Below are 57,236 nucleotides of genomic sequence, written 5' to 3' on the forward strand. Positions count from 1 at the left end.
TCAAATTTTTTATTGACACCTAGATAAAGCATAAAAGTAGAGCAAGAGTATTTTTTCTTCTCTAACTTTTCTTTAGTGTATTTTTTTAGAACACCAGGCTCGACTAAGTGAGTCATCGCATGACCAAAATCACTATTTATTATTACTTCATTAGATGCTATTTTTTCGCCATTATCTAAAATGACACCCTTTACCTTTCGATCATCCAACCAGAGCTTTGAAACGCCACAGTTCGTGTAGATCTCTCCACCATTTTCTCGTACAACCTTTGCCATTGCCTGTGTTAACTTATTAATGCCACCTGTAATGTGGTAAACACCATAAGCATGCTCAATAAAAGATAGAATGGAAAATGCACCAGGACTTTCCCACGGAGACATGCCTAAGTATTTTGCTTGGAAAGTAAAGGCAAGTTGTAATTCCTCTTGCTTGTAAAATCGTGAAAGCGTATCGATTAAAGATCTACCGATTTCAAGCTCACCCAATGCCTTTAAAACTTTTGGTTGTAGTAAATCTGTATAACGGTTCATGCTTGCTTGCAATACAGGTACTAACGCTTCTAATTTGTGATTAGTTTCCTTCATATATTTTTCAAAAGAGCCCTCATTGCCTGGAAATAGTTCATTTATCTGACGAATCATTTCCTCACGATCACGAGTCATTTTAATGCGCTTATCGTGAAAAATTAATTCATACATTGGATCTAGGTTTACTAGATCTATATAATTATGTATATTTTTACCGGCAAGCTCGAATATTTCTTCAATAATATAAAACATATTTAAAAATGTGGGGCCCATATCAAATTTATATTCTCCTAGCTTTATTTCACTTGTTCTACCACCAATATAGGGTTGTTTCTCGTACACTTTGACATTAAATCCTTTAGCGCTAAGCAGCATTGCCGACGCTAAACCACCTGGACCAGCTCCTATAACAATAATCTCCTTTTTCATTGTGAAAAACCTCCGTATCTGCTATTTAGTCTTATAACACTACCTGTATTGAGTCATGATTTATAAATAGATAAAAATATTTATTAGTTGTACAAAAGTTATACAGTGATTATACAATTAGTGTACAAAAATGTGCAAACTATATATTCTTGAAATTTAAAAAATTATTTTATGGCTATTGAGTGCAAAAAAAAATCATAGACAAAAGCATTTGTAACCAATGCTTTCATCCATGATATTCTCGTTGAACTTCTCAATAATATAGATTGTAAGAACAATGCCTTATTTAAACAGGGATAGCAGTATAAATAAACTTTTTAACGTTTATTTATAGTACTAGTTCTAACCAAAAACGTTAAACTCCTACTAATAATAAAAGTTATTTAGAGTGAGAGTTTATAAGTTATTTATAACTTCATCAATAGTACTGGCAATCGCAATTGAATGTAAGGAATGTGTTTTTAAATACTCTTCAGAGCCAGCACCCCCCATATAAAATCGAATAGAAGGATGTTTTGCAGCGAAGTCATCTAATTGCTGAATGCTAGTAGGGTATAACTCAAATGGCCTTGTAGTCATAGCAGATAATAGAACCACCTTTGGTTTAAAATGTATGATTAAAGATTCAATTGCCCCAACAGCTGGAGAACTGCCAACAAGGAATGATCGCCAACCAGTCATCATTGCTTGCAACAATAAAATATGAAGTTGAACTTCATGATGCTCCCCTGGTAAGCATGCGCCCATTATAAGTGGTGCATCCTCTTTAGAGTGATAATTCCGTCTTAATTGTACTAAATAATCTCTAACAATCATCGTAGTCACAGATTCTTGATACTCGGTCCATTCCTGTTTTTCCCACAATCTTCCTACCTCTTGTAAGAAAGGAATAATCACATGAGATAGAAATTTTGCTAATCCTAATGAATGATTTGCTTGTTGCAGGAGTCGATTAAGTTCTACTTCATTGCAAAGTCTTCCTTCTTCCAATAAAAGATTACAGAAATGATCTACATTGTCGCTTATGGTCAACACCGTGGGGGTAACTGCCTCTAAAACATTTTGATTGCTAAGTACAATTGTCACTGCTTGTTTTATAGAATAGCCTTGGTTCGAAAGGCTAAGTACTTTTAAATATAGCTGCACATCCTCTTCACTATAAACACGGTGTCCATTTTCTAATCTTTTGGGATGAACAAGTTGGTAGCGCTCTTCCCATTTACGTATCACTTGTTTGGATAGCCCTGTGATTTCAGATACCTGTGTAATATTATATTGCCAATCTGTTGGTGTCATTATTTCCCTGCCTTTCTATAGCTATTAATATTCATGATTGTGAGTATTTGTGTGCCGTAGTGCTCTATCCGAAACCTTACAACTTTTCATATTATAATATAGATATTTAAAAGTTGTACAACAATTGTATAACTAGAGTGGTTGAATATTGAATAACAGGAAAATAAGGGTGGGGAAATTAATGAGACAATTTGTTGGTTTTTTCTTCCATACCATAATGAGTAGGCTATACGATTTTATAGATAAGCTAATGGCTTTAAATAATTTATTAATGTTATGTAAGCGGAGTAATTATAAGTTGGAATGGGTAATGAATATATTGAATTAGATGATGTAAATGAGAGGGGGAAAGAACATGAAATGGCTTGCACTCATAAGTTATTTCGCCATGGTTATTATTAATGGACTAGCTAGCACGGTGGGGATTAATGGGAAAAAGACAGGTGAAATTTCTAATCAGGTAGATGTATTGTTTATTCCAGCAGGCTATGTTTTTAGTATTTGGGGCTTGATTTATTTTTTATTATTCATTTGGCTTGTACAACAATTTCGATCTTCAACTACTAATCGTATAAATAGCAAGCTTGGTCTCTTTGTAATCACTGCATTTTTAAATATCGCATGGTTGTTGAGCTGGCATTATGAATTGTTTATAACGTCCATTGTTATTATGGTCGGCTTATTGGTTCATATAATTTTTCTATATGTAAGTTACCTGAAAGAGGATAATCGTTTTTCAGGGAGACTTCCGTTTTCTGTATATTTAGGGTGGATTAGTGTGGCGTTGATGGCTAATATTAGCTTTGTGCTTAAATATTATGAGTGGGATGGGTTTGGGCTCTCAGAGGAAATATGGGCACAGTTATTACTTATTCTTGCGACTGTGCTAGCTGCTTTTATACGTGTTTATAAGCAAGATGTATTTTTTCCATTAGTAATTATCTGGGCTTTTATAGGAATCGCTATCAAGAATGGAGAAGATGCAGGGAGTATTTTCTATATGCCATTTATATATAGTTTGTTCCTGGTAATTTGGATTTTCATTGGAAGGCCTAAAAGATTATAGTTAAAGTATCTATAATATTTGATAAGAAAAGAAAATTTATTTATAAAGAAACCCAAACTAATGAAGTGTTATGAGCTTCTGTGTAGTTTGGGTTTTTTGTAAAGATAGGTGACCTTTCATCCAATTCTTCTTATCCAATGATTAAAATGTATTCACTTTTTTGAATGTAGAAATAATGGAAATATAAAGGGAATAAGCTCTTTTTGTCGAATCTTCTTATGATGAAAGGAGTAATCAAGTTTTGCTTGTCACAAATTATTTTTATGATCTACCAGAAGAGACTAAAGAATCTATTTATTTATATGAATATAATCTTATATTGAGTAAAGAAGTTGAAATCATTCAATTACATCGAAAACGGTCAATTGTTTATGAAATGAAAAACAAAGGAATTATATTGAAAAAATTTTTATCTGAAGGAAAAGGGGATAACGATATATACGCATTGTTGGAGTTAAACAGTAGTCCTTATTTTCCTAAAATTTATGCATATAAAAAAAGAGAGTTTTTATTTGTAGAAAAAGTGAATGGTAAAACTTTATCACAGGTTTTAAAAGAAGGCATAACTAACAACGAATTAAAAGAAATTGTTTTGAAAATGATTGAAGCAAAAAAAGATATGATGAATGTAGACAGATACGATTTTGATTTTAAATTTGAACATATATACTGGGATACGGAAAATAGCACTTTGAAATGGATTGATTTGGGTGCGTGTGTAAAAAACCCAATAGGATATTCCGAAGAAGAAAAAAAGAAACGAATTAAATATTGCATTAACCAAGTCAAACAACAATTTGCTAAATATGGGTATAGTTTGTTGGATAATTTAGAGGGGTTATAACTAACTATTGATTTCATTTTGTATCCTAGTTTAATTGAACATATTTTTAAAAGTATGCATGCTAATTGTAATCATTTTTTTCGATTGATTTTATCGAAATAATCATCTTTATCGAATTGTAAATTCATAATAAGATATAGGTATACGGGAACAATAGTAAAAACTTCAAGGAAACGGGGATATTCTAAATGTCAATAGCAGTTATTTACGGTGGCAATCGGTCGAATGGGAATGTAGAGACTTTAACAAAATTAGCCACTCAAGGCCTAATGATTGAAGAAATTTATCTAAAGGACTGTGTTATTCAGCCAATAATCGATAAGCGTCATGCTGCGGAAGGTTTCACAGATGTCAGCGATGATTATAACGCCGTCATTGACCGTATTCTTCCACATGATATTCTTATATTTTCTACGCCTATTTATTGGTATAGTATGACAGGAGCGATGAAGAACTTTATAGATCGATGGTCACAAACCTTAAGAGACTCGAATTATCCTGATTTTAAAGCATTAATGTCTTCTAAAAAAGCATATGTTATTGCAGTTGGTGGAGATGAGCCTTATATAAAGGGGTTACCAATGATTCAGCAATTTCAACATATTTTTGATTTTGTTGGGATAACCTTTGAGGGATATATTCTAGGAGAAGGAAACAAGCCAGGCGAGATCCTTCAAGATCTAAAAGCATTGTCTGCAGCTGATCATCTTAGAAAAGAATTACAATAAGTACCTTATTGGCCTCTAGATGATATTGACTATTTTTATAGCACAATACAATGAAACGAATTTGGAGGAAAGAAGTCTCCAAATTCGTTTCTCTTTATATGATGAAAGGTTCTTTTGATGTTAGATATTTACTTGCGCTATTGGTAAATGCAGCCATCTCTTTCTTTCAGCTACAAACTAGTGTATATTGGATTTTATTATCGAAAAGGATGAATGTTTCAACAAAAACTATCGAAGAAATAGATGAAGGGGTTCAAGTGATGGATATTAAGCAGCTTCAAACGTTTTTTACAGCAGCTGAAACATTAAGCTTTACACAGACAGCCCAGCTTCTTGACTACGCTCAATCGAGTATTACAGCTCAGATAAAAACATTAGAACAAGAGTTAGGTGTTCATCTTTTTGAGCGGCTTGGCAAGCGCATTATTCTCACAGAAGAGGGCAAGCGTCTACAGCATTATGCAAAAAAAATGCTTGAGCTAGACAGTGAAATGAAAAAAGCTATATCCAACGAGCAGGAGCAAGTCCTATTGAAGGTAGGAGCACAGGAAAGTCAGTGTGTCTATCGACTACCAAGTATTTTACAGCAATTTCAACAAGCACACCCGCAAGTGAAAATCATTTTTAAGCCTGTGCATACAACAGCTATTGCAAAGGATTTATTACAAGCTGGTAAACTTGATATTGCATTGATAACGGACACTTATCAGGAAACAGCCATGCTCAAGCGAGAGCGATTGATTCAGGAACAGCTTGTTTTTGTGAGTGTCCCCAAAGAAATTAGTCAGCCTCTATCGGCTCAACAAATTTCAACTGAAACGATGTTGTTAACAGAAATAGGGTGCTCCTATCGTAATCATTTAGAAGCACAGCTACAGCAAGAGGGTGTCAATCCCTTACAAATGATTGAATTCGCCAGTATTGAAGCAATCAAGCAATGTGTGATGGCAGGGTTAGGTATTACATTTTTACCTAAAATGGTTGTAGAGAAGGAGCTGGAAAGTGGGCAATTAATGGAAGTACCGTCCACAATTGATTTAGCGCCAATTTATACAGATATTGCATGGCATAAAGATAAGCATATGCATCCCTGTCTCGAAGATTTTATTGCCATCGCCAAACATAGCTATGAAGCTTTTAAGGATGAAAAAAGAGCCTGAATGATTCAGACTCTGTTACAAATTATTGCTGCTTGAGGGTACCCGAAAAATTGGTGCCTTCATTACGTTCAGCACGACAATCAATCTCGGACACCTTTAGGGCATTATTGGATAAACGTTCAAACTCGACAACACAACGATTGCCATTCGAGGATGTATTCATAAGGGCTTTCGTATTGCTTGTAATTGTGGCTGTGCCATTTACACTACCTGAAGCGGAGCCATCATTCGCCGTTAAAGCAATAGAAAAGCTCTTGTTTGTGGCATTGGAGATTATAGCATCACGGCGGTTAAACTCATTTGTACCCTTACCCCATTTGTAGTAATAAGTATACACACCTTCCCATGCGCTTTTACTAGGAGTAGCCTGCTGTAATGATTTGTCGAGCTGATTTTGAGCATTTTTTGCCCTATTATTTAAGGATACGTTGTTGGCATTCTCATGAATTGCTTGTGCATCCGCTGAAATTTCATAATAATTTCGTTCGTCCATACGATAGAGCATCGTGACAACTTGCGCACGGGTCATGTTGCTTGTCACGCCATAAAACTTTTGTAAATTACGCTCTTCATACTGTGGATTTAACCCAGAAGAAATATAGGTATCAAGTAAAAATTGAATAGATTGATTTAAGCCCTTCTTACCGCTAGCTAAATGAGCAATAGCCTGTGCCACTACACCACGCTTCACAGTAGCCGCTCGGATTCGGTTGTCGAAATAGCCATTTAAAGGCACCCCATAGCTTGCGAGCTGGTTATAGAAATCATCCGACCAGTTTGCCGAAGGCGTTTGCTTTTTTAATTCGTCGATGGGCGTTTCGAGCTCATAAAAATTGGCTAATAATTTTGCTAATTGCTGTTCAGTAATGGTAGCATTCGGTTTAAATGTACCGTCTGTAAAGCCATTAACAATATCATATTCTTCTGCCCATAAAATAGCTTCATATGCATAATGATCCTTTGATACGTCCCGAAAGCCAGCAGCTTGTACATTGCCTGCACTAGCTATAATCAGAATAGAAAATAATAATGTACCTATTAATTTTTTCATTTGTTGTCTTCATCCTTTCTTGCTCGCTTTAGTAATAGTTTGCAGGAAATGGATAAAAACTGCAAATTTTTCTAGTGAAAAAATAATCGCTGCCCTTTGTCGGGTAGCGATTATTTTAAACGTCGTTATTGGGCTGTGTAGCCACCATCTACTGTTAATGTGTTCCCTGTCATAAACGTTGAATCGTCACATGCCATAAATAAAACAGCTTTCGCCATTTCCTCTGGTTGTCCTAGTCGTTGCATAGGTGTGATCTGACGTAATGGCTCCTTACTTTCTTCTGGGATAATTGGTGTATCAATAAAGCCTGGACATAGGGCATTGACACGAATCCCTCGCGTAGCAAATTCTAATGCTAATGAACGTGTTAAATTAATCACGCCTCCTTTTGCTGCATTATAAGCAGCTGATCCTGGCGAGCCAACCCAGCCATACATCGAAGCTGTATTAACGATTGTACCACCATTCGCTTTTAGCATTTCTTTGATGGCAGCCTGCGCCATTAAAAATACACCATCTAAGTCTACATTTACAGTTTGACGCCATTCCGCATAAGGAAGCTCCTCAGTTGGCGTAACACGACCAATCCCTGCATTATTAAAAAGGACATCGACTTTGCCAAATGCCTCAATAGTTGTTTGATAAATAGCTGCTACTTCCTGTTCATCCGTTACATTTGCTTTGATAAACATGGCTTTTGCTCCTGTTGCCTGTAGTTCAGCTGCAAATGCTTGGCCTTTTTCCTCGTTTAGGTCCACAAGCACCACTTTTGCTCCCTCTGCTACAAATAATTTGGCTGTTGCAGCACCGATACCAGAAGCACCACCTGTAATAATTGCGACTTTATCTTGTAATTTCCCCATACATGACACTCCCTTAAACAAACTTTTTTCTTGCACACTGTGTAAATCACGGTGTACTTTTATTGTAAAACGCCTGAAAACGGAAACAATCATTAATGTCGTAGTAAATATCTAACTAGTAGACATATGTGCCTGGAATGTCTAAAAGGGGGAAGTAAAATTGCCAAAATGGACACAAAGACAAGAAAGAACCCGCCGTCATTTTTATGAAGCGTTTGTCGATTTAATGAAACAACATGGTTTTCAAGCCATTACAGTGAAGGATATTGTAGAACGAGCGGGCTATAACCGTAGTACCTTTTATGTGCATTTTCAAGATAAATTTGAACTAGCAGAGAATTTACTAGAACAAATGCTGAATGGTCTGGAAGTGGCAGTAGGTGAACCCTACCTATATGGAGAAAAGGTATACACGACAAAATTGAAAGCACCATCCTTTAATATTATTCATTACATTTATAGGCACCGTTTGTTTTTCGAGCTGCTGAATGTGGAAGATACGATTCCTGGGTTGCACACCCGTATGCCCTTAACGATCACAAAAATTTATCAAGAGCAATTTAAATTTGAGACGATCAATCAGCAGCCTGTCAACATGAACATGTTCAAGCATTATACTTCCTACGGCTTTTATGGATTGATGATGCAATGGATTGCAAGCGGCTATGAAAAATCAGAAGAAGCTTTAATCAAGGATATTATTGAATTAACAAAAACACATATTTATGCATTTGAATTTATAGGAAAGCCGCTAGAAAAAGAAGAATAAAAGTATATTAACATAAATCTATGTATTTTTATAAAAGAATCTCTAATGTCTGCATTAGGGATTTTTTTGTTTGGGCTAAACTAATTTTTGTATAAGAAAAAATTTTTTTAAAGAAATTTTCATAAAGTAGTTGAATTTTCTTTGTATTAAGCATATATTTTTCCTAAGGGAAACAAAATATCTCCAAAGAAAGAAGAGTGCGTGAATGAAAGATTTAGGTGATTTCAAACTGACGATTCTTCCAATGGCCATTTTAATTATTTTAGCAATCGTATGGAAACTGACCGATTCAGTAGGCGCAGGTATGATGTTAATCCTTTTCTGGATGAGCTGGCGCCAGCTTGTCAGGAAAATGAATATAAATTAAGGTATTGTGTGGAAAAAGTTGGGATATTGGCGTTGAATACGACTAGGGCGGGCATGACAACCAATTTACGGCTTGTCCGCCAATTGGTTACTTCGTAGTTTAGGCACTTTTTTCAAACAATTGCTTAATAAAGAGAAAGTTGAGGTAGGAAAATGAAACAATGGTTAGGTGTGGTGGTATTATCACTCTCATTTCTATTATTTGGCTGTTCAGCAGAAACAGAGGGTGAAAAAGAAGGCATTGTGGTTGCAACCACAGGACAAATTGCAGATGCGATTAAAGAAATCAGTGGTGATCATTTACAGGTATCAGCATTGATGGGTCCAGGCGTAGATCCCCATCTCTACAAGGCGACTCAAAGTGATTTATCGAAATTGGATAAAGCAGAAGTCATTTTTTATAATGGCTTACATTTAGAAGGACAAATGCTCGATATATTTGAACAAATGGCGAAGGATAAAACGGTCTTGGCAGTGGGCGAGACATTAGATGAAAAGCAACTGCTTGCCAGTGATACGGATGCCATGCTCCATGATCCACATATTTGGTTTGATGTTGAGCTTTGGAAAGGTGTTGTCAAGGCAATCAGTACGCAGCTTCAGGAAGAATACCCTGAATTTAAAGCAGATTTTCAAACAAATGAAGCAGCTTACTTGAAAAAGCTGGATGATTTACAAAGCTACGCAGAAAAACGTGTGAATGAAATACCACAGCAACAAAGAATATTAGTAACGGCTCATGATGCATTCAATTACTTTGGCAGAAGTCAGGGATTTGAAGTACGTGGCTTGCAAGGGCTGAGTACTGATTCAGAGTATGGTGTGAAGGATGTTCAGGAGATGGTTGATTTCTTAGTAGAAAATAAGATTAAGGCTCTTTTTATAGAATCCAGTGTGTCCGATAAGGCAATGAAAGCTGTTATTGAAGGGGCTAAGGAGAAAGGTCACGACATTGTCATCGGTGGGGAATTATTCTCAGATGCTATGGGAGCTGAAGGAACAACAGAAGGTACGTATATAGGTATGTATCAACATAACATCGACACGATCGTCGATGCATTAAAGTAGGTGAAGAATATGTATGCATTAACAGTGGAAAATCTATCAGTGGCGTATGATAAAAAAACAGTATTAGAAAATGCCTGTGTAACAGTGCCTACAGGTCATCTAGCTGCCATTATTGGCCCGAACGGTGCAGGGAAATCCACATTTTTAAAGGCCATTTTAAATCAGCTTCCTAATAAAGTGGGAAAGGTAGAAATTTTAGGGAAGGTGTTTGAGCCAAAGAGTTTAGTCGTAGGCTATGTGCCTCAGCGTAATGCGGTGGATTGGGATTTCCCAACAAATGCGTTGGATGTGGTGCTCATGGGGCGTTATGGCCATACAGGCTTATTTAAAAGACCGTCTAAGCAGGATAAAATTGTTGCTCGACAAGCTTTAGCAAGTGTTGGGATGCAGGATTTTGCAGAGCGTTCCATCGGGCAGCTTTCAGGAGGCCAGCAACAACGTGTATTCCTAGCTAGAGCCCTTGCACAAAATGCAGATATATATTTTTTAGATGAACCATTTGCAGGAGTAGATGCTGCGACAGAAAAAACGATTATTGATATTTTAAAGGATTTAAAGGCACAGGGAAAAAGTATTTTTGTTGTGCATCACGATCTTCAAACCGTCAAAGAATACTTTGACTATACGATTCTATTAAACAAAACGATTTTAGCATCAGGCGCAACGGAAGATGTTTTTACACCAGAGCAATTACAAAAAACATATGGTGGTAAACTTTTCATGATGCAGCATGTGTAAGGAGGGACATAATGTTAAGCGGTAACTTATTGTGGGTACTGAGTGGAACGATGTTACTTGGCATTGCAGCAGGCATCACAGGCACGTTCTCCTTCTTACAGAAACAAAGTCTAGTTGGGGATGCTGCTGCGCATGCAGCATTACCAGGTATTGCCCTTGCGTTCCTGCTAACAGGTCAAAAGGAATTGCCAATTTTAATGCCAGGAGCAGGCATTACATCTGCATTATCTGTGTATTGTATTCAATGGATTGTGTCATTTTCAAAAATGAAGGCTGACGCTGCCATTGGATTAGTCCTCACCGTATTTTTTGGTGTTGGTGTTGTATTTTTAACAGTGGTTAACCGTAGCCCACTGGGGAATCAGAGTGGTCTGAATAATTTTATTTTCGGTAAAGCAGCGACGATGACCAAGGCAGATTTATTGTGGCTCTTTATTAGTGCAACCATCATTATTGTGGTCAGTCTCTTGCTTTATAAGGAATGGAAGCTACTGATCTTTGATCCTGTTTATGCAAAAGGGATTGGCTTACCAATAGAGGCTTTAAAGGCAACATTAACGGTTTTAATTGTCATGACAATTGTTACAGGTATACAAGCTGTTGGCGTTATTTTAATGTCAGCTTTATTAATTATTCCTGCTGCCAGTGCCAAGTTATGGACAAAAAAATTGAGCACAATGCTCATTTTAAGTGCTGCGATTGGAGGTATCGCTGGCATAACAGGAACCTTTATTAGTGCGATTCGAACAGGGTTATCGACGGGTCCTATAATTGTCTTAGTGGCAGCAGGTATATTCTTTCTATCGTATTTTATAAGTCCAACTGGTCAAATTAGTAAATATCGTAGGAAAATGCAATTTCGAAAGCAGGGTGATGTAGGATGATCGAATTTTGGGTTGTATTCACGGGACTGTTAGTTGGGGTAACTTGTGGAATTGCAGGTGTCTTCCTCATCTTGCGTAGAATGTCCATGATTGCAGATGCGATCAGTCATACAGTGCTCTTTGGCATTGTGATGGCTTACCTTATTACCCAAACGTTGAATGGTTTTTGGATGTTGGTAGGTGCTGCGTTTGCAGGGATTTTAACAGCCTATCTTGTGCAATTATTACATTTTTCTGGTATTCAAGAAGACGCAGCGATAGGCGTAGTGTTTACATCTCTGTTTGCAGCAGGTGTTCTCCTCATCACCTTATTTGCAGGCAATGTGCACTTAGATGTTGAGCATGTTTTAATGGGAGAAATTGCTTTTGTTCCTTGGGATAAATGGACATTGCTTGGGCTGGCAATGCCTAAGGCAGTATGGATGCTCTTACTCGTCCTCGTCATTAATATTGCGTTCCTACTCCTATTCTTTAAAGAAATGAAGCTTGCAACGTTTGACCCTGTGTATGCAGCAACCATTGGCATTCCCGTTGTCTTTCTTCATTATGGCTTTATGACATCGATTTCGTTTACAACAGTGGCAGCTTTTGATAGTGTAGGGGCCATTTTAGTGGTTGCCATGTTGATTGGGCCAGCTGCTACCTCCTATTTAATCAGCAAGACGATTAAGCAAATGTTCGTCTATAGTATGCTCTTTGGAGCTGCTGCTTCCGTCATTGGCTATTATTTAGCGAAATTTTGGGATACCTCTATAGCAGGTATGATGGCAACAACAGTCGGCTTCATTTTTATCGTGACGTTCATCTGTCAAAAAATCGTTGAGCGTAGAAAAAAAGTACTTGTTCATAAACTAGAAACTTCTTAATGAAAAACGTCGTTTGATACGCCCATCAAACGATGTTTTTTCTTTTGAGGACAAGTTCAAACTTTTGAATGAGTACTACTTCTAGGAAAAATAGTATACTCGTTAAGATAAACTAGAAAGAGAAAGAATAGTAGCATCTAGCAAATTTTTCTATATTTTTATGTACGAATATTTAAAATTTTGTTACGATAAATTTTATGATAGCAACAAGGAGAACAGCATGTGGAGAAATCGAAACGTATGGATTATTTTATTAGGTGAATTTGTCGTAGGTCTCGGCTTATGGGCTGGCATTATTGGCAATTTAGCCTTTATGCAAGAGGTAGTACCTTCTGACTTTCACAAATCATTAATTATTTCTTGTGGTATTTTAGCAGGCTTAGTTGTTGGTCCAATGGCAGGACGTATCATTGACCAATCGAAGAAAAAAACGGTTGTCCAGATGGCGAGTATCGGACGCATCATCAGTGTTTTATTTATGTTTATCGCACTTTATACTAATTCGGTCATTTGGATGATTCTATTTTTAATCACGCTGCAAATAGCAGCAGCATTTTATATGCCTGCCTTGCAATCTATTATTCCCATGATTGCGAAGGAACAGGATTTAATTACATTAAATGCTTGGCAAATGAATGCGAGAACCATTTCAAGGATCATCGGTACAGCCGCTGCTGGATTTATGCTCAGTTTTTTTGAGTTAAAATGGTTATATATTATTTCATTTATTGTCTATTTAGGCATGTTTGTCATTACTAGTTTATTGCAATTGGATGAAGCATCTACTGAAACGATGACAAACAAAGAAAAAGGGAATTTTAAAGAAGTGTTACCGATGATCAAAGAGCATCCAGTCGTCTTGATGACGCTTGTCTTAATGTTAATTCCTACATTATTTTTAGGCTCTTTTAATTTAGTGATTATGAAAATATCTGAAATTCATCAATCTACCACAATTTCAGGATTATTGTATACGGTGGAAGGTATAGGATTTATGCTTGGTGCAGCTGGTTTGAAAATGATTGCTGACCGTGTACAAATGGGTACACTGCTTTTTTCATTAGCCTTTATTATCGGCTCAATGGAGCTCCTATTATTACTTGCAGAGACTCCATTTTTCGCTTTAGTGGCATTTGGCGTTTTTGGCTTTTCAGTTGGCTGTTTTTTCCCAACGACAATGGTAATTTTCCAAAAACAAGTACCTAAACAGTTTCATGGACGCTTTTTCTCATTCCGCAACATGATTGATTCCGTCGTCTTTCAAATCGTGCTTTTATCGACAGGTATGATGCTAGATTTAATTGGTTTAAGTGGTATGGGACTTGTTTTCGGAATCATAAGCTTAAGTTTAACCACTACTTTCTTATTTTACGCAAAGAAAAAGAATGTCGTTATGCATGCACATTAATATCATGTCCTTTATGCATGACACCAATTGGGGCATACGATAGAGGTATAAAAAGATGGTAGCATAGGAAAGGAACTGTCTAGATGGAGACGGTTCCTTCTTCATTAATTCAAGTAATCTTGTTTGATATACATAGAGAAAGAAGGTTGAAAAATGGTTGAAAAATCTCAAGAGTCAATTGCGTCCTATATTGAGTCACCAGAAAAACTAAAAAACCTATATAGGCGTGTACTGATAGTTGTTAGCTTATCCCAAATTTTTGGGGGAGCTGGACTTGCGGCGGGTATTACTGTAGGCGCTCTACTGGCACAACAAATGCTTGGAACGGATGCCTATGCGGGTGTACCCTCTGCATTATTTACGTTAGGCTCTGCGGGTGCCGCTTTCATTGTAGGAAAACTATCACAGCGTTATGGTCGCCGTATAGGCTTATCAACAGGTTTTATAGTGGGTGGACTTGGTGCAATAGGTGTAGTCCTTGCTACTTTAATGAATAGTATTGTGTTATTGTTTGCCTCTCTATTAATCTATGGAGCTGGTACGGCAACTAATTTACAGGCACGCTACGCTGGGACAGATTTGGCCAATAATAAGCAACGTGCTACGGCGATTAGTACAACCATGCTTATGACCACATTTGGTGCTGTTTTAGGTCCGAATTTAGTAGAATGGATGGGAAAAGTGGCGCTGTCTATCGGTATTCCAGCTCTAGCGGGTCCATTTCTATTATCTGCTTTGGCCTTTATTATGGCGGGGCTTGTATTGTTTACTATGTTGCGTCCTGACCCGCTAGAAATAGCGAAAGCCATAGAGGCACATAAGCAAAAAATGAACAAAGAAAATCAAACACCATCCATGCCTATATCTAGCAATAAAAGAGGCCTAGCGGTAGGAGCAACAGTTATGGTCCTGACACAAATTGTCATGGTGGCCATCATGACAATGACACCTGTACATATGAAACATCATGGACATGGATTAGCCGAGGTTGGTATTGTGATAGGGTTTCATGTAGGTGCTATGTATCTGCCATCACTTGTCACAGGTATTCTTGTTGATAAAATCGGACGTACAGCAATGAGTATAGCTTCAGGTATTACGTTGCTACTCGCTGGCGTAGTGGCTGCATTTGCACCAAGCGATTCAATGGTGTTACTCATTGTGGCACTTTCTTTACTGGGATTAGGTTGGAACTTTGGCTTAATTAGTGGAACTGCTCAAATTGTTGATGCGACGGAGCCTTCTACCCGTGCAAAAACACAGGGGAAGATGGATGTTTTTGTGGCATTGGCAGGTGCATCAGGTGGTGCGCTATCAGGTATGGTAGTGGCGAATTCAAGCTATGCAGTGTTGTCCTTAGCAGGAGGGCTATTGTCGTTAGTATTGATTCCTGTTGTCATTTGGTCTAGGAGAGCAGCTTAAAAAGGAGAAGGGGAAATTGGACTCTAAGCTAATTATTATCCGAGGAAATTCAGGTAGTGGGAAAACGACAATTGCAAAGAAACTTCAGCATCATCTTGGACATGGTACACTTTTGATTGCGCAAGATGTTGTCCGACGTGATATGTTAAAGGTACATGATCGAGAAGGCAATCTTTCTATTGAATTAATTCGTCAAATCGCAGAGTATGGTAAAGGTCGTTGTGAAGTTGTCATTGTAGAAGGAATATTATATGCCAGTCGTTATGGAGCTATGTTAAAGGATTTAATCCACTTCTATGATCAGAAGGCCAATACTTATTATTTTGATTTATCTTTTGAGGAAACCGTTATTCGTCATCATTCTAGTTCCAAAAAAAATGACTTCGGGGAAGATTCTTTACGTGCTTGGTGGAATCCGCATGATTATCTTGGGGTGGATGGTGAAACGCTGCTGACGGAAGAGATGTCACAGGATGATTTATTAAAATTAATGGTAAAGCAACTGTAGAAGTAACAAAAAACTTACCCTCCTTAGGGTAAGTTTTTTCATAGTGTTGAAAAATTTCCGTGCAGGTTACATGCTTTCCTCTGGGCGAACACAGATCAGTTTAGAGGTTACCTGTATCGCTATTCAAGATTCAAGTAGCCTTCAATTCTAACCCATTAAAATGTTTTTTGGAAAAATTTTTCAAATAAAACAAAGGTATTCACTACTCTTTATGGCTAGGGTAGTCACTCATCACTTCTCCACATTGGAAATAATCAACCTCTCGCCTTTTATAATTACCTTTTATGGCGTGGACAGCACATTTTTTCAATTGGAACTATTTTATTGAATAAGCGTTACAATATTAAATCGTTAGAAAGCAAAGAGTAGGTACATATGTGGATTTAATAACAGAAAAATTAATCATGATTGCTTTATTTATTTTAATCATTCATGCGATTGAAACGCTTGCATATGCCGTACGTTTATCAGGAGCACGTGTCAAATTACTAGCTTCGGCTTTATCTCTTTTTAATGTAATGGTCATGGTGTCGAGGTTAGCCAATATGATGCAACAACCATTCACAGGGAGCCTTGTTGATACAGCACCTACGGAGAATGCCATGACATTTGTAGAACATCAATTTCGACTAATTATTGGAGCGGCTTCGCTTGGAACAATAGTAGGAATCTTACTTATTCCCACCTTTGTAGCCATTTTTTCAAGAGCTATCGTTCATTTGGCTGAGGAAAGAGGCTCAATCCCGGCTTTATTGAAAAAGGGCTTTACATTTGACTATGTAAGACGGGGAATTAAGCATATTCATACACCAAATTTTAGTTATTTAAAAGGCATTCGTCTACAGGATATACCGATTAAATTATTTGTTATCAATATTGTTATTACAGCTATCTATACGATTGGCGTTTTATCTGCATTGTATGCCACATTATTAGTCCCAGAATTAAAGACTACCGCTGTTATGGCATCTGGATTAATTAATGGCATTGCAACAATACTATTAATCCTATTCATTGACCCGAAAATATCCATTCTAGCAGATGATGTGATCAATAAGAGAGGAAGCTATCTAGACCTGAAAAGAATGTCTGTTATGATGATGTTCTCCAGATTTTTAGGAACCATTGTGGCACAGCTATTATTGATTCCAGGTGCTCATTACGTTGCATGGTTTGCAAAGTTAATTGCTTGATTAGAACCACTTCCTTTATATTTTTAGGAAGTGGTTTTTTAGGCCACAGCAATTAATCGTGAGGTGTGGTAGGGGAGAAGTAAAGAAATTATATAGTATAATGTGGGTGAATAATAGATTCGAAAAGAGGGGAACGAATGTATGCCGACGATACTTGTTGCGGATGATGATGCGAACATTCGTGAACTTGTTTGCCTTTTTCTGCGCAAAGACGGGTTCACTACAATGGAGGCAGGAGATGGTAAAGAAGCATTAGCCATCTACGGCTCAACACCTATTGATCTTGTTGTACTAGATATTATGATGCCAACGATGGATGGCTGGACACTATGTAAGGAGCTCCGCAAAACGAATACGGATCTTCCTCTCCTGATGCTGACTGCAAGAGGGGAAACATGGGAAAAAGTGAAGGGCTTTGAGCTTGGAACGGATGATTATTTAACAAAGCCATTTGATCCGTTAGAGCTAACTGTACGTGTAAAGGCACTTTTGAAGCGCTACAGGATTGGCCATTCGCAGACCATTCAACTTGGTCAAGTCACGCTGGACCGTCAGACCTATAAAATAATGAGAGGTAAAGATGTTATTTCACTACCGCTCAAGGAATTTGAATTATTATATAAGCTTGCCGAAACACCTGGACAAGTCTATACAAGAGAACAACTCATCGATCAAATTTGGGGGATTGATTATGCGGGAGATAATCGAACCATCGATGTACATATTAAGCGCCTGCGTGAGCGCTTCAACACCATCACTGATTTTCATATCGACACAATAAGGGGTTTGGGCTATAGGCTTGAGGTTGAGGAATGATTAAATCTTTATATACACGCGTCGTTTTAATCTTTCTAGTTGCTGTCATTGGGGGAACGGTTATCTCTTTTTTCATGGCAACATGGGTATTTAAAGATAAATTAAATGAAAACTTACAAATTCCCTTATTAAATTTTGGACAAGACATGGTACAAATTTTTAACACATTGCCATATCATGAAGCCGATCGTTTTATACGTGATATGCATCAGCTTGAGTCCTATCATGTTCGCATTTATGAAGAAACAGGGCAGTTTACGGCTTACGGAAAGCTTCATGGCAATCAGTTAGCCCCTGTAACAATGGAACAAGTACAAGCTGTACTGGATGGAGAGGTCATTCAAGTAATTCCAAGTGGTATTTCATCCATACTTGTCGGCATACCTCTAACAACTGAAATGGGAACGAGAGCGATGTTTATCCAAACGATTGCTTTACCTTCAACCTCCTTTTCCATCAAGTTGATTCTAAATTTTGCTACTTATGCCCTTGTTATTGGAAGCGTTGTGTTTTTAGTTGCAGCGATGTTTTTAGTCAAGCCAATCAAAAAACTAACACAAGCCACTAAACATATTGCTGGTGGTGATTTCAATGTCGAATTAAATATTAAGCAATCAGGGGAGTTAGGTACGTTGGCTAAAAGCTTTGAAGATATGGCGGAGGAGTTACAGCAGCTAGAGCAAATGAGGAGAGATTTTGTATCGAATGTGTCCCATGAGGTGCAGTCTCCACTTACCTCCATTTCTGGTTACGCATTGGCACTGAAACAAGTTGATGTAACGGATGACGAGAAAAACCGTTATCTTGATATCATCATTTCGGAGGCCAATCGAATGTCTAAGATGAGTGATAGCCTTTTAAAGCTGAGCTTACTAGAATCAAAGACACAGCCAATGCATCTCGATACGTTCAGTCTAGATGAACAAATTAGACGTGTCATTGTCTCCCTCCAGCCTCAATGGTCCTCTCGCAATATTGATTTTGAGCTCCAGTTGAAGGCTGTTCGCCTCATGGCTGATTACGATCAATTACATCAGGTATGGACAAATATTCTTACGAATAGTATTAAATTTTCAAGTCCTAATGATACGATTGAGATCAGCATGAAGCAAAGTGCAAATCATGTGATAGTCCGAATAACGGATAGAGGCATTGGGATTTCTTTAGAGGATCAGCAACGTATATTCGAACGGTTTTTCAAGGCCGATCGTTCCCATAGTCACAAGTATGAAGGAAGTGGGATGGGGCTTGCTATCGTGAAGCAAATCGTTTTACTACATCGAGGAGAAATTGAAGTCGAGAGTGAGCTTGGGCATGGAACGACAATGATTGTCAAATTACCTATTACCTTAAATTAAAGAGAGCATGTTACGACTCCTATACAGATGTCGTAACATTTTTTTGTTGTTCATCTTGTGTTCATATTGTCGTCATTCGGAAGACATCTCTCTCCTTTATAGTTGCACTAACAGCTCAAAAGTAGCTGGAATAATCGTAGTAAAGGAGGAGGCACGAGTAAAGGTGAATCCCTCTCGTGCATCAAACATGAAAAAATTTATGCGTGTTTTACTGAAATCAATGGCAGTCCTAGGTATATCCATTGTGGGGCTACTTGTCATTGTTTTTACAATAAACATTATTTGCAACAAGATAGAGCAAGGAAAAATAGAACCTTATGGTCAGCTCGTCTCCGTGAATGGGGAAAAAATGAATGTCACCATTCAAGGTAAGGGTGCTGAAACCATCGTATTACTACCAGGCTTCGGTACTGCAGCACCAACGCTCGACTTTAAGCCATTGATAGATGAACTAGCTCCCTATTATAAAATCGTTTCAATAGAGCCCTTTGGCTATGGCTTAAGTGAGGATACAGCTAAAGAACGAAGCACAGAGAATATTGTTAGTGAAATCCATGAAGCTTTACAGGAGTTAAAGATTGATCGGTATATGCTAATGGGACATTCGATAGCAGGCATCTATGGACTCGATTATGTTAATAAATATCCGAATGAGGTAACTGGATTTGTCGGGATTGATAGCAGTGTCCCTACACAGGGTGGTATGGACACGAAGTTTCCAATTAAGTCGTTACAGCTGCTAAAAAAATCAGGGATTGCAAGAATTCTTATAAAATTTTCAGATGATCCCTATGCAGGTCTTCCGTATGATGACGACACAAAAGAGCAAATTAGGATGATTACACTCAAAAACTTTTATAATACAAGCACTTCAAATGAATTAGAGCATATTAGCAAAAATTTCACGGCAGCCAAAACTCTTACATTCCCTAAAGATTTACCTCTTCTCTTATTTGTCCAAGCGAAAAGTGGTGGAGTTGAAAAGAACTGGATACCGCTGCATGAAGAACAAGTCAAACATTCCGTATACGGCAAAGTAATCACACTGGATGGGGATCATTACTTACACCATACAAAATCGGAGGAAATCGCAGACAACGTCAGATCGTTTATGCAAAATAAATAATCCATAGTATCTTACCTCTTTGCTTTTGGAGGTAAGATTTTTTAATACTATCCTCTTCCTTACGAAATCTTATAAAATCTTTCAATTGAGTTGTAATCCATACTTCGATGAGCATTGAAATACTTCCTGATTATAATGTACGTAGAACAATTATTCTATCAGGTAAGGAGCTATTGGATGAAAAATTATCAATTTATTGCTTTATTAGTAGTAACGACCTTTTTAATGGGTTCATCATTTGCCATTGTTAAATTAGGCTTACCGTATGCCTCGCCTTTATTATTAGCTGCACTTCGCTTTATATTGGCTGGTATAATCATGGCTATCGTTGTTATCATCTTGAAGAGACCTCATCCTATTACAAGGAGGGAGTGGTTCAAGTTATGCATGATCGGGCTCTTTCAAACAGCAGGTGTGATGGGGTGTATTTTTTTAAGTCTCCGCACCATTACGGCAAGTGAGTCTTCAATTTTAACATTTACAAACCCATTACTAGTTGTAATTTTTGCCACCATTTTCATGAAAGTGTCCTACCGTTTCTATCAATGGATCGGGGTTTTGTTTGGCTTAATCGGGGTGATGATTACGATGGGGGCACAAGTTGAATTGAAAGTAGGCATCCTTTTTGGCTTGCTATCAGCTGTTTTTTGGGCTACTGCCACCTTGTTAGTGAAAAAATGGGGCGTGTTATTTGATACGTGGGTTTTATCTGCTTATCAGATGCTATTTGGAGGCTTACTCTTATTACTAGGAAGCGCATTGTTAGAACAGCCATTTTTTATTGTGAATCCACAATCGTTATTGATTCTGTTGTGGCTTAGTATTTTTTCCTCGATCATACAATTTGCAGGGTGGTATTATCTTCTGCAAAATAGTGATCCAGGAAAAACAAGTGCCTATTTATTTTTAGCTCCTTTTTTTGGCGTATTAACAGGCTGGGTGTTATTGGAAGAACCGTTAAAACCATCACTAATGGTTGGCGGCTTATTCATCATCATGGGCATTTATTTAGTAAACCGAACTTTTAGTGGAGAAAGGGCTAGGAGATAACTCCGTGCCCTTTCCTAATTTACAAATCTAAATGAAAGACCTCTTTAAAGCCTATTTTCCCTTTCTCCGTCACTTTAATGGCGCGAATAGAGGGAACTCGTAAAAGCCAACCAAGGTTGAAAAATTGATTTAATAGCTCACAGCCTAGTGCACCAGCTAAATGATAACGCCGTTCACTCCAATCTAAACAGGCATGAGAAAAGGATCGTCGTTTTCTCTTTAAAGCAGTTAAATCGATTCCGAATGTCGTAAAAAATAATATGCCCTCATCTGTCAGGACAAATTGTTTACCCTCCAATGTAAGATAGCCTGCCTTCAGCATCGATTCCGTTAATTGGACACCCAATTTACCAGCAAGGTGATCATAGCAAGTTCTAGCATCCTGTAATAACTTGATTTGGCTCGATTGCTTTAATGAACGTACTTCAGGTGGTGGAGAGATGGCTAGGAATGACTCTAAAAATTGAGCAATGTCCTCACCAGCCAATTGAAAATAACGATGACGACCCTGTTTTTCAACTTTTATCAGCTTTCCTTCTACTAATTTAGCAAGATGAAAGCTAGCAGTTTGTGGTTTGATGGCAGCCATATATGCTAGTTCACTAGCCGTATGAAAACGACCGTCCATCATACTAGCAAGTATGGTTGCCCTTGACGTTTCACCAAGAAGTGCCGCTATTTCTGCCATGTTTGGATTAATTCCCATTCTGTCACAATCCTTTCAGTGTCCTATATTTAGATTTTAGTCAAAGTCATTATGGTTTACAATAAAAGTAATAGAGGAGGAGAAATAAATGGAAACATATTATGCAGTGATTTTTACATCGCAAAGAACTGAGCAAGATGGGGATGGCTATGGAAAGATGGCTGACCTAATCGAAGCCTTAGCACAGCAACAGCCTGGTTTCATTCGTGTTGAAAGTGTTAGAAATGAGGAAGGAAAGGGCATAACGGTGTCTTATTGGGAATCGCTAGAGGCTATCCAAGCATGGAAAGACAATGCCAAGCATTTAACAGCACAACAATTGGGTAAAGACAAATGGTACACAAACTATAAAGTGGAAATCTGCCAAATGATAAAAGATTATTCATTTGCCAAATAGCAAGTGAGAAGGAGGCTTATTTTTTATGACGATTGTGGAAGAATGGCACGAACTAAGACAAAAATTTAATCCTTCCAATCCGATAACCATTAATCAAATGCATATTTTTAAAGATCAATTAAAGCAGGTTCAACAAACAGAAGAAACATTAAGGATATTAGTAGAGGTCTACTGTTTACTTAGGATGTATCCTGAGGCATATCAGTTATTTACTGTCATTATGAATAAAGACGATAAAAAGGATCGAAAAAAGTATGGCGTTCTCCAGACCTACATAGATAAACCAAATTCGGTGAATCCTCTGCTGCCAAGAAAAATTAGAGACCATCAGCAGCTTAAAACGAAAATTCCAACGTTTAAATATCTACCAAACCCTCTAGAGGCTGAAATTTTTGAAACAGATGAAATCGTTGTATGTGATTGTTGCGAGCAAGAAGTGGATGTCTATTATACTGGTGGTATTTATGCAATTGAGGAAGTAGATTACCTTTGTCCTTCCTGCATCCATAGTGGGGAAGCAGCTCAAAAATATGATGGTTCTTTCCAGCAAGACTTAATGGATGATGAACAGGTTACGAACCCCAAGTATGCTGAGGAAGTACTCTTTCGGACGCCTGGCTATGTAAGCTGGCAGGGCAATAATTGGGTGGCACATTGCTCTGACTATTGTGCGTTTATCGGCTATGTTGGTTGGCGTGATTTAGTAGAGCTAGGAATTGAGGATCAATTTGATAATTATACCGGCTTTTCAAAAGAAGAACTTTCTGCATCCTTAATGAACAATGGTCATCATCAAGGCTATTTATTTCAATGCTTGGAATGTGACCGTTATGTGCTTTATTCAGATTTTAGTTAGTCGTTGTTTGAGGGGGGTAGAGAAGTGGAACAATTTCTACAACGATATATCTATTCATGGCGTTTAAATGGTTGGCTTATCCACGATATTTTTTTCTGCATCGTGCTAGGTACGGGACTTCTACTAATTTTGTTTATCGTCATGAAACGAAAACGACTCGTTATTTCTAGCATTTTGCTCATTGCCTTTTTATTCGTCAGTAATCTATTAATGATTGTTTTTGGCTTAGCGGGGAGAGGCTTTCCCATCAAATCCGATTCGCCGATTTATACAGATGATTCACAAAGCATTGCTGTTCAAATGGTGCAAGGCTCAGAAAATAATGGGACATCGAATGGAATTACGCATTTAATCGCACACCATCTCCTAGTAGCTGTAAATTTACAAACAGGTGAAAAGCAATGGACAAAATCAGCTTCCTATAAAGAAACACTGCTTGGGGAATTTATGGGGGGTGTTCTTGTCCATCATCGTGATGATGAGTTTGGTCAATTATCCTTGGTAGATATGGAAACAGGCAAAGAACTACTTTCTAAAAAAGATTTTCGAACGCAACATCCGTCATTAATATCGATATTGAGCAATAATGCACATCAAATGGCTGTCCTAGAGAACCATTTATATTTGGAAGGGGTCGATGGCAAATTCTATCGCTTTGATGGTAAAACATTAAGTGAGGATGCGAAGGCTCAAGATTACCTATCTGCCCGTTTTTTCATCGAGACAGAATTGCCGGGCTATTTTGCTACACATCCACAGCCTGTAGAGGATTATCAGACCATCCGCGATTTTAGTCAAGCTGTCCTAACCGAGCCAGCCATTCAAGCCTATGAAAATTTACAACCAAAAGTGGTGGATGTAGATATCATAGAAAAAACGGCTCTTGTTTCATATAGGCAAACACAGCGAGAAAGTGCTGAACACATGTTATTGCTCTATGATATGAACAAACATCAGGTATTGTGGGAACGCAATATTGGCATCATTAATTCCCAACAACAACAGCCCACTGTTCGGACATTAGAGAATAGCTACGTCATTCAAGCTGGTGATAGATTACTGGTATTGGACAAAAAAATGAATAAGAGGTCTGTTCACTATCATCTACGTTGGAATCGTCCTATTGATGAGTGAAATCTATTGGAAAAATCGTTCTTTTTTTGATTCGCCAAAAAAGGAGTATAATTTAATAGGAAGAAACTCTTTTTAAAAGGACGGCGTGCAAATATGAATGAACAATTAGTAGATTGGATTATACGCTTTCAAAGGGATAAGGATATTGAAGCACTGGCCCATTTAAAAGATTATTGTTATGAGATGCTCGAACCTTTGATGGAAGAATTTACGATGAAGTATGGCGAAGAAGCAGGCGAGTTATTACGCCTAAAGTGGGATAAACGATTTTATTTTATATTTACAAAATATCAAGTGAATGTAGGACTACCTCTAGAGACATTTGTAAAAAATACGTATCGTTTTTATTTCATGCAGGTGTTACAAAAGGCTGGTTATAAGTAATAGAAAAAACCCTTGATTTGCGTAAAAACAAATCAAGGGTTTTAAATTATTTATAGAGTAGATCTTCTGCTAAATGAGTAAACACTTCACCGATTATCGACACTTCATCATAGACCGAGGAACCTGTATTTTCCTCAGGTTGAGCAAAAGGAATTTGAGCGATTACATCTGTCTGTAATAAATCTGCTAATTGTTCGGCTCCGCCTTGTCCAAATAGATAGTTTTTTTGACCGTCAGCACCTTCAAAATAGGCCATGTTTTCAACAACACCAAGAATCCTGTGTTTCGTATGTTGCGCCATCAAGCCTGCACGAGATGCAACATGAGAAGCGGCAAGATGCGGTGTTGTCACGATGATTTCTTGGGCTTGTGGAATCATCGCAGCCATATCAATTGCAACATCTCCTGTACCAGGTGGTAAATCGATGAGGAGGTAATCTAAATCTCCCCATAGCGTGTTGACAAGGAAATTGCGAATCCACTTATTGAGCATAGGACCACGCCACATAACAGGCTGGTTGTCATTTGTAAAAAAGCCCATCGACATTATTTTTACGCCGTTACGTTCTACTGGAATCGCCGTTTGATCAAGCATGGTAGGCTTTTGATCAATCTTCATCATGGCAGGGATGCTGAAACCATAAATATCAGCATCTAAAATACCTACACGTTTGCCAAGACGAGCAAGTGCAACCGCTAAATTAATGGTCACCGTAGACTTTCCAACACCGCCTTTACCACTTGTAATGGCAATGAATTGAACACCAGAATTAGGCAGTAGCATGTTTGGCATTCCTTGATCAGTCACATTCTTTGCCTGTAGAGAGGCGGTTAAAGTGCGACGCTCCTGATCTGTCATAGCGCCAAAGCTAATGGTAACAGTGGAGGCACCAAGCGCTTGTAAGGCCTCCTCCACATCTTGCTGTATTTTCGCCTTTAACGGACATCCTGGTATGGTCAAAATAATATCCAGCGCTATATGGTTGTCATGTATTTGAATGTTTCGCACCATCTTCAAATCTACAATACTCTGATGTAGCTCAGGATCATTTACCTGTTTCAATGCGTTTACAACATTTTCTTTTGTTAACATTTAGGAACCACCTTATTCTTTTAAGCCTTTGCCGAGTCCCTTTAAGAAATGAACCCCAAAATTGAGCGCACGATTGACATCTGGATCGTTTATCATTTTCATGAGCTTAAAGGCACTGACCTTTTCATTAGATTCAAGTGCTTTACTTGCTTCATCTACGCCTGTATTTAAGCCTTCAATCAGCTTAGTCGTTGTTTCAGGATTGAGCTCCGTCAATGCTCCCGCAACACCCATTAAATTGTTAATGATATTGGTTACAGGCTTACGTGTTAATTGTCCAAGTGCAATATGTGCCACTTCCTCTTTGGCTTCAAGTAGCTTCATTGCTGCTTCTAGTGCACCGATATCATTTAATTCGGCCATAATACTAAACACCTGATTGACGGCTTCTTCATTTTCAGAAAGCAGTTCTTTTAGATTATCTAATTTTTGTTCTTTTAGTTGTTCTTCTGTTAATTGTTGTTTTTTAATGCCTGTAATGGGTACAGCCATGCTCTCACTCTCTTTCGTTTATGGTTGTTAAGTGAACGTAGCCAGGACGATTCCATTTTCGTTGTACCTCAACACCATTTTGAGGATGACGCTTTTTATAGCGTGGGTTTGTGCGAGGAAGTGGTGATTTACCTTTTGCTTTTAGCACTTCTACTCGTACTTTTGTTTGTTTATAAGCTGGTGTTGACGTATTCACATCTGCTGCAGGGCCAGTTAGGAAGTTGATGGCTGAATCTTTGCTAACAGAGTTCATTGGTAAGAATAATTCGTTTCCTTGTACGCGATCTGTAACAAGAGCATTTAGCTTCAAGGCACCATATGGAGACACTAAACGAAGTAGGGCTCCATCTGCAATGCCTCGTTCTTTCGCCAATTCTGGTGATACTTCAACGAAAATTTCAGGTACTTTCGATTGAATACCTTTCGATTTATTTGTTAGATTTCCTTCATGGAAGTGTTCAAGCATACGGCCATTATTAATATGACAATCGTATTGTGCTTCAAACTCAACAGGCTGCACCCAATCATTTAAAGCAAAACGAGCTTTCTTATCAGGGAAGTTAAAGCCATCTTCATATAATAATGGTGTATCTTTACCATCATGGCTACCCCAACAGAAGCTTCCCCAGCCTTCAAGAACATCATAGTTGGCTTGTGAGAAGAGGGGAGACAGGCTCGCCATTTCATCAAAAATGTCGCTTGGGTGATCATAATGCCAATCTGCCCCTAAACGATGAGCAACCGCTTGCAATATTTCCCAATCTGCTTTCGACTCACCAAGTGTTGGTAATACTTGATACAGGCGTTGAACGCGACGTTCTGTATTCGTAAATGTACCTTCTTTTTCAAGCGAAGGCGCAGCAGGTAAAATCACATCTGCATATTGTGCTGTGCGTGATAGGAAACAATCTTGGACAACGAAAAAGTCAAGCTGTGAAAGCACCTCATCTACATGGTTGGCATTACAGTCAACAAGTGCCATATCTTCGCCCACTAAATACATCGCTTTCATTTTTCCTTCCATGATCGCATCTAACATTTGCATATTATTTCGACCAGGCTGTGGTTGAATAGGGACACCATAGGCTTTTTCGAATTTTGCACGTGCCTCGTCATCTGTGACTCTTTGATAGCCTGGCAATAGATTTGGAAGTGTCCCCATATCGCAGGCACCTTGCACATTGTTATGGCCGCGAAGTGGGTAGGCACCAGCACCTGGACGACGATAGTTCCCAGTTGCTAAAAGTAAATTTGAAATCGCTGCGGATGTATAGGAGCCACCAGTATTTTGTGTTACACCCATGCCCCAAAGAACACATGTACCATCTGCATCACGAATCATTTCAGCTACTTCCATCAATGTTTCCTTACTAATACCAGTCATTTCTTGTGCATAATCAAGTGTATAGGTTGCAAGTACTTGTTTAAAATCATCATAATGAAGGACGTTTTCTTGAATAAACGCTTCATCATGCCAACCTTGATCAATGATATATTTGGTAACAGCCATTAACCAAACTTGGTCAGTACCTTGCTTTGGACGCATAAAGATGTCGGAACGCTCTGCCATTTCATGCTTACGAATATCAGCAACAATTAATTTCTGACCATGTAATTTATGTGCACGTTTCACACGTGTTGCTAAAACAGGATGGCCCTCAGCTGGATTAGCCCCAACAATAATGACAAGTCCAGCCTTAGCAATATCTTTTATCGTACCAGCATCTCCTCCCATGCCAACTGTACGTAATAAACCATCAGTTGCAGGAGATTGGCAATAACGAGAACAATTATCGACATCGTTTGTGCCAAATAATTGACGGGCCATTTTTTGAATTAAGTAATTCTCTTCATTTGTAATTTTAGAAGAGGAGATAAAGCCAACAGATCCTGGACCATATTGTTGTTGAATGCCACCTAGTTTTGTTGCAATTAAATCAAGTGCTTCATCCCACGATGATTCCACAAACTCATTATTTTTACGAATGAGTGGTTTTGTAATACGTTCCTCAGAATTGATAAAATCCCAGCCGAATTTCCCTTTGACACATGTAGAAATCGCATTTACTGGACCATCGGAAGGCTGTACTTTTAAAATTTTACGACCCTTTGTCCAAACTTCGAACGAGCAGCCTACACCACAGAAAGTACATACTGTTTTTGTTTTTTTGGTGCGCTTACTACGCATGGCTGCTTCCACTTCAGAAACGGCAAAAATACCGCTATAGCCTGGTTCAACTTCCTTAATCAAACTGATCATCGGATCTAACATATCCTGTTTGAGGCCAGTCATAAATCCAGCCTCTCCAAGCATGGATTTTTCCATTAAGGCATTACATGGACATACGGTTACGCATTGACCACAACTTACACAGGAAGAATCATTGATAGCAACGCCCGTATCCCAAATGACACGTGGTCTTTCTGCTTCCCAATCAAGGGACAATGTTTCATTTACCTGTAGATTCTGACAAACCTCTACGCACTGACCACAAGCGATACATTGGTTAGGATCGTATCGATAAAACGGATGTGACATGTCTACTTCATGAGGTTCCACTTTTGGCTGGTAGGGATATTTTTGATGCTCGATTTCCATCATTTCGGCAGTGTTGTGTAAAGCACAATTGCCATTGTTGTTATCACAAACTGTACAATACAGTAAATGATTTTCGAGTAGACGGTCCATCGCTTCTGTTTGTGCCGCTTTTGCTTTGTCAGAAGTTAGGAGTACATTCATGCCGTCTACTGCCTTTGTAGAGCAGGAACGAACTAATTGGCCATTCACTTCTACGATACATGTATCACATGTTTCAATGGGGTCAACAGCGGGCACATGACAAATCTGTGGATGCGGAATGTCATGTTGATTAATGGTATCAAGGATTGTAGCTCCTTCTTTTACTTCATACGGTACGCCATTAATATTAATTTGAGTCAAGGTAACTTCCTCCTTTTGCACTTTGAGACGAATCGGATAACATGGTACAGCTTAAGACAAAAGGGAATAACAAATCGAGTTGGTGATTGTTGAAAAGATTGTCTTGTTATCATTGTAATTCCCAATGGTTCTTGAAGCTACCTCAAAATAGGTAAATTGCTAGATCATAACATGTTATCCATGTCTCGGTTTTGAAAAAATAAAAAATCCACCATGAAATTACATGTCCGAGACATGCTAATAATTCATGGTGGATAAAATTCTTAGCAGGTCTTGCTAAAAACTCAATCTACTTTTATTTTTTAATTACAATAGAATTCAACTATTAAAAACACTATGCAACATCGTAACATAGGGTTCAAAATAAATTAATTCCATTTGTGATATGAATATTATAGCCCTTTCCTTCAAAATGAACAATATTTATCATAAAATTTATTAAATGAGAATTATTATCAAAAAGTATTTTCTCTTTTATTTTTTTAAAAGTTGCTATATCATTAACAAACTGTAAGGGTGGCCTACATAACCATTTGCCTAAAAAAGTTTAATTATGATGGGAGAATCGTTGCTATGTCTAAAAAAATCCACGAATTTAATGACATGATTCGAAAGTTAAGAAAGGAAGTATTTGGTAAAGGTCCTGAACGTATTCATACTGTTTTTGTCGAGAATATGGCTGTATCTACCTTATACGGAAATATCACTCCGACAGAAAAATTTATTGCCAGTACACCAGAAGGGCTGAAAATGGTGCATGCTGCAAGGACGAGTATGATTCAAGATTTATATAGACAATCGCCACCAGAGGGTATGGAAGAATTGATGGGCAGCAAATTACTTCACTTATTTTCAGATATTAAAATTGAAGAGGATTTTGCGATTTCCGTCTTTGTTTTTGAAAAGCATATCAGTGAATAAAGGGGATGCCTTATGGATCGAGCAATGACAAGAAAAATTGTGCGTGTTGAAGGACAACGAGTGACAGAAATGGTTGATTTAATTGTTTCAGAATACGCTGTTACCGTAAAAATTAATCAGCAGGAATTTGTCACGATGGTCTGTACACCCGAGTATGTAGAAGATATGGTTATTGGCTACTTAGCTTCTGAACGAGTGATTCGTAGTTTTGAGGATATTGAGGAAATTTGGCACCAAGAGAAAGAGGGTTTTGTGCATATTAAAACAAAGCATATTAATCCTTATTACCAACAGACGCAAAACAAGCGCTATATTACGTCTTGCTGTGGGATGAGTCGACAAGGCTTTGTGTTTACGAACGATGCATTAGTAGCAAAAAAAATGGATCAAGTCCATGTGCAAATAACGACCGAAGATTGCTTCCGTTTAATGCATGCGATGCAGGATAGTGCCGATATTTTTAAGAAAACGGGTGGCGTGCATAATGCTGCACTATGTGATGTAAATGGCATCGTCCTAAGTCGCATGGATATTGGACGTCATAATGCTTTGGATAAAATTTACGGCTATTGCCTACGCAACAACATCCGTATGGAAGATAAAATTATCGTCTTTAGCGGACGAATATCATCGGAGATTTTACTAAAGGTTTCCAAAATAGGCTGTGCCATCGTGCTATCTAAATCAGCACCCACAGAATTAGCATTGCAATTAGCAGAGCAGCTTGGTATTACGACGGTTGGCTTTATTCGGCAACAGACATTGAATATTTATACACACCCACAACGCATCCTATTACCAGCTAATGAATTGAAAGAAGGAGATTAGATGACGAATCTACAAGACCAATTACACAGACCGTTAAGAGATTTAAGAATATCCGTGACAGATCGTTGTAATTTTCGCTGTCGATATTGTATGCCAGCAGAAGTATTTGGTCCAGATTACGCATTTTTACCGTCTGATAAAATATTAAGTTTTGATGAAATTGAACGATTAGTAAAAATCTTTGTTTCATTGGGCGTGAAAAAAATACGGATTACAGGTGGGGAACCCTTACTACGTCGTGATTTGCCCGAATTAATTGCCCGTATTCACCGCATAAAAGGTGTAGAAGATATTGCTTTAACAACCAATGGCTCGTTATTAAAAAAATACGCTCACTCATTGGCACAGGCAGGCTTAGCCCGAGTTTCTGTTAGTTTAGACTCGCTTGATGATGAGCGTTTTATCGAGATGAATGGTCATAGAGGCAAGGTATTGCCAGTGTTAGAGGGAATTGAAAAGGCTGCAGAAGCGGGCTTACAAGTAAAAATTAATATGGTTGTTCAAAAAGGGAAAAACGAACAAGATATTGTTACCATGGCGCAGTTTTTTAAAGAAAAACAGCATATTCTACGCTTTATTGAATATATGGATGTAGGGAATTCGAACGGCTGGCGTTTGGATGATGTGGTGTCCAAAAAAGAGATTATTGAGCAAATCCATCGGTTCACGCCGTTACAACCAGTAGCGCCCAATTATAAAGGAGAGGTGGCAACGCGTTATCAGTATCAAGATGCTCAAGGTGAGATTGGTGTAATTTCATCTGTAACGGATTCATTTTGCTCCAATTGCTCACGTGCTCGTCTCTCTGCAGAAGGTTCATTATACACTTGTTTATTTGCAACAGAAGGCACGGATTTAAGGGAATTGTTACGTTCAGGGCAAGATGATGCTGCCATCATCAAGTGCATTACGAACGTTTGGGAAGCAAGAAATGATCGTTATTCAGATGAACGCAATGAACAAACGATGGCAAAAAGGAAAACGTCAAAAATTGAAATGTCTCATATTGGGGGGTAGCGTGTAAAAAACAGAAAAAAATCGGCACAATAATGCCGAATTTTTTCTGTTTATTTATGCACAAAAGTGCCACTTTTCCCACCTGTTTTTTCAACAAGGTAAGTTTCTTTGATGACCATCGTCTTATCAACGGCTTTGCACATATCATAAAAAGTTAGTGCTGCGACAGACACAGCAGTGAGAGCTTCCATTTCAACACCCGTTTTTCCACTGCATTTAACAGTGGCTTGAATATGGAGCTCATAGCCATTCTCTGCTTTTTCATAGTCAAACTGGAAATCCGTACCCTGTAGCATGATGGGATGGCACATGGGAATGATATCAGCTGTTTTTTTAGCTCCCATAATCCCTGCAATTTGCGCAACTTGCGTCGGATCACCTTTTTTAATGCCACCTTGTTGGATGGCTTCATAGACCGCATCGGATAAAAGAATCGTACTGCGCGCAATGGCTGTACGTGTTGTGATTTCTTTTGCGGAGATATCGACCATTTTAGGACGACCTTCTTCGTTCCAGTGTGTAAAATTATTCATTATTAAACTCCTTTTTACTTGTTTGTGACCAGTCTTGTTGTGCGTTGATATTGATAAATGTTGAGCTATCGTCATCAAAAGGGACATAACAAACACGAAGTTGCTCTAAAAGCACTTTCATACTCCGTTTGTTTTGTGCCGTTAATTGTGTCGCCTTTGGTAAAGCAGTACGTCGATATAATGCAGCTAATGGCTGATCGCGTAGCCCTTGCGTCGGAACAATGGCATCATAAGTGTCACCAATCAAACCTACCATTTTTTGGATAAATTCTGCATTCATATAAGGCATATCGCTTGCTACGACAAAAAACCATTCCACATCAGGATAGGCTGTCATGATATGATGCAAAGCAAAAAGAGGGCCTTGATGTGGCTGCTTTTCAATAACCCACTGGACATTTTCCTGTCCAAACTGATGTTGTAAGTGCGCATTTGTAGCGATAATAAGAGGATCCAGCTGATTTTTTTGCAGGGCTATGAGACTATGTTTATATAATGGCTGTCCAGCAAACATCTCAAACATTTTTGGCTGTCCATAGCGAGAGGATTGACCGCCAGCTAACACTATACCTGCAATTTTCATACGCGCTTCAACTCACCGACAAAATGTTGGACTGTAGGTACTATGAGCTTCGTCATAGCTAAAGTCACCGCATTTGTAGAGCCTGGTAAAACATAAATGGCTGTTTGCTGAAGACTTCCAGCGGTGGCACGACTAAACATCGCCTTTGGGCCAATTTCTTCATAGCTGAGCATTCGAAATAATTCACCAAACCCCATCATTTCTTTTTCAAACAGAGGCAGAATGGTGTCATAGGTTTGGTCTCTTGGTGTAAATCCTGTTCCACCAGTAACGATAATGGCATTAATTGTTGGATCGCTGCACCAATTTTTAACATAATGAGCGATATCGAGCGGTTCATCCTTTGTTAGTTGGTAGTCTATAACTTCAAATGCAGCTTCCTGTAGTAAGGACTGAATACGCTGACCAGCATGATCATCTGCCTTTGTGCGTGTATCACTGACCGTTAAAATGGCAACTTGAATTGGTTGCTGCTGATGTGTGGGATGCACAGTAAGACCTCCTTCAAATGCGCTTTTGCTAAAAAAACATTGCTTTTATTATAATGCTATAAATAAAAAGGTCAAACGAAAATTCATAGAAAGAAAGGCCACATACGTATGCAAAATAGATATTCTAGACAACAATTATTTCACCCTATCGGACAAACTGGGCAACAATCCCTTCAGCAAAAACACGTCCTTATGATAGGTGCGGGGGCATTGGGGAGTGCTAGTGCAGAAGCGCTTGTGCGAGCAGGTATTGGCAGGCTGACGCTCATTGATCGTGATTATGTAGAGTGGAGTAATTTACAAAGACAGCAATTATATACAGAGCTAGATGCACAAGAAAAAATGCCCAAAGTTATCGCAGCTAAAAAGCGTCTCCAACAAATAAACACAGAGGTAGAAATTCATGTCGGCATTATGGATGCTTGTACAGAGACCTTGCTACCATTACTAGAAGATGTTGATGTGATGGTCGATGCGACCGATAATTTTGATGTTCGTTTTGTCATGAATGACCTTGCGCAAAAATATCGTATTCCTTGGGTATATGGCTCTTGTGTTGGTAGTTATGGTGCGACTTACACGGTTGTACCAGGTAAAACGCCTTGTTTGCATTGCTTATTAAAGGTGATGCCCCATACAGGGATGACTTGTGATACCGTTGGCATTATTAGTCCAGCAGTTCAAATTGTTGCTGCTTATCAGGTGGCAGAGGTTTTCAAGCTGCTTGTTGGAGATGACAAAGCCTTACGAAAAAGCTACTTAACGTTTGATGTTTGGCACAATCAACACTATGAAATCAATGTGGAGAAAATAAGGCAAGGTGATTGTCCATCTTGTGGCGACAAGCCGACCTATCCTTACCTATCCTATGAAAATCAAACGAAATTACAGATCCTTTGTGGCCGAGACGCGGTACAAATTCGACCACCAAAGCCCATTTACTATTCGCTTGATCAGCTGGCAAATCAGCTCCGTTCCCACGGAGAAGTCCAGGTTAATCCTTATTTGCTATCTTGCCAAGCGGACGATTACCGAATCGTTATTTTCCAAGATGGGCGAGTTGTGATACATGGTATACAAGATATACAGAAAGCCAAAAGCATTTATTATCGTTTATTAGGTTAAGGGAGTGTACCAAATGGTAGAAAAAAGACAACCAATTCCTGTGGCAGAAGCCGTTCATCGTGTAATGGACTATGCCTTTCAAGCAAAAAAGGAGCATGTGTCATTAACGCAAGCACATGGACGCTTTATAGCACAAGCTATTAGAGCCGATCATGATGTACCTGCTTTTGATCGTTCACCGTATGATGGCTATGCCATTCGTTCCGTCGATAGCCAAGAGGCATCTTCACAGCATCCAGTCCGCTTTCAAGTCGTTGGAGAAATTGGCGCAGGCTATGTCTATGAAGACGTAGTTGGCGATTATCAAGCAGTCCGCATTATGACCGGGGCGCCGATACCGCAAGGATGTGATGCAGTGGTCATGCTAGAATTAACCCAAACATTCGAAGAAAATCATCAAAAGTATATGTCGATTAAACGACCTTTTGAAGCAGGTACTAATATTTCCTATAAAGGGGAAGATGTACAGCAAGGTGCAGTCCTCATTGAACAAGGCCAATATATTAACCCGGGTGTGATGGCCTTACTTGCTACTTTTGGCTACGAGCAAGTACCTGTTTATCGTAAAACAGTTATTGGTGTGCTTGCCACTGGTAGCGAATTACTAGAGCCAGGTGAAGCTTTACAGCCAGGCAAAATTCGCAATAGTAATGCCTATATGATGATGGCGCAAATTGAGCGTGCTGGGGCAGAAGTGAAATATTTCGGCAAGTTGAGCGATGATCTTACATTATGTATTGAAAACGTAGAAAAAGCCTTACAGGAAGTAGATATTTTAATTACAACGGGTGGCGTTTCCGTAGGTGATTATGATTATTTACCAGCTATTTATGAGGCGATTGATGCAAAGGTATTGTTTAATAAAATAGCGATGCGTCCAGGTAGTGTGACAACGGTTGCTGCTCGCAACGACAAATTATTATTTGGTCTTTCTGGTAATCCTTCAGCCTGCTATGTTGGCTTTGAGCTATTTGTACGTCCGATTATACGTTCTGCATATGGGCATACTCAACCACATTTACGCAGAGAGCAAGCTATTTTAGGGGCTGATTTTACAAAGCCCAATCCCTTTACACGCTTTGTACGAGCTCGTATCGAATATGAAAAAGGGAAGCTCGTAACTGTCCCATCTGGGTTCGATAAATCGAGTGCAGTTTCATCTTTAGCGACAGCCAATGCATTCATTGTTTTACCAGGTGGCTCTAGAGGCTATGAAAAGGGTATGCAAGTGGATGTCCTTTTGCTAGAAGATCTACAAGGAAGTGAGTGGCCTTGGGACAATATCGAAAAATCTTACAGATAGTTGGCTATCAAAATAGTGGGAAAACAACATTGATGGAGCAATTGATCAGGCAGGCTACAATGGAAGGGCTAAGGGTAGGAACCATTAAGCATCATGGACATGGTGGAGTACCGACGATCGAAACTTCCAAAGATAGTAGTCGGCATGAGCAAGCAGGTGCGGTTGTTACAGCAGTGGAGGGGGCGGGTACTTTACGTATGAGTATCCACCAAAATAGCTGGCAATTGGCTGATATACTAGCGATTTATGAGTCCCTTCCACTGGATATCATGCTAATTGAAGGGTATAAAAATGAACATTATCCGAAGGTTGTGCTGCTGCGCACTGCACAGGATCAAGTACTACTACAGCAAGTAACCAATATCCTCTGTGTGATTTATTGGCCAAGCTGTCCGCTTGATCTATCCCTTGCAATCCCTGCTTTTTCGATTTATGAAGAATCACAATATATGGAATTTTTGTTGACAGAAATGAGGGGAAAACTATGACGACAGCGTTATTTGAAGTTATCGATCAACCAATAGATGTGGAGGAAGTAAGACAAAAAGTCCTTAGTCGAAATGCTGGAGCCATCACATTATTCATCGGTACAGTGCGTGAAATGACAAATGGTAAAAAAACGATGCATTTGGAATATCAAGCCTATCCAGCGATGGCGATTAAAATGTTTGAACAGATTGCAAAGGAAATACAAGAAGAGTGGCCAGAAGCAAAAGTGGCCATCACCCATCGTGTCGGTCATTTAGCTATTTCCGATATTGCCGTAGTGATTGCTGTGTCATCACCGCATCGTAAAATAGCTTACATGGCGAATGAATATGCAATTGATCGCATAAAACAAATCGTGCCCATATGGAAAAAAGAACATTGGGAGGACGGGACAGAGTGGATTGGTGATCAATTAGAAAATGTTCCCTATCCGCAAGGGAAACCAGCCATTCAGGAGGAGGAAAACCTGTGATTAACATTTTATTATTTGCCCACCTACAGGAAGCACTAGGTGAATCAAAGCTATCAGTAGAGCTGTCAGATGTGACAGTTGCGCAGTTAAAAGAGTGGATGGAAAAGCGCTACCCTCAGCTTTCATTACAACAGATCATGACAGCGGTTAATGAAGAATTTGCAACGGATACGACGATTGTCAAATCTGGCGACACAATCGCCTTTATTCCACCGATCAGTGGGGGATAAGCAAAAAGAGGTAGTTGGCTTGAGCCAACTACCTCTTTTATACTTTCAGGATATGGATACTAAGAAGTAAAAGGAAGGAAATGGCGATCATACACAGAACCCATGTCCAGGCAAGGGTCATGTTTCCAGAATCGATGGCCATATATATTGCTAGCGGTGTTGTTTGTGTTTTCCCTGGAATATTTCCCGCAAACATAAGTGTCGCTCCAAACTCACCCAAAGCTCGTGTGAAGCTTAGAATCCCACCAGAAACAAGTGCCTTTAATGCAAGGGGAATGGACACGTAAAGAAAGACCTGCCATTCATTCGCTCCATCCACACGTGCTGCATTTTCAATATCTCGATCGACAGAGGCAAAGCCAGTTTTAGCTGATTGATACATTAATGGAAAGGCAACGATTGTAGAAGCGATGACGGCCGCCCACCATGTGAACATGATAGGTTGATCGAATAGCCAGATAATGAAATTTCCTAACATACTATTTTTCCCGAAAATGACGATAAGTAGGAAACCGACTACTGTAGGAGGTAATACCAATGGTAATAGCAATACCGTTTCTAGCACTAGTTTACCTTTGAAATCATGGGTTGCCATCCATTTACCCATTAAAATACCTGCTATAATAGCGATGATCCCTGCAACAAAAGCAATTTCGATCGAAAGCCTAAGTGGAGACCAAAAATCGGTACTCATCTTTTATTGAGCCCCTTTAAATCCATACTTTTCAAAGACATCCATAGCTTCATCACTTTGTAAGAAGTGATAAAAATCCTCCGCCTCTTGTGCATGTTTACTAGCTTTTAGAACACCTACAGGATAAATAATCGGTGCGTGCATAGCATCATCGGCAGTTGCCACGACATTGACCTTATCAGAGACAAGGGCATCTGTTTTATAGACCATACCCGCATCCACATTTTCTGTTTCTGTATAAGTAAGTACTTGACGTACATCTTTTGTATACACTACTTTTGATTCGAGTGAATCCCACAGTTGCATATTTTTTAATGTGTCCACACCATACTGCCCAGCAGGAACCGTTTCGGGCGTACCGAGTGCAATTTTTCCTGCTTGTTGTAAATCTTCAAAGGATTGAATTTGCTTTTCATTGCTTTTAGGCACGATTAATACTAAATCATTGGCTAAAAGATCCGTTCCTAGCTTTTGATCGATCATTTCTTTCTCTACAAGCGCATCAAATTTATCCTTTGCTGCTGAAAAGAAAAGGTCTGCAGGAGCCCCTTGTAAAATTTGTTGCTGTAAAGCACCTGAACCTCCAAAGTTATAGAGGATTTTGATTGTATCGTGTTGTTGTTCATAAGTTGTTTTCAGTTCTTCTAAGGCATCCTGTAGACTAGCTGCCGCAGAAATTGTTAGTTCAACTGGTTCGTTTGTTGCCGCCTCTTGGTTACCACAGGCTGCTAATAGTCCGACTAGTACTAACATTGTCGCAAATAAACGATAATATTTTTTCACGATGAGTATACTCCTTTTATAACTCGTTATAACAAGACATAACTAATTATAATCAGATATAAATAAAAAAGAAAGTTAGTAAGGGTAGAAAATGTCAAGATGTTCATAAGGCTATAAATACGTTACCATGTAAAATAGAGGCTTATAGGAGGAGAACTTTTACATGTCACAAGAACAATCCTATACGATTGAAGAGGTTGCACAATTATTAAAGGTTTCAAAATTAACAATTTATGATTTAGTGAAAAAGGGTGATTTGCCAGTTTTCCGCGTAGGACGGCAAATGCGGGTAGATCGTGCTGACTTGCAAACCTATATACAAAAACGAAAAACAGGTAGTATGCCAGCTGTGGCACAGGCTTCCATAGCCACTCCGACTAAAAATCATGCGAAAATTATAGTGAGTGGGCAAGATTTAGTATTAGATATTTTAGCAAAATATATCGAGAAACGACGATCTACGAAAGTATTACGCTCACATGAAGGTAGTTTTAATGGTGTAATGGCGTTGTATCACGGAGACTGTGATATTGCGAGTTTACATATGTTTGATGGGGATACAGGAGATTATAATACTCCTTATGTAAAAAAAATCTTTGTCAGCCATGCCTTTGTTCTCATCAATGTTGTATCACGTAAAGCAGGTTTCTATGTTCAAAAGGGGAATCCGCTGGAGATACGCACATTTGAAGATTTCCAAACAAAGACATTCACATTCATCAACCGTGAGAAAGGCTCAGGTGCTCGTACTCTGTTAGATGAGCAATTGCGCATTCACGGTATCGCTCCATCCACGATTGCAGGCTATACCCATGAAGAAATGAGCCACCTCGATGTCGCCTCTGCAGTTGCCAATGGACGTGCAGATGTTGGGATTGGCATTGAAAAAATTGCCAAGCTTATTCAGGTCGATTTTATACCAATGGTCACTGAACGTTACGATATTGTGTTATTAAAAACACCAGAAAATCAACCGCTCATCGATATGGTGAAGGAGATTTTAAATACACCTGATTTCCAATCTGAAGTAGCTGCATTAGGAGATTATGACATCTCTTTAATGGGCCAAGTCATGTATGAAACGCTATAATCAAAAATTCATATTGAGTTTAATAAAAAAATCAATTACAATTCTAACTAGGAAATTTTATGGTCGTTGTGTCAATTAGTATGGCACAGCAGCTATATTCTTTTATGATACATGGTGAGATGGATAAATTAGTAGGTACTACTGCTAGGATATTAGCCCACCATAAAATAGCTTGCGTACTCAATGCGCAACTATTTTATGGTGGGCTTTTTTGTATAGTAAAAAGGAGATGGATGATGTGACATGGTCAGTATTACATATCATTGGCATTATTGCCTACGCCATTAGTGGAGCATTTGTTGCGTTACAGGCCAACTATTCTTTTATTGGCATATTTGTGCTTGGTCTGACAACGTCTTATGGTGGTTCCATTATCCGCAATGTTGTACTGGATATCCCTGTGTCAGATATATGGGAACGGCAATCCTTATTAGTCGTTTTAGTCACGCTGACGACCATTTTATTTGTCAAAAGGAACTGGATTCATCATTGGAACCGCTGGGGCTATTTCTTTGATTCAATTGGCCTAGCTTCTTTCGCAATACAAGGCGGATTGTTAGCAAAAAGCTTACATCACGACCTAGGTATCATTATTATAGCGTCGATGTTTACTGGTGTTGGTGGAGGGATGGTTCGAGATTTGTTAGCTGGTAGAACACCGCTTGCATTAAGAGAAGAAATCCATGCTGTCCTAACATTTGTATGTGCCCTTTGTATATGGTTAGGGTGAGACAGCCCGCTTGAATTGTCAGTCATTGTTATTTTTATAGTAGTGATTCGCATGTTATCTGTGAATAATAAATTAAAATGGAAGCCTCCTTTTAAACATTCCTATAAGAATGCAGAGGAAAAATAGGTTGATTGTCGAAATAGGTGAAGGTAGTTTTAATTCGAAAAAAGGAGGGGGAAAATGGCAATAGAACATTTACGTGAGTGGTTACTATCCTCAAATAATACAGTGATTCTAACAGGAGCGGGCATGTCAACGGAAAGTGGAGTTCCTGATTTCCGTTCAGCATCTGGTTGGTGGAAACAAATGGATCCAAGAACTGTCGCGACAACGGAAGCATTAACAGATCATTACTCATTATTTCATGAATTTTATAAAACACGTATTGAAAACCTAGAAAAGGTGGCTCCCCATGAGGGACATCATATATTAGCTGATTGGGAACGAAGAGGTTTAGTGTCTCTAATCGCTACTCAAAATGTGGATGGTTTTCACCAATTGGCAGGAAGTCAATCCGTCGAGGAGTTACATGGTTCGATCCGGTCTATTCGTTGTCATCGTTGCCAGCAGGCGGCTGTCATGGCAAGCTTCTTGAATAAGGCTAGTTGCGCCCATTGTGGTGGGAAACTTCGTCCAAATGTTGTGCTCTTCGGAGAAAGCCTACCACAAGCAAGCTGGCACTGTTCAATGGAGGCAATTAAAACAGCTGAACTTGTCCTTGTCATTGGAACGAGTCTTGAGGTATATCCCGTCAACCAACTACCTATGATGACAACAGGAAAAACCGTGTATATTAATATGGATATGTCACAGCAGACAACCCCATTTGATCTGACAGTGAGGGGAAAAATAAAAGAAGTGTTGCAAAAACTTCAAATTTAAAAAAGGCGCCCTTGCAATTTCAAGTGGCGCCTAAAACATTTGAGGTAGAAATTCCCTCATGAATCGTTGATTTTTTCTTAACCATATCTTCAAAATCATGCGATGTGTTAACAGTTTATGCCTTTTATTTGGTCTCGCCTTTGCTTCTATGAGGCTCTGTAAAAGAATACAAGTTTCAGTTGCAAAAGCTTGAGGTTCAACGAGAACATCCAGCTTGTAATTAATTAACTGGGCTGTCTGAACCTTGGCAAGTAATTGCGCAAATTGTGTATTCATGGTAGCGTAATTTTCCTCTAATTCTAGGTCAATCAATGCATAGAGCGTTTGCTCTATTTCAACTTCTAATTCCTCCAATAACTCTTTTGACGGCTGTGTCACTAGTTCACCCTCTTTTATACGACTAGATAACCAATAGCTGCACAAAGTACGCCAATTAGCAAGGTACTGGCAATATAGCTTATGGCTTGTCTCCATTTTTGTTGTTCTATAAGCTGTAGACATTCAAATCCAAAAGTAGAAAAAGTTGTGTAGGCTCCTAAAAAACCTATGCCCATTAATTGCCATAACCAATCACTAAGATGTAGGGCAAATAAGAAACCAAGCGCAAAGGAGCCTGTACAATTAATAATAAAAGTCGCCCATGGATAGGGATGTACAAGTAATTTTCCTAAATAAAATCTAGAAAGAGCGCCAAAAAATCCACCAATTCCGACTAAAATCATGTAATACGCCCCCTAGCAAGTCGTATTCCCAGCCATGTGCAAGCTAATCCACCTAAAACACTCATCGTAACATAGAGTACAGCCTGTAGCCACTCGCTATTTTCTAGGAGTAATAGTGTCTCTAAGGAAAATGTCGAAAAGGTAGTAAAAGCTCCACAAAACCCTGTACCTATTCCTAGTATAATAGGTGTGCGTTTTATAAAAGAAGTAAAAAGCCATGCTAAGCAAAAGCAGCCCAGTAAATTAATAAACAGTGTTGTGAATGGAAATATTTCTGTATTGGGAACGGCGAGACTCAGACTATATCGACAGATGGCACCAAGAATTCCACCAACTCCCACGGCTAGAAATGACCTCAACATAAAAACCCCTTACTGAAAATGACTATAATGAAAGTGTATCATGAGACAAAAATTTTAGAAATATTTCAATTCAAGTTATGTCCCAAAATCGATTGTTGAAATGTATATAGTGTATAGAAAGTTATAGATGCGCATGAAATAATATTTCGAAATATTATATGTGGAAAATGAAATATCTTTTATTATAAGGACAATTCTTTGTCCCTCTTATGTGAAGCCGTTGACGGAAAACCCGGTGACGGCTAATCCATAAACGGAAATCCCGACACTACTAAATAATAAATAACTAAATAATAATTAACTAAATAAAGATGATGAGATAAGCATATGGAAGGAGTGCAACAGACGCAAAAAGAATATTCTATTGTCTACTACTGGGTATCAAAATCACTAGTCGTGTATTTCAGTCTTTAGGTTAATGTTTGTGCCGTAGAATTATTGTAAGGTTATAGACAACACTGTAATTTTAAGCATGTTCTCCCTTTGATTCCTTAGAGCATTTCAATGCTTTAAAGCGCTAACTATTTCCTGAAAATGATAAAAAATAACAGGGTGATAGTTGACAAATATTTCTATAGTGTGATAATCTTCAAGAACACTATAACAAATAAACTAAAGGAGGGCATGACAATGTTAATTTTATCAGTATCAAATTCAATCACAGTTACATACATTGTCCGTGCCTAACGCTTTATTTACTATTGCAGAACTAGGTATGGAATTATCCTGCCTTTTATAAGAGACACTTACTCTTTTAGGGTATGTGTCTTTTTTTGTGCAAAAAAGGTTGTAGTGCAAACAAAAAAGGAGTGTATGTATATGACAAAAACAGTTAGAAGAATGATTTTCAAAAAGGAATTTCTAGAAAGTGGGTAGTCATCCACAACAGCACGGAGGAAAGAAGGTTATGATGTATGTTTGATGTGTTAAGTAAATTAGGCTGGTTCTTTAAAAAATACTGGAAGCAATATACGGTGGCCATTGTTCTACTAATGGTTGCCAGTGGATTAGAGGTTGTCCCTCCCTATTTACTCGGTTCTATTATAGATCTATTGACAGCAGGAGAAATGACCCCAGCTATTTTAACAAAGTATGTCTTGATTTTTATTGGGATTATTATTGGGGGCTATTTATTAAATTTTGTGTGGCAATTCCGACTATTTGAAGGAGCTATCAACCTTGAGAAAATTTTACGTCGTAATTTAATGCAGCATTTTTTACGTATGACCCCAACATTTTATGAAAAAAACCGTACCGGTGACCTGATGGCGCGTGCAACAAATGACTTGAATGCCGTATCCACGACAGCAGGTTTTGGCATTATGACGTTGATTGATTCAACGATTTATATGGGCTTTATCATTTTTGCGATGGGCTATATGATTTCGTGGAAGCTTACATTTTTTGCTATGTTACCAGTTCCTATTATGGCAATCCTCATTCAATATTTAGGGAAAATTGTTCATGAGCGATATATGAAGGCACAAGATGCTTTTGGGGAACTAAATGATAGTGTGCTAGAATCTGTAGCAGGAGTGCGAGTGGTGCGTGCCTATGTGCAGGAAAAAAAGGATGAGGCTAATTTTGCAGATATGAGTGAAGTTGTGTATGCGAAAAATATTCATACAGCGAAAATCAATGCTTTATTTGGCCCGATTACAAAAGTCGGAACGGGCATTAGCTATGTTGTAGCACTTGGTTACGGGGCTCATTTAGTGGCAACTGAGGCGATGACGGTTGGGCAACTGGTCACGTTTAATGTTTATTTAGGTTTGGCTGTTTGGCCGATATTTGCGATTGGTGAGCTCATCAATGTTATGCAGCAGGGGAATGCCTCACTAGATCGCGTGCAGGAAACCTTGAACTACGAGGCGGATGTTCAAAATATTCCGAATCCACAAATGATTGCGACACCAAATGCGATTGGCTTTGATGCCTTAACATTCCAATATCCGATGAGTCAGGTGAAAAACCTACAGCAGATTTCACTTTCCTTGAAAAAAGGTCAAACCCTTGGCATTGTTGGTAAAACGGGGGCAGGTAAAACAACCTTCCTACGCCAATTATTGCGAGAATACCCAATCGGACAGGGACAGCTTTCCATTGACGGTATCGATATAACCGCTCAAACGAAGGAGCAGATCCTCGACTGGATTGGTTATGTACCACAAGATCATGTGCTATTCTCACGCACTATTCGTGAAAATATATTATTTGGGAAAGAAGATGCAACACAAGCAGAGTTGCAGCAGGCGATACGTGCCGCGTATTTTGAAAAGGATTTAGACAATCTACCAATGGGCCTTGAAACACTTGTTGGAGAAAAGGGTGTCTCTCTTTCAGGCGGTCAAAAACAACGTGTATCTATTGCTCGTGCTTTAATTAAAGATCCTGAAATTTTAATGCTGGATGATTCACTCTCCGCTGTCGACGCGAAGACAGAGGCAAGAATTATTGAAAATATTCAGCGTGAACGTCAAGGTAAAACGACGATTATTACGACACATCGCTTGTCTGGTATTCAGCATGCCGATGTCATCATCGTACTGGATGATGGGCAAATTGTAGAGCAGGGAACACATGAGGAACTTCTTGCGCAACAAGGATGGTATAAAGAGCAATTTGACCGTCAGCAGCTAGAAGGAGGTGCCTCATGAGTACGAGTCAACGTTTAATGCGCTATGCGATGTATTTTAAAAAGCCGATACTATTAGGCTTATTCTTCCTAACAATTGCCGTATTCACGGAGCTTGTTGGACCGTTTATTGCGAAACATATTATTGATAATTACATGACAATCGGTCATATAGAAATCAAACCGATTACATGGTTGCTCATTGTGTATTTACTTTTAGCCATTGCAACAGCCATATTACGTTATTTTATGTATATTTATTTGCAAATTGGGGCAAACCGTGTCATCCAAAAATTACGTAAAGATGTCTTTGAACATATTCAAACTTTACCAATCCAATACTTTGACAATTTACCAGCGGGTAAAATTGTTGCGCGTGTAACAAACGATACAGAGGCAGTTCGGAATTTATATGTACAGGTACTATCGAATTTTGTGACGAGCTTCATTTCTATTTTTGGGGTGTATATAGCGCTCTTTATTTTAAATTGGAAAATGGCAATGCTTGCTTTAACCATGATTCCAATTGTTTATGTATGGATGATTTTATATCGAAAATTTGCCTCTAAATACAACGATGTCATTCGTACAAAAATTGCAGATATTAATGCCATGATTAATGAATCCATTCAGGGCATGACAATTATTCAGGCGTTCCGTCGTGAGCAGCAAATGACGAAGGAATTTGATGACATGAATAATGAGCATTATGCGTATGAGCGTAAGCTGCTGGTGCTTGATTCAGCTACATCCTTTAACCTTGTGAATACGCTAAGACTTATCATGTTTACGGTCTTTATTTTCTACTTTGGTACACGCTCTTTTACAGCAACTGAAGTGATTACAGCAGGGACATTGTATGCATTTGTTGATTACTTAACAAAGCTATTTAATCCGATCACGAATATTGTGAACCAGTTTTCACAGCTTGAGCGTTCACTCATTGCAGGTAAACGTGTCTTTGAGGTGCTAGATACGAATGGTGAGCCTGTTTCTGAAAAGAGCATCCCACGATATAAAGGAAATGTGGTTTTCGAAGATGTTTCCTTTGCCTATAAAGATAATGAATATGTGCTGAAAAACCTGTCATTTGAAGCACATCAAGGTGAAACAATTGCCTTAGTTGGTCATACAGGTTCAGGGAAAAGTTCCATTATGAACTTACTGTTCCGCTTCTACGACCCGTCAAAAGGCAAAATTACCATTGATGGCATTGATATTACTTCTGTTCCACGTCAAACGATGCGTGAACATATGGGTATTGTGCTACAGGACCCTTACTTATTTACGGGTACGATTGCATCCAATGTTAGCTTAAACAACCCGCGCATCTCTCACGAGAAAATAGAAGCTTCCTTAAATGCTGTAGGGGGAGAACGTGTTTTAGCTAATTTACCAAATGGCTATGAGGAACCAGTTATTGAGAAGGGCAGCACATTATCTTCAGGACAACGTCAGTTGATTTCGTTTGCACGCGCCCTGGCGTTTGATCCAGCCATTTTAATATTGGATGAAGCGACATCGAATATTGATACGGAAACGGAAGAAATTATTCAGCATGCGATGGATGTCCTGAAAAAAGGACGAACAACGTTTATTATTGCCCATCGACTTTCTACCATTAAAAATGCAGATCGTATTCTTGTACTTGATCGAGGAAAAATTGTAGAAAACGGCACACATGATGAACTGCTAGCGCTTGGCGGAATTTATGACAAGATGTATCAAATGCAGGCGAACTCCTTACAATAATAGCTTAAAAGCCCCACTTCAACTGTGAAGCGGGGCTTTTCTATTTATCTTACATATTTGAAGACATTGATAAAGAATAACAGGACAGACAGCGCTACAGCAATTCCACCACCAGACACGAAAAGCTCAAATAACCAGCGTGGTACATCCCAATACACCATCATCATGCCAACAAAAAGGAAGGGTAAACCGAGATTGTAAAGCCAGAACTGTGCTTTGGCGAGACCTGTCTCCGCAGCATTTTTATAAGTCGAATAAATTAAACCAATGAATCCAGTAGTCAGCCAACCTACCACACCAATATGAGCATGTGTCGCTTTCCATTGAAGTTGAACCGTATAATGCATAAACAGGCCAAAAGCAAAAGCAATTAATAAATAAAAGACTGAAACCTTTATCCATTTAGCACCCATTATCCACAACTCCTTTCTTGAAAGTGATTTTAGCTAGCTGCTACAGTATATTCTTGTCAAATTAAAAAGATGCTTGTATGTATTTGAAAATAAATGTTGTTGGTTTTCATTAAACTAAAATATTTAATGAGAACTTTTTGTAATATGTAAACTTTTCATGGAGTTCTGCGTTGTATAGGCAGAAGGGAGGTGGACATGGTAAAGCAATCAATGAATGCGTTTCTACAGCAAGCAGGAACGCTGCTATATCGTTATTTGAGAAAACGTGGATTAGCCCATGAGGATGCAGAAGATATCGTCCAAGATACATGTTATAAATTTTTATTACATAAAAATGGAATTCAGTCAGACAAAGTAATGAGTTGGTTATATCGTGTAGCAACCAATCAATTTTATGATCTCAAGAGAAAAGAAACACGTCATCCAACAACAGAATTAGAGGAAGTTCAATTGACTTCATTCATTCATATTCCTGAGATCCAGATGCTAAAGAAAGAAAAATTAAAGGACATACAGAACACACTCGAAACGCTATCCATTTTGCATCAGGAATTATTAATCCTGAAATATGAGCTGGGATTATCGTATAAGGAAATTTCAGCCTTGATGAACAAGAATGAAAACACACTAAAAACGCATGTCAGACGTGCTAGGGAAGAATTTACTGAACGATTTAAGGAGGATATTCATGATGAATAAAGAAGAAAATGAATTTTTGTTTGATGATAGACAAACGAAAAAAATAATGAGAAAGGCAAGGTTTTGGTCAACAGTCAAAATGATTGGGATTACATTGGTCGTTACACCAATTGTGCTAATAGCATTATGGTATGGGCTGAGGGCTTTATCGTTAAATAGTGCGCAAAAAGTAATGGATGATATTCATTTATTTAACGAAATAAGTGCGCCCAATGTCCAAATTAGTAATCAGGTTTATGACGATCATTTGCTGGGAGGGAAAATAACAACAACAACCTATAAGGTGCTTGGAGATCAGCATCGGCCATATGTTTGGCAGCCTATCAAAAGCGATTATAATTTATTTGGAACGCTTACACGAACGGCCATTTCTAGCCCCATCCAAATAGAAGGTTCAGAATCACTGGCCGAAACATATCAATTCGAACGGTTTAATGACTACACAGGTGACCGAGAAATGTTTTTTTATCATCCAAGGATTTCCTACGACCATTATCAAGATAATATTAGTGAACTGCCTCAATTGGAGAAAAATACTTTAGTAGAAATAGCTATTTCTTTTGATGATGCCTATGATTTTGGTGAAATTAAAAGCAAGCTACCTTCTGAAGTACAAGTAGATTGGTGGTGGGTGGATGCCTATACAGATGATACACTAGATTTTTTTAAGCAAGAACAGAATACTATTTCAGCCAATGATCCATACATTTATGGCTTTCAATCAGAGCAATCCAAACCAAAACCTCGACGCTCTTCAAACGACGAGGTTGAGACCTTTATTCGAAACATTGAGCTTCTTCGTAAAAGCAAGAACTTTGAGTGGGAAACAAACCAGGTTTATCAAGCTTTAGTAGGGGAAAATGGCACCCTGGAGAAAAGTGATGTGAAAATAAGTGGGGCTGTAGTAACTGGTACTCCAGAGCAATTGCAGTCTTTACAAGGACAAACCTACATTAAAGGGTCTATATTTGGGGTAATATCAAATCAGAAATAGAGCGTTGGAAAAGAGAATCGGCATAATCATGTAGAAAGATCAATTTTAGAAAAGCTTATTTTGGTTGAACCCTTCTCCAGAATAGGCTCTTTTATCTGAAACAATTTAGTTTAAAATTAAATAGTTTAATGTTAAACTATTAACAGATAAACAAGAAGGAGATGTTGTTGCAATGGGTAAACTACAAAACAAAGTGGTCATCATTACTGGTGGTGCAGGTGGTATTGGTAGTGGAATGGCAAAAGCTATGGTAAAGGAAGGGGCGATTGTTACAATTGTTGACTTAAATGCAGAAGCAGGCGAGGCAATGGCAAAAGAATTACAAGAAATGTCTCCGAAGTCTATGTTTTTACAGGCTAATCTAATGGAACGCGACCAATTACCAAAAATTATTGATACAGTCGTAGAAAAATACGGTAAACTAGATGTGCTAGTTAATAACGCTCATGCTGCTAAACAAGTTACAATAGAAGAAACTACACAAGCAGATCTTGATTTGTCATTTGGAACAGGTTTTTATCCAACCTTCTATTTAATGCAAGCAGCCCTACCGCATTTAAAAGAAACTAAGGGTAATATTATTAACTTTGCATCTGGAGCAGGCATTCAAGGTCATGAAACACAGGCTGCTTATGCCGCTGCCAAGGAAGCCATTCGTGGTATTTCCCGTGTTGCCGCAAATGAATGGGGACGTTTTGGTATTAATGTCAATATCATTAGTCCGCTTGCTGATTCACCAGGTGTACAAGCATGGGCAAAAGCACAGCCAGAGTATTATGAAGCGGTGAGAAGTAAAATCCCGTTAGGCCGTTTTGGTGATATTGAGCAAGATATTGGTCGAGTAGCTGTTTTCTTAGCTTCTGACGATTCTCAATACATTACAGGTCAAACGATTATGGTGGATGGAGGCTCACTAATGCTTCATTAATTCTCAGCGTTTGAGGAGGATTTTTTTGAAACAGACAAATATTTTTAAACTGATTCATATGATTGAACAGGTGAACAATGCGAATATTATACGTTTTACAAAAGCGTTCCCATATCCTTTAGGAATTTCACCAATTTTAGTTTTAAATGAGCTACATGTCAAAGGCCCTCAAAAACAAGCCGAATTAGCTGAGACAATCGGCTATACAAAAGGTGCTATGACGAGCATTGCTGAAAAGCTGGTCAAGCTTGGATTAGCAGAAAGACTATATGATCCATCCGACCGCCGCACCATTCGCTTACAAATTACAGATGAGGGTCAAAGTGCTTTAGCAAAGGCTCAATCTATCGGAAAAGAGGTCTTTGTACAGCTTTTTGAAGTATTAGATGATGAGGAAATTGCCCAATACTTGCGGATTCAAGAAAAATTAGTACAGGGTATCCAGCAGAAATAACCATGTAAAAAGATCAACCTACCTTTTAAGAGGTGGGTTGATTTTTCTTTGTTTAGGCGGATAACTGGCGGATAAAATTCAAAATGTGACGGATAAAAAGAGGATTCTGGCGGATAGCCTTCTTTTTTTGCATGATAGAATGGCTCTAAGTGGATAGAATGTCCAAACTGGCGGATAAAATTCGAAATGTGACGGATAAAAAGAGGAATCTAGCGGATAGCCTTCTTTTTTTGGGTGATAGAATGGCTCTAAGTGGATAGAATGTCCAAACTGGCGGATAAAACTCAAAATGTGACGGATAAAAAGAGGATTCCAGCGGATAGCTTTCCTTTTTTAGGTGATAGCCATGCTCAGCACAATACGAATGTCCATATGAACTGCTTGAAATGAAATAGTTCATTTAAAATCTAATTGTAAAATAGTTGAATTTATTGAAAATTGTCCGTCTTCATTTTATAATCAAAATACGGTTCTATTATAGAGACATTTGAGGTGTGAAATGACATTAAAAACATTAGATAACTCATTGGAGGTACTGAAATATTTTAATAAGGAAAATCCTACATGGGGTGTTCGTGAGCTAGCAAAAGAGATGGATATTAGTCACTCCATTATTTATCGGATTTTAGCAACCTTCGAAAAACAAGGCTTTCTTATTCAAAATCCTGAGACAAAAAAATATGAATTAGGGCTTCGCTTTCTAGAATATGGCCAGATGGTTAAAGATAAATTAAATCTTTCTGACTTTGTTTTACCAATTATGATCAACCTTGCAGATACCATCAAAGAATCCGTATTTTTAACATGGCTGGATGGAACAGATGGTGTCACAGTAGAAATAGCTGAGAGCTCTCAAACCATTAAGTTTTCAGTGTCGATTGGCACGCGGACACCACTACATATCGGGGCATCTTGTAAAGTCATCATGGCGTATCTACCTGAAGAGAGAAAAAAGGAGATCATGGAGCATGGGATGAAAAGATTAACTCCTGAAACCATTACTGACCCTGATGAAATGTTAGCCGATTTAGAAAAAATACAACAGCAAGGCTGGTGCTTTTCAACAGGAGAGTACTCTCATTCAGTATTTGGGCTAGGTGTACCTCTTTTTAATAGTAAAAAAGAAGTCATTGCCTCTTTAACAATTGCTGGCCCTATTTATCGTAAGCCAACAGAGGAGAAATTACCTGATATGGTCAATGTTCTTCAATATGGAGCGATGAATATTCAACGGTATTTCGATCAATACAGCTTTAAATTATATCATGAATAAGCATGAAAAAGAGGCTCAAGATAGACATTAACTATCTTGAGCCTTTGCTTGGATTTTTTTCATGATGGATACGGCCTTGTCAATTTCTTCAAACGTATTAAAATAGTGTGGTGAAAAACGGGCCATTTTAGAAATTTGATTGCGTTCCATAATGGTATTCGCCATAAATGTGCCAGCTTCAATGATGACCCCATGTTCTGCTAAAGCATTGGTTAGCTCATCTGGTGACAGCCCTTCAATGTTAAACGGCGTAATCGATAATCGATGAGCACTATTTTGAGGACCATATAAGACAATGCCTGGAATGGTTGCAAGCTGTTCAATTAAATAGTTTGTTAGCTGCTTTACACGATCATATATGTGATGGATACCGATATTGTTCGCATAATCAATAGCTGCCCCTAAGCCGAAAATACTTGGAATGATCGGACAACCTGGCTCAAAACGTTTAGCTGTTTCTAAAAAAGAATAGGCATTGTTCTGATAATCCCACTGGGTGCTGCCCCAGCCAATCATAATAGGCGTCAATGTTGGAATGAGTGCTTCTCGTACATATAAAATACCTGATCCTTCAGGGCCGCGTAGCCATTTCCGCCCACTAGCAACTAGAAAGTCACAGCCAAGTTCGGCAACATTAATGGGTGTTAAACCAAGTGTTTGATTGGCATTCATCAATGTTAGTACATGGTGTTGCTGGGCTAGCTGACATATTTCTTTGGCAGGCTGGAGTGCCCCAGCAGCGTTAGACATATGGGCAAAGGCAATTAATTTTGTTTGTGGTGTGATGAGTTGTTCAAGTGCATATAAATCTACCATATATTCATCATTGGTTTTTAACACTTTCAGCTGAACCCCTTGTTGCTGAAGGGCAAGCCAAGGCACATAGTTACTCAACATTTCTGTGTCGAGCACTATGACCTCATCTCCCTGTTTCCATTGCAAGCCACCTGCGACATAATTAATCGCCACTGAACCGTTTGGCACAAAGGCAATCTCCTCTTTTGTTGCGCCGATGAACAATGCTGCTTTTTCTCGAATACGCTCTACTTGCGCATACGTTTCTTGACGAAAAGAGGGCAAGTAGGGACCAATACTTGCTTGTTTTTGGAGATAGCTAGTCATTTCATCCACTACTGGCTGTGGCATGGCAGATGCAGCAGCTGTGTTTAGATAAATATAGTGTTCAAGTAGCGGCATATCCTGTTGTATTTTCCTCATATCGATCATTGTACACACCAACCTTATAAAATGATTAATTCTTTCGAATAGGTCATTAAATTTTCGTAACCATTTTCTGTGACGATTAAATTATCCTCGATACGAACACCACCAACATCCTGCACATAGATACCTGGCTCCACGGTAAAGGCCATGCCTGGCTTTAACACTAGCTGATTACGCTGCATCATATAAGGCTCTTCATGTGCACTTAAACCAATGCCATGGCCAAGTCGGTGTGTGAAAGAATTGCCATAGCCGGCATCGCGAATAATGTCTCTGGCTAGATCATCAATGGCATGAGCTGTCATACCTGGTTTTATGGCTGCTATGGCTGTTTCATTTGCTTGCTTCACAATGCTATAAATTGTTTTGAGCGTTGGAGAAACTTCTCCTAAAGCAACTGTTCTAGTCATATCCGCCACATAGCCCTTATAAATCGCGCCAAAATCTATGACGATTAATTCACCTGTCTCTATTTTCTTTGTGCTCGCTCTACCATGAGGAAGTGCACCTCGATAACCAGAAGCAACAATGGTTCCAAAAGGTGTTCCCTCTGATCCACGTCGTCTCATTTCATATTCTAATTGGGCTGCGACTTCCATCTCTGAAATACCAGCTTGAATAATCGGTAATGTGGCTGCAAGACTTTCTTCGACGATCTGTACAGCCTGACGCATGAGGGCTATTTCGTGTTCATCTTTTTCCATACGTATATCACGAATGGTTTCACCGATATTACATAAAGTGTCATATGTAAGGTTTTCGATAGCTTTCTGTTCCTTCACGCGCATGGTGTCAAACTCAATGGCAAGTGTCTGCGCTGTTCCTAGTTCTTTTTTTAGTTGCTGGATGGCCTGTGACGGTCCTTCCTCATCCGAATAGGATAGGATTGTCCCTCCATTACCCAAGTCAACTTTTGTTAATTCTACTTGTGGAACGAGAAAGTATAATTGATGATGAGCAGTAATAGCGACTACTGTTAGGCGTTCACTTTGCTTTAACTGAAGACCTGTAAAATAATACATGTTTGACCCTGGCACTAGCACTGCTACATCAATTGACTGTTGCTGCATACGGGAAACGAGCTGCTCTCTTCTTTTTTGAAACATTGAGTGATTCCTCCTAAAAACGTTTCTATTATAGAGACGTTGTATCTGAAAAATAGTATATATCAACAATAATGAATTTTCAATAAATTAAGATAGCACCATTTTGATAGAGGGCAATGAATGTAAAAGGAAGATAATTGACAAATGAGGGAATAGTATGTTGTAAATTTAGTAAATACTAGTGTACGTCTTTTTTTCGTTCATTATGCATATAAGTAGACTAGATAAACTTTTTTCCAACTTAATACGTCAAAAAGAGGGGCAAAATTGTTAAGCAAGAAAGGACTTATGTATGGAAAAAAACATGAAACGCTCAAAAGAGAAAAAGAGCAAGAAAAAATTATGGCTGTGGATTGTTGGTAGCCTATTAGCAATTTTTTTAATTTTTATAGGTACTGCCTACTTTACCATCCAAAAAACTATGAATAAAATAAATACACCACTTATTCAAACAACAGATGCAGCACAACCAGAAGAAAAAACAGTGATTAAAAAAGATCCCTTTTCGGTTCTAATGCTTGGGGTCGATGAACGTAAAGATGATAGTGGACGTTCCGATACCATGATTGTAATCACTGTAAATCCTGAAAAGCAGACGATGAAAATGCTTAGTATACCCCGTGATACTCGAACAGAAATCGTTGGTCATGATACGGTAGATAAGATTAATCATGCCTATGCCTTTGGAGGCGTCCCTATGGCTGTGGATACGGTCGAAAATTTTTTAGATATACCCATTGATTATTATGTATTTATTAATATGGAGGGCTTTTTACAAATTATTGATACGCTGGGTGGCGTAACAATCGATAATGATATGGATTTAACCTTTGACGAATACCATTATCCAAAGGGAGAAATCACATTAGATGGTAATGAGGCCCTTATTTTTTCTCGTATTCGTTATGAAGATCCTCGAGGTGATTTTGGACGCCAAATTCGACAACGTCAAATCATTGAAGCGGTGATGAAAAAAGCCTCCACACCATCAACATTATTAAAAGCAACTGATATGTTGAATGTACTAGGCGACAATGTTCGCATGAACTTTTCGGTGAAGGACCTTATTCAGCTGCAAAGTATTTATAAAAAAATGGATAAGGATATTGAGCAGTTATCGTTCGAACAGGGAGACGGTGAAAGGATTAACCGCATTTGGTACTATATTCCGAATGAGGCAGAGCTTCAAAAAATACAAACAGATTTAAAAAACCATTTACAAAAGTAAGCAAGTTGCTTACAAATGTCGCATACTAGTTGTAAACTTTTTGGCCACGAAGGGAGGGAGATGAATGAATGGGAGGACCCAGGTGCTGAGGTATACAGCGCTGAATCATTGCATGCAAAGCTATGTACCTAAACGTAAAGTGCGAAAAAATCCAGTCCAATCAGCAATAAGAGGCCTACAAGTATTATGTTTAAAATTATTTATGTAAGGGATAAAAAATCATTCAGGTAGGGTGCATGCCTAGTTGAATGATTTTTTTGCTGTTATTCATCATTTTTCGATATTTCTTGAAATATCAGAAAATTAAGTGTATACTGACATTAGAAATGGTTAAAGGAGTGATTGTGATGATTGTAGGCACAATTTTATTAGCATTTGCATTACCAGTGGGTATCGTATTAGCAGTAGATTTATTAAACGAGCAGCATCACTCTGCTACACAAACTAACCATTCATAACGTTGAAACAGTAAAATATCAATTTCTAGACAATGTTACTTTGTAGCCTTGTCTATTTTTCTATGAATAGGAAACAATTTGTGTGATTCATTCGTCAATAATAGTGAGAAAATGTTATACTATTAAAAAAACAGTATCGGGGAATGAGCATGCAAGCGGAAAAAACATCCAATCTTAAAAAAGAAATATTATCCTACATCAAAATTATTGTCATTACAGCTGTTGTTGTTTTTGGCTGTAAGCAATTCTTATTTGCGCCGATTAAAGTACAGGGAGCATCTATGTATCCAACTTATCACGATAAGGATATTATTATTGTAAGCAAAACAAGTAAAATCGAGCGTTTTGATCAAATTGTTTTCCAATCTCCTGTCGAAGATGAGTTATATATTAAACGTGTCATTGGGCTTCCAGGGGATAAAGTGGAAATGAAAGATGATGTATTGTACGTCAATGGCAAAGCATATAAAGAAGATTATGTGAACCGTCAAACGGATGATCCTAATCAATTACGCATTACGGAAAACTTTACATTGGAACAATTAGTGAATGAAAAAGAAGTGCCAGAGGGCATGTATTTTGTGCTTGGTGACAATCGCCTAAAAAGTAGTGACAGTCGCCATTATGGTTTAATTTCAGAGGATGCTGTATATGGTGAATCGAAATTAATACTATATCCATTTAGTCATTTTCATATTGGCTCAAAATGATGAAAAAAGAGGTCACTCCATTGAGTAGCCTCTTTTTTATTGTTGGGGTAAATCGGTACAGCTTTTATAAGTGGGATAATAGACACAAATCCTTGAATTTTCAACGGTTTCCTTGATGGGCGATGGCTTACTTTTCATGGGAGATTGCATTGCTGGTTCTTCATTTGTGAACGCTTCTTCTACTAATTCTACGCCATAAAATAGTATTAAAAAATAGCAGACAAATCCTACTATACGCAAACAATCACCTCGTAAAATAGTTATTGTATGTTTATATATGTCAAATTCGTCGAAATATAAGCAGAAAATCGAAATTTTCTCTTGCCAAAAAGATTTTTAGAGGCAATGAATTCTATGAAAAAAGCTATTGTCAATGAAATTTTGATGTGCTACTATAGCTAAAGTAAATATTTGATCTGTATAACCTCAATAATATGGATTGAGGGTCTCTACCAGGAACCATAAAATCCTGACTACAAAACTTTGCTTCATTTTTGTAGTCAGGATTTTTTTAGTTTGTTTTAAAACAATCTCCTACAAAAATGAACGTGTATCGAAGGGGAGATTA

62 protein-coding genes and 1 riboswitch (1 of these 63 cut by a window edge) are annotated in these 57,236 nt (G+C 38.4%); of the genes, 43 read left to right on the forward strand and 19 right to left on the reverse strand.

Annotation, left to right across the window (positions count from 1 at the left end; translation table 11 throughout):
- Positions 1-956: the 5' portion of a phytoene desaturase family protein gene (locus HXV90_RS02220; protein ID WP_269898260.1), read on the reverse strand. 616 nt of this gene lie to the left of the window's left edge; 956 of the gene's 1,572 nt are visible here — the first part of the coding sequence; its start codon is at positions 954-956; its stop codon lies beyond the left edge, outside the window.
- 396 nt (positions 957-1,352) lie between these two features.
- Positions 1,353-2,252, reverse strand: a complete 900-nt coding sequence (locus tag HXV90_RS02225; protein WP_221680292.1) for a MerR family transcriptional regulator — start codon at positions 2,250-2,252, stop codon at positions 1,353-1,355.
- A 355-nt stretch (positions 2,253-2,607) separates the two neighbouring features.
- On the opposite strand from HXV90_RS02225, the gene HXV90_RS02230 reads away from it, so the two are divergent.
- From HXV90_RS02230 to HXV90_RS02245, 4 genes are all read left to right on the forward strand, one after another.
- Entirely contained in the window at positions 2,608-3,318 is a 711-nt protein-coding gene (locus tag HXV90_RS02230) for a TspO/MBR family protein (RefSeq protein ID WP_269898261.1), read from the forward strand.
- Positions 3,319-3,559: 241 nt separating this feature from the next.
- A complete protein-coding gene (locus tag HXV90_RS02235; RefSeq protein WP_259950780.1) occupies positions 3,560-4,162 on the forward strand; it encodes a hypothetical protein in 603 nt (200 codons plus the stop codon).
- A 188-nt stretch (positions 4,163-4,350) separates the two neighbouring features.
- Positions 4,351-4,890: a flavodoxin family protein gene (locus tag HXV90_RS02240; RefSeq protein ID WP_269898262.1), complete on the forward strand. Its 540-nt coding sequence runs from the start codon at positions 4,351-4,353 to the stop codon at positions 4,888-4,890.
- Positions 4,891-5,150: 260 nt separating this feature from the next.
- Positions 5,151-6,050, forward strand: a complete 900-nt coding sequence (locus HXV90_RS02245) for a LysR family transcriptional regulator (protein ID WP_269899012.1) — start codon at positions 5,151-5,153, stop codon at positions 6,048-6,050.
- A gap of 22 nt (positions 6,051-6,072) precedes the next feature.
- On the opposite strand, the gene HXV90_RS02250 is transcribed toward HXV90_RS02245, so the two are convergent.
- Together HXV90_RS02250 and HXV90_RS02255 are read right to left on the reverse strand one after the other, a co-directional pair.
- Complete coding sequence (locus HXV90_RS02250; protein ID WP_269898263.1) at positions 6,073-7,101, reverse strand: S-layer homology domain-containing protein; 1,029 nt, start codon at positions 7,099-7,101, stop codon at positions 6,073-6,075.
- Positions 7,102-7,226: 125 nt separating this feature from the next.
- Positions 7,227-7,964: an SDR family NAD(P)-dependent oxidoreductase gene (locus HXV90_RS02255; protein ID WP_259950777.1), complete on the reverse strand. Its 738-nt coding sequence runs from the start codon at positions 7,962-7,964 to the stop codon at positions 7,227-7,229.
- 160 nt (positions 7,965-8,124) lie between these two features.
- On the opposite strand from HXV90_RS02255, the gene HXV90_RS02260 reads away from it, so the two are divergent.
- The 14 genes from HXV90_RS02260 (at position 8,125) to HXV90_RS02325 (ending at position 21,536) form a co-directional block, all read left to right on the forward strand.
- A complete protein-coding gene (locus HXV90_RS02260; RefSeq protein WP_054550449.1) occupies positions 8,125-8,733 on the forward strand; it encodes a TetR/AcrR family transcriptional regulator in 609 nt (202 codons plus the stop codon).
- 205 nt (positions 8,734-8,938) lie between these two features.
- A complete protein-coding gene (locus HXV90_RS02265; protein ID WP_237898168.1) occupies positions 8,939-9,100 on the forward strand; it encodes a hypothetical protein in 162 nt (53 codons plus the stop codon).
- 152 nt (positions 9,101-9,252) lie between these two features.
- Positions 9,253-10,167, forward strand: coding sequence for a metal ABC transporter solute-binding protein, Zn/Mn family (locus HXV90_RS02270; protein WP_115673329.1), 915 nt, complete (start codon positions 9,253-9,255; stop codon positions 10,165-10,167).
- A 9-nt stretch (positions 10,168-10,176) separates the two neighbouring features.
- Positions 10,177-10,905, forward strand: coding sequence for a metal ABC transporter ATP-binding protein (locus HXV90_RS02275; protein WP_048392425.1), 729 nt, complete (start codon positions 10,177-10,179; stop codon positions 10,903-10,905).
- An 11-nt stretch (positions 10,906-10,916) separates the two neighbouring features.
- Positions 10,917-11,789, forward strand: a complete 873-nt coding sequence (locus HXV90_RS02280) for a metal ABC transporter permease (protein ID WP_269898264.1) — start codon at positions 10,917-10,919, stop codon at positions 11,787-11,789.
- Positions 11,786-12,655 (forward strand): metal ABC transporter permease, encoded by an 870-nt coding sequence (locus HXV90_RS02285; protein WP_269898265.1) that lies wholly within the window; start codon positions 11,786-11,788, stop codon positions 12,653-12,655. The genes HXV90_RS02280 and HXV90_RS02285 overlap by 4 nt, the downstream gene beginning before the upstream one ends.
- Positions 12,656-12,875: 220 nt before the next feature.
- Entirely contained in the window at positions 12,876-14,063 is a 1,188-nt protein-coding gene (locus HXV90_RS02290) for an MFS transporter (RefSeq protein ID WP_054550446.1), read from the forward strand.
- 153 nt (positions 14,064-14,216) lie between these two features.
- Entirely contained in the window at positions 14,217-15,485 is a 1,269-nt protein-coding gene (locus HXV90_RS02295) for an MFS transporter (RefSeq protein WP_112118420.1), read from the forward strand.
- Between the two features lie 16 nt (positions 15,486-15,501).
- On the forward strand, positions 15,502-15,993 hold the full coding sequence (locus HXV90_RS02300) for a kinase (protein ID WP_048392706.1): 492 nt from the start codon (positions 15,502-15,504) through the stop codon (positions 15,991-15,993).
- Between the two features lie 404 nt (positions 15,994-16,397).
- Positions 16,398-17,186 carry a lipid II flippase Amj family protein gene (locus HXV90_RS02305; RefSeq protein WP_269899013.1) on the forward strand — a complete coding sequence of 263 codons (789 nt, stop codon included), beginning with the start codon at positions 16,398-16,400 and terminating at the stop codon, positions 17,184-17,186.
- Positions 17,187-17,327: 141 nt separating this feature from the next.
- Complete coding sequence (locus tag HXV90_RS02310; RefSeq protein WP_112118421.1) at positions 17,328-18,002, forward strand: response regulator transcription factor; 675 nt, start codon at positions 17,328-17,330, stop codon at positions 18,000-18,002.
- Positions 17,999-19,360 (forward strand): sensor histidine kinase, encoded by a 1,362-nt coding sequence (locus HXV90_RS02315; protein WP_054550443.1) that lies wholly within the window; start codon positions 17,999-18,001, stop codon positions 19,358-19,360. The genes HXV90_RS02310 and HXV90_RS02315 overlap by 4 nt, the downstream gene beginning before the upstream one ends.
- A gap of 163 nt (positions 19,361-19,523) precedes the next feature.
- Positions 19,524-20,486, forward strand: coding sequence for an alpha/beta hydrolase (locus HXV90_RS02320; protein WP_081011037.1), 963 nt, complete (start codon positions 19,524-19,526; stop codon positions 20,484-20,486).
- A gap of 177 nt (positions 20,487-20,663) precedes the next feature.
- Positions 20,664-21,536, forward strand: coding sequence for a DMT family transporter (locus HXV90_RS02325; RefSeq protein WP_115673326.1), 873 nt, complete (start codon positions 20,664-20,666; stop codon positions 21,534-21,536).
- Positions 21,537-21,555: 19 nt separating this feature from the next.
- Here the strand turns inward: HXV90_RS02325 and HXV90_RS02330 are convergent, their stop codons facing one another.
- Positions 21,556-22,242: an ArsR/SmtB family transcription factor gene (locus tag HXV90_RS02330; RefSeq protein ID WP_066037762.1), complete on the reverse strand. Its 687-nt coding sequence runs from the start codon at positions 22,240-22,242 to the stop codon at positions 21,556-21,558.
- Between the two features lie 88 nt (positions 22,243-22,330).
- On the opposite strand from HXV90_RS02330, the gene HXV90_RS02335 reads away from it, so the two are divergent.
- The 4 genes from HXV90_RS02335 (at position 22,331) to HXV90_RS02350 (ending at position 25,013) form a co-directional block, all read left to right on the forward strand.
- Complete coding sequence (locus tag HXV90_RS02335; protein WP_048392433.1) at positions 22,331-22,639, forward strand: antibiotic biosynthesis monooxygenase family protein; 309 nt, start codon at positions 22,331-22,333, stop codon at positions 22,637-22,639.
- 25 nt (positions 22,640-22,664) lie between these two features.
- Positions 22,665-23,495: a CbrC family protein gene (locus tag HXV90_RS02340; RefSeq protein ID WP_269898266.1), complete on the forward strand. Its 831-nt coding sequence runs from the start codon at positions 22,665-22,667 to the stop codon at positions 23,493-23,495.
- Between the two features lie 24 nt (positions 23,496-23,519).
- Complete coding sequence (locus HXV90_RS02345) at positions 23,520-24,629, forward strand: PA2928 family protein (RefSeq protein ID WP_269898267.1); 1,110 nt, start codon at positions 23,520-23,522, stop codon at positions 24,627-24,629.
- A gap of 93 nt (positions 24,630-24,722) precedes the next feature.
- Positions 24,723-25,013, forward strand: coding sequence for a hypothetical protein (locus HXV90_RS02350; RefSeq protein WP_066037759.1), 291 nt, complete (start codon positions 24,723-24,725; stop codon positions 25,011-25,013).
- Between the two features lie 46 nt (positions 25,014-25,059).
- On the opposite strand, the gene HXV90_RS02355 is transcribed toward HXV90_RS02350, so the two are convergent.
- The 3 genes from HXV90_RS02355 to fdhF are packed head-to-tail and all read right to left on the reverse strand — an operon-like array spanning position 25,060 to position 29,539.
- The gene (locus HXV90_RS02355; protein WP_269898268.1) at positions 25,060-26,106 is read right to left on the reverse strand and encodes an Mrp/NBP35 family ATP-binding protein; all 1,047 of its coding nucleotides are present in this window, start codon (positions 26,104-26,106) and stop codon (positions 25,060-25,062) included.
- A 12-nt stretch (positions 26,107-26,118) separates the two neighbouring features.
- A complete protein-coding gene (locus tag HXV90_RS02360; RefSeq protein ID WP_048392447.1) occupies positions 26,119-26,598 on the reverse strand; it encodes a helical membrane plugin domain-containing protein in 480 nt (159 codons plus the stop codon).
- A 4-nt stretch (positions 26,599-26,602) separates the two neighbouring features.
- Positions 26,603-29,539 (reverse strand): formate dehydrogenase subunit alpha, encoded by a 2,937-nt coding sequence (fdhF, locus tag HXV90_RS02365; RefSeq protein WP_269898269.1) that lies wholly within the window; start codon positions 29,537-29,539, stop codon positions 26,603-26,605.
- 573 nt (positions 29,540-30,112) lie between these two features.
- Between fdhF and HXV90_RS02370 the strand changes: the two genes are divergently transcribed.
- Genes HXV90_RS02370 through moaA form a run of 3 tightly spaced genes read left to right on the forward strand, consistent with a single transcriptional unit; the run spans position 30,113 to position 32,305 of the window.
- Positions 30,113-30,460: a Na-translocating system protein MpsC family protein gene (locus HXV90_RS02370; RefSeq protein WP_004230595.1), complete on the forward strand. Its 348-nt coding sequence runs from the start codon at positions 30,113-30,115 to the stop codon at positions 30,458-30,460.
- Positions 30,461-30,472: 12 nt separating this feature from the next.
- Entirely contained in the window at positions 30,473-31,288 is an 816-nt protein-coding gene (gene fdhD / locus HXV90_RS02375) for a formate dehydrogenase accessory sulfurtransferase FdhD (protein ID WP_004230594.1), read from the forward strand.
- On the forward strand, positions 31,289-32,305 hold the full coding sequence (moaA, locus tag HXV90_RS02380; RefSeq protein WP_112118434.1) for a GTP 3',8-cyclase MoaA: 1,017 nt from the start codon (positions 31,289-31,291) through the stop codon (positions 32,303-32,305).
- A 50-nt stretch (positions 32,306-32,355) separates the two neighbouring features.
- On the opposite strand, the gene moaC is transcribed toward moaA, so the two are convergent.
- The 3 genes from moaC to HXV90_RS02395 are packed head-to-tail and all read right to left on the reverse strand — an operon-like array spanning position 32,356 to position 33,912.
- On the reverse strand, positions 32,356-32,838 hold the full coding sequence (gene moaC, locus HXV90_RS02385) for a cyclic pyranopterin monophosphate synthase MoaC (protein WP_048392450.1): 483 nt from the start codon (positions 32,836-32,838) through the stop codon (positions 32,356-32,358).
- A complete protein-coding gene (mobA, locus tag HXV90_RS02390; RefSeq protein ID WP_269898270.1) occupies positions 32,831-33,421 on the reverse strand; it encodes a molybdenum cofactor guanylyltransferase in 591 nt (196 codons plus the stop codon). The genes moaC and mobA overlap by 8 nt, the downstream gene beginning before the upstream one ends.
- Entirely contained in the window at positions 33,418-33,912 is a 495-nt protein-coding gene (locus HXV90_RS02395) for a MogA/MoaB family molybdenum cofactor biosynthesis protein (protein ID WP_054550425.1), read from the reverse strand. Before HXV90_RS02395 ends, mobA begins: the two co-directional genes overlap by 4 nt.
- A 108-nt stretch (positions 33,913-34,020) precedes the next feature.
- On the opposite strand from HXV90_RS02395, the gene HXV90_RS02400 reads away from it, so the two are divergent.
- Genes HXV90_RS02400 through moaD form a run of 5 tightly spaced genes read left to right on the forward strand, consistent with a single transcriptional unit; the run spans position 34,021 to position 37,531 of the window.
- Positions 34,021-35,037, forward strand: coding sequence for a thiazole biosynthesis adenylyltransferase ThiF (locus tag HXV90_RS02400; protein WP_269898271.1), 1,017 nt, complete (start codon positions 34,021-34,023; stop codon positions 35,035-35,037).
- A gap of 13 nt (positions 35,038-35,050) precedes the next feature.
- Positions 35,051-36,340, forward strand: coding sequence for a molybdopterin molybdotransferase MoeA (locus HXV90_RS02405; protein WP_269898272.1), 1,290 nt, complete (start codon positions 35,051-35,053; stop codon positions 36,338-36,340).
- Positions 36,310-36,828, forward strand: a complete 519-nt coding sequence (gene mobB, locus HXV90_RS02410) for a molybdopterin-guanine dinucleotide biosynthesis protein B (protein ID WP_112118438.1) — start codon at positions 36,310-36,312, stop codon at positions 36,826-36,828. The genes HXV90_RS02405 and mobB overlap by 31 nt, the downstream gene beginning before the upstream one ends.
- Positions 36,825-37,301, forward strand: coding sequence for a molybdenum cofactor biosynthesis protein MoaE (locus HXV90_RS02415; protein ID WP_048392456.1), 477 nt, complete (start codon positions 36,825-36,827; stop codon positions 37,299-37,301). The genes mobB and HXV90_RS02415 overlap by 4 nt, the downstream gene beginning before the upstream one ends.
- Entirely contained in the window at positions 37,298-37,531 is a 234-nt protein-coding gene (gene moaD / locus HXV90_RS02420) for a molybdopterin converting factor subunit 1 (RefSeq protein ID WP_004230585.1), read from the forward strand. Before HXV90_RS02415 ends, moaD begins: the two co-directional genes overlap by 4 nt.
- A 37-nt stretch (positions 37,532-37,568) precedes the next feature.
- Here the strand turns inward: moaD and modB are convergent, their stop codons facing one another.
- Both modB and modA read right to left on the reverse strand, forming a co-directional pair.
- Entirely contained in the window at positions 37,569-38,225 is a 657-nt protein-coding gene (gene modB, locus HXV90_RS02425) for a molybdate ABC transporter permease subunit (RefSeq protein WP_259951145.1), read from the reverse strand.
- 3 nt (positions 38,226-38,228) lie between these two features.
- A complete protein-coding gene (modA, locus tag HXV90_RS02430) occupies positions 38,229-39,008 on the reverse strand; it encodes a molybdate ABC transporter substrate-binding protein (RefSeq protein ID WP_259951144.1) in 780 nt (259 codons plus the stop codon).
- 163 nt (positions 39,009-39,171) lie between these two features.
- On the opposite strand from modA, the gene HXV90_RS02435 reads away from it, so the two are divergent.
- The 3 genes from HXV90_RS02435 to HXV90_RS02445 all read left to right on the forward strand — a co-directional run bounded on the left by HXV90_RS02435 (position 39,172) and on the right by HXV90_RS02445 (position 41,710).
- Positions 39,172-40,098 (forward strand): substrate-binding domain-containing protein, encoded by a 927-nt coding sequence (locus HXV90_RS02435; RefSeq protein ID WP_004230582.1) that lies wholly within the window; start codon positions 39,172-39,174, stop codon positions 40,096-40,098.
- 238 nt (positions 40,099-40,336) lie between these two features.
- The gene (locus HXV90_RS02440) at positions 40,337-40,828 is read left to right on the forward strand and encodes a trimeric intracellular cation channel family protein (RefSeq protein ID WP_269898273.1); all 492 of its coding nucleotides are present in this window, start codon (positions 40,337-40,339) and stop codon (positions 40,826-40,828) included.
- Between the two features lie 180 nt (positions 40,829-41,008).
- Positions 41,009-41,710, forward strand: coding sequence for an SIR2 family NAD-dependent protein deacylase (locus HXV90_RS02445; protein WP_259951143.1), 702 nt, complete (start codon positions 41,009-41,011; stop codon positions 41,708-41,710).
- 30 nt (positions 41,711-41,740) lie between these two features.
- Here HXV90_RS02445 and HXV90_RS02450 read toward each other — a convergent pair whose 3' ends face one another.
- From HXV90_RS02450 to crcB (HXV90_RS02460), 3 genes are read right to left on the reverse strand one after another with little or no spacing between them, the layout of a single operon-like run.
- Positions 41,741-42,088, reverse strand: coding sequence for a hypothetical protein (locus HXV90_RS02450; protein WP_048392463.1), 348 nt, complete (start codon positions 42,086-42,088; stop codon positions 41,741-41,743).
- Positions 42,089-42,102: 14 nt separating this feature from the next.
- On the reverse strand, positions 42,103-42,432 hold the full coding sequence (gene crcB / locus HXV90_RS02455) for a fluoride efflux transporter CrcB (RefSeq protein WP_054550415.1): 330 nt from the start codon (positions 42,430-42,432) through the stop codon (positions 42,103-42,105).
- Complete coding sequence (gene crcB, locus HXV90_RS02460; RefSeq protein ID WP_269898274.1) at positions 42,429-42,794, reverse strand: fluoride efflux transporter CrcB; 366 nt, start codon at positions 42,792-42,794, stop codon at positions 42,429-42,431. The genes crcB (HXV90_RS02455) and crcB (HXV90_RS02460) overlap by 4 nt, the downstream gene beginning before the upstream one ends.
- Positions 42,795-43,708: 914 nt before the next feature.
- Here crcB (HXV90_RS02460) and HXV90_RS02465 point away from each other — a divergent pair.
- On the forward strand, positions 43,709-45,451 hold the full coding sequence (locus HXV90_RS02465; RefSeq protein WP_115673309.1) for an ABC transporter ATP-binding protein: 1,743 nt from the start codon (positions 43,709-43,711) through the stop codon (positions 45,449-45,451).
- Entirely contained in the window at positions 45,448-47,181 is a 1,734-nt protein-coding gene (locus tag HXV90_RS02470; RefSeq protein WP_048392469.1) for an ABC transporter ATP-binding protein, read from the forward strand. The genes HXV90_RS02465 and HXV90_RS02470 overlap by 4 nt, the downstream gene beginning before the upstream one ends.
- A 44-nt stretch (positions 47,182-47,225) precedes the next feature.
- Here HXV90_RS02470 and HXV90_RS02475 read toward each other — a convergent pair whose 3' ends face one another.
- The gene (locus HXV90_RS02475) at positions 47,226-47,594 is read right to left on the reverse strand and encodes a hypothetical protein (protein WP_103118314.1); all 369 of its coding nucleotides are present in this window, start codon (positions 47,592-47,594) and stop codon (positions 47,226-47,228) included.
- A 195-nt stretch (positions 47,595-47,789) separates the two neighbouring features.
- On the opposite strand from HXV90_RS02475, the gene HXV90_RS02480 reads away from it, so the two are divergent.
- The 5 genes from HXV90_RS02480 (at position 47,790) to HXV90_RS02500 (ending at position 51,942) form a co-directional block, all read left to right on the forward strand.
- Positions 47,790-48,293 carry an RNA polymerase sigma factor gene (locus tag HXV90_RS02480; protein WP_066037741.1) on the forward strand — a complete coding sequence of 168 codons (504 nt, stop codon included), beginning with the start codon at positions 47,790-47,792 and terminating at the stop codon, positions 48,291-48,293.
- Complete coding sequence (locus tag HXV90_RS02485; RefSeq protein WP_269898275.1) at positions 48,283-49,287, forward strand: anti sigma factor C-terminal domain-containing protein; 1,005 nt, start codon at positions 48,283-48,285, stop codon at positions 49,285-49,287. The genes HXV90_RS02480 and HXV90_RS02485 overlap by 11 nt, the downstream gene beginning before the upstream one ends.
- 172 nt (positions 49,288-49,459) lie before the next feature.
- On the forward strand, positions 49,460-50,215 hold the full coding sequence (locus tag HXV90_RS02490) for an SDR family NAD(P)-dependent oxidoreductase (RefSeq protein ID WP_036077242.1): 756 nt from the start codon (positions 49,460-49,462) through the stop codon (positions 50,213-50,215).
- Positions 50,216-50,240: 25 nt separating this feature from the next.
- Positions 50,241-50,669, forward strand: a complete 429-nt coding sequence (locus tag HXV90_RS02495; RefSeq protein WP_004230567.1) for a MarR family winged helix-turn-helix transcriptional regulator — start codon at positions 50,241-50,243, stop codon at positions 50,667-50,669.
- A gap of 499 nt (positions 50,670-51,168) precedes the next feature.
- On the forward strand, positions 51,169-51,942 hold the full coding sequence (locus HXV90_RS02500) for an IclR family transcriptional regulator (protein ID WP_036077236.1): 774 nt from the start codon (positions 51,169-51,171) through the stop codon (positions 51,940-51,942).
- A gap of 27 nt (positions 51,943-51,969) precedes the next feature.
- Here the strand turns inward: HXV90_RS02500 and HXV90_RS02505 are convergent, their stop codons facing one another.
- Together HXV90_RS02505 and HXV90_RS02510 are read right to left on the reverse strand one after the other, a co-directional pair.
- On the reverse strand, positions 51,970-53,169 hold the full coding sequence (locus HXV90_RS02505) for an aminotransferase class V-fold PLP-dependent enzyme (RefSeq protein ID WP_115673304.1): 1,200 nt from the start codon (positions 53,167-53,169) through the stop codon (positions 51,970-51,972).
- 14 nt (positions 53,170-53,183) lie between these two features.
- On the reverse strand, positions 53,184-54,272 hold the full coding sequence (locus HXV90_RS02510; protein WP_103118312.1) for a M24 family metallopeptidase: 1,089 nt from the start codon (positions 54,270-54,272) through the stop codon (positions 53,184-53,186).
- A gap of 292 nt (positions 54,273-54,564) precedes the next feature.
- Here HXV90_RS02510 and HXV90_RS02515 point away from each other — a divergent pair, with 292 nt between their 5' ends.
- The 3 genes from HXV90_RS02515 (at position 54,565) to lepB (ending at position 56,668) form a co-directional block, all read left to right on the forward strand.
- On the forward strand, positions 54,565-55,500 hold the full coding sequence (locus HXV90_RS02515; RefSeq protein ID WP_054550408.1) for an LCP family glycopolymer transferase: 936 nt from the start codon (positions 54,565-54,567) through the stop codon (positions 55,498-55,500).
- Between the two features lie 347 nt (positions 55,501-55,847).
- The gene (locus HXV90_RS02520; protein WP_004230560.1) at positions 55,848-55,958 is read left to right on the forward strand and encodes a hypothetical protein; all 111 of its coding nucleotides are present in this window, start codon (positions 55,848-55,850) and stop codon (positions 55,956-55,958) included.
- A 149-nt stretch (positions 55,959-56,107) separates the two neighbouring features.
- Positions 56,108-56,668, forward strand: a complete 561-nt coding sequence (lepB, locus tag HXV90_RS02525; protein ID WP_048392477.1) for a signal peptidase I — start codon at positions 56,108-56,110, stop codon at positions 56,666-56,668.
- Between the two features lie 396 nt (positions 56,669-57,064).
- Positions 57,065-57,164: riboswitch (purine riboswitch) on the forward strand.
- Positions 57,165-57,236 lie beyond the last annotated feature (72 nt).

Source organism: Lysinibacillus sp. JK80 (genome assembly GCF_027557635.1).
Taxonomy (GTDB): Bacteria; Bacillota; Bacilli; order Bacillales_A; family Planococcaceae; genus Lysinibacillus; species Lysinibacillus capsici.

Excerpts from the sequence above, each read along its gene's own strand:
- HXV90_RS02225 (WP_221680292.1), bottom strand. The coding sequence starts at position 2,252 with ATGACACCAACAGATTGGCAATATAATATTACACAGGTATCTGAAATC.
- HXV90_RS02230 (WP_269898261.1), top strand. The coding sequence starts at position 2,608 with ATGAAATGGCTTGCACTCATAAGTTATTTCGCCATGGTTATTATTAAT.
- HXV90_RS02240 (WP_269898262.1), top strand. The coding sequence starts at position 4,351 with ATGTCAATAGCAGTTATTTACGGTGGCAATCGGTCGAATGGGAATGTA.
- HXV90_RS02245 (WP_269899012.1), top strand. The coding sequence starts at position 5,151 with ATGGATATTAAGCAGCTTCAAACGTTTTTTACAGCAGCTGAAACATTA.
- HXV90_RS02250 (WP_269898263.1), bottom strand. The coding sequence starts at position 7,101 with ATGAAAAAATTAATAGGTACATTATTATTTTCTATTCTGATTATAGCT.
- HXV90_RS02255 (WP_259950777.1), bottom strand. The coding sequence starts at position 7,964 with ATGGGGAAATTACAAGATAAAGTCGCAATTATTACAGGTGGTGCTTCT.
- HXV90_RS02265 (WP_237898168.1), top strand. The coding sequence starts at position 8,939 with ATGAAAGATTTAGGTGATTTCAAACTGACGATTCTTCCAATGGCCATT.
- HXV90_RS02270 (WP_115673329.1), top strand. The coding sequence starts at position 9,253 with ATGAAACAATGGTTAGGTGTGGTGGTATTATCACTCTCATTTCTATTA.
- HXV90_RS02275 (WP_048392425.1), top strand. The coding sequence starts at position 10,177 with ATGTATGCATTAACAGTGGAAAATCTATCAGTGGCGTATGATAAAAAA.
- HXV90_RS02280 (WP_269898264.1), top strand. The coding sequence starts at position 10,917 with ATGTTAAGCGGTAACTTATTGTGGGTACTGAGTGGAACGATGTTACTT.
- HXV90_RS02285 (WP_269898265.1), top strand. The coding sequence starts at position 11,786 with ATGATCGAATTTTGGGTTGTATTCACGGGACTGTTAGTTGGGGTAACT.
- HXV90_RS02290 (WP_054550446.1), top strand. The coding sequence starts at position 12,876 with ATGTGGAGAAATCGAAACGTATGGATTATTTTATTAGGTGAATTTGTC.
- HXV90_RS02295 (WP_112118420.1), top strand. The coding sequence starts at position 14,217 with ATGGTTGAAAAATCTCAAGAGTCAATTGCGTCCTATATTGAGTCACCA.
- HXV90_RS02305 (WP_269899013.1), top strand. The coding sequence starts at position 16,398 with ATGATTGCTTTATTTATTTTAATCATTCATGCGATTGAAACGCTTGCA.
- HXV90_RS02310 (WP_112118421.1), top strand. The coding sequence starts at position 17,328 with ATGCCGACGATACTTGTTGCGGATGATGATGCGAACATTCGTGAACTT.
- HXV90_RS02315 (WP_054550443.1), top strand. The coding sequence starts at position 17,999 with ATGATTAAATCTTTATATACACGCGTCGTTTTAATCTTTCTAGTTGCT.
- HXV90_RS02325 (WP_115673326.1), top strand. The coding sequence starts at position 20,664 with ATGAAAAATTATCAATTTATTGCTTTATTAGTAGTAACGACCTTTTTA.
- HXV90_RS02330 (WP_066037762.1), bottom strand. The coding sequence starts at position 22,242 with ATGGGAATTAATCCAAACATGGCAGAAATAGCGGCACTTCTTGGTGAA.
- HXV90_RS02335 (WP_048392433.1), top strand. The coding sequence starts at position 22,331 with ATGGAAACATATTATGCAGTGATTTTTACATCGCAAAGAACTGAGCAA.
- HXV90_RS02340 (WP_269898266.1), top strand. The coding sequence starts at position 22,665 with ATGACGATTGTGGAAGAATGGCACGAACTAAGACAAAAATTTAATCCT.
- HXV90_RS02350 (WP_066037759.1), top strand. The coding sequence starts at position 24,723 with ATGAATGAACAATTAGTAGATTGGATTATACGCTTTCAAAGGGATAAG.
- HXV90_RS02355 (WP_269898268.1), bottom strand. The coding sequence starts at position 26,106 with ATGTTAACAAAAGAAAATGTTGTAAACGCATTGAAACAGGTAAATGAT.
- HXV90_RS02360 (WP_048392447.1), bottom strand. The coding sequence starts at position 26,598 with ATGGCTGTACCCATTACAGGCATTAAAAAACAACAATTAACAGAAGAA.
- HXV90_RS02370 (WP_004230595.1), top strand. The coding sequence starts at position 30,113 with ATGTCTAAAAAAATCCACGAATTTAATGACATGATTCGAAAGTTAAGA.
- fdhD (WP_004230594.1), top strand. The coding sequence starts at position 30,473 with ATGGATCGAGCAATGACAAGAAAAATTGTGCGTGTTGAAGGACAACGA.
- moaA (WP_112118434.1), top strand. The coding sequence starts at position 31,289 with ATGACGAATCTACAAGACCAATTACACAGACCGTTAAGAGATTTAAGA.
- moaC (WP_048392450.1), bottom strand. The coding sequence starts at position 32,838 with ATGAATAATTTTACACACTGGAACGAAGAAGGTCGTCCTAAAATGGTC.
- mobA (WP_269898270.1), bottom strand. The coding sequence starts at position 33,421 with ATGAAAATTGCAGGTATAGTGTTAGCTGGCGGTCAATCCTCTCGCTAT.
- HXV90_RS02400 (WP_269898271.1), top strand. The coding sequence starts at position 34,021 with ATGCAAAATAGATATTCTAGACAACAATTATTTCACCCTATCGGACAA.
- HXV90_RS02405 (WP_269898272.1), top strand. The coding sequence starts at position 35,051 with ATGGTAGAAAAAAGACAACCAATTCCTGTGGCAGAAGCCGTTCATCGT.
- HXV90_RS02415 (WP_048392456.1), top strand. The coding sequence starts at position 36,825 with ATGACGACAGCGTTATTTGAAGTTATCGATCAACCAATAGATGTGGAG.
- modB (WP_259951145.1), bottom strand. The coding sequence starts at position 38,225 with ATGAGTACCGATTTTTGGTCTCCACTTAGGCTTTCGATCGAAATTGCT.
- HXV90_RS02435 (WP_004230582.1), top strand. The coding sequence starts at position 39,172 with ATGTCACAAGAACAATCCTATACGATTGAAGAGGTTGCACAATTATTA.
- HXV90_RS02445 (WP_259951143.1), top strand. The coding sequence starts at position 41,009 with ATGGCAATAGAACATTTACGTGAGTGGTTACTATCCTCAAATAATACA.
- crcB (WP_054550415.1), bottom strand. The coding sequence starts at position 42,432 with ATGATTTTAGTCGGAATTGGTGGATTTTTTGGCGCTCTTTCTAGATTT.
- crcB (WP_269898274.1), bottom strand. The coding sequence starts at position 42,794 with ATGTTGAGGTCATTTCTAGCCGTGGGAGTTGGTGGAATTCTTGGTGCC.
- HXV90_RS02465 (WP_115673309.1), top strand. The coding sequence starts at position 43,709 with ATGTTTGATGTGTTAAGTAAATTAGGCTGGTTCTTTAAAAAATACTGG.
- HXV90_RS02470 (WP_048392469.1), top strand. The coding sequence starts at position 45,448 with ATGAGTACGAGTCAACGTTTAATGCGCTATGCGATGTATTTTAAAAAG.
- HXV90_RS02475 (WP_103118314.1), bottom strand. The coding sequence starts at position 47,594 with ATGGGTGCTAAATGGATAAAGGTTTCAGTCTTTTATTTATTAATTGCT.
- HXV90_RS02480 (WP_066037741.1), top strand. The coding sequence starts at position 47,790 with ATGGTAAAGCAATCAATGAATGCGTTTCTACAGCAAGCAGGAACGCTG.
- HXV90_RS02485 (WP_269898275.1), top strand. The coding sequence starts at position 48,283 with ATGATGAATAAAGAAGAAAATGAATTTTTGTTTGATGATAGACAAACG.
- HXV90_RS02490 (WP_036077242.1), top strand. The coding sequence starts at position 49,460 with ATGGGTAAACTACAAAACAAAGTGGTCATCATTACTGGTGGTGCAGGT.
- HXV90_RS02500 (WP_036077236.1), top strand. The coding sequence starts at position 51,169 with ATGACATTAAAAACATTAGATAACTCATTGGAGGTACTGAAATATTTT.
- HXV90_RS02505 (WP_115673304.1), bottom strand. The coding sequence starts at position 53,169 with ATGATCGATATGAGGAAAATACAACAGGATATGCCGCTACTTGAACAC.
- HXV90_RS02510 (WP_103118312.1), bottom strand. The coding sequence starts at position 54,272 with ATGTTTCAAAAAAGAAGAGAGCAGCTCGTTTCCCGTATGCAGCAACAG.
- HXV90_RS02515 (WP_054550408.1), top strand. The coding sequence starts at position 54,565 with ATGGAAAAAAACATGAAACGCTCAAAAGAGAAAAAGAGCAAGAAAAAA.
- HXV90_RS02520 (WP_004230560.1), top strand. The coding sequence starts at position 55,848 with ATGATTGTAGGCACAATTTTATTAGCATTTGCATTACCAGTGGGTATC.
- lepB (WP_048392477.1), top strand. The coding sequence starts at position 56,108 with ATGCAAGCGGAAAAAACATCCAATCTTAAAAAAGAAATATTATCCTAC.